This is a genomic window from Bartonella sp. CL25QHWL (assembly GCF_042195335.1).
Taxonomy (GTDB): domain Bacteria; phylum Pseudomonadota; class Alphaproteobacteria; order Rhizobiales; family Rhizobiaceae; genus Bartonella.
In genome coordinates, this window is the sequence record NZ_JBHIOE010000006.1 from 1 (window position 1) to 57,671 (window position 57,671).

Annotated in this window: 60 protein-coding genes, 1 other RNA gene and 2 pseudogenes (1 of these 63 running past the window's edge); 24 read left to right on the top strand and 39 right to left on the bottom strand. The window is 39.4% G+C overall.

The annotated features are described in order from the left end of the window. Positions 1 to 78 precede the first annotated feature (78 nt). The 18 genes from ACFILY_RS04470 to ACFILY_RS04555 all read right to left on the bottom strand — a co-directional run bounded on the left by ACFILY_RS04470 (position 79) and on the right by ACFILY_RS04555 (position 19,490). Positions 79 to 2,043 (bottom strand): alanine-zipper protein, encoded by a 1,965-nt coding sequence (locus ACFILY_RS04470; RefSeq protein ID WP_375637968.1) that lies wholly within the window; start codon positions 2,041 to 2,043, stop codon positions 79 to 81. Between the two features lie 22 nt (positions 2,044 to 2,065). After that, entirely contained in the window at positions 2,066 to 2,287 is a 222-nt protein-coding gene (locus ACFILY_RS04475) for a hypothetical protein (protein WP_375637969.1), read from the bottom strand. 9 nt (positions 2,288 to 2,296) lie between these two features. Then, entirely contained in the window at positions 2,297 to 3,430 is a 1,134-nt protein-coding gene (locus tag ACFILY_RS04480; RefSeq protein ID WP_375637890.1) for a phage tail protein, read from the bottom strand. Positions 3,431 to 3,437: 7 nt separating this feature from the next. After that, positions 3,438 to 4,451: a phage tail protein gene (locus ACFILY_RS04485; protein WP_375673273.1), complete on the bottom strand. Its 1,014-nt coding sequence runs from the start codon at positions 4,449 to 4,451 to the stop codon at positions 3,438 to 3,440. An 8-nt stretch (positions 4,452 to 4,459) separates the two neighbouring features. Beyond that, positions 4,460 to 5,461 carry a phage tail protein gene (locus tag ACFILY_RS04490; protein ID WP_375645334.1) on the bottom strand — a complete coding sequence of 334 codons (1,002 nt, stop codon included), beginning with the start codon at positions 5,459 to 5,461 and terminating at the stop codon, positions 4,460 to 4,462. Between the two features lie 12 nt (positions 5,462 to 5,473). Then, complete coding sequence (locus ACFILY_RS04495) at positions 5,474 to 6,121, bottom strand: transglycosylase SLT domain-containing protein (protein WP_375631661.1); 648 nt, start codon at positions 6,119 to 6,121, stop codon at positions 5,474 to 5,476. A gap of 16 nt (positions 6,122 to 6,137) precedes the next feature. Beyond that, entirely contained in the window at positions 6,138 to 8,321 is a 2,184-nt protein-coding gene (locus tag ACFILY_RS04500) for a hypothetical protein (RefSeq protein WP_375673275.1), read from the bottom strand. Then, positions 8,321 to 9,724, bottom strand: coding sequence for a hypothetical protein (locus ACFILY_RS04505; protein ID WP_375673276.1), 1,404 nt, complete (start codon positions 9,722 to 9,724; stop codon positions 8,321 to 8,323). Before ACFILY_RS04505 ends, ACFILY_RS04500 begins: the two co-directional genes overlap by 1 nt. A gap of 66 nt (positions 9,725 to 9,790) precedes the next feature. After that, the gene (locus ACFILY_RS04510; RefSeq protein WP_375645337.1) at positions 9,791 to 10,729 is read right to left on the bottom strand and encodes a hypothetical protein; all 939 of its coding nucleotides are present in this window, start codon (positions 10,727 to 10,729) and stop codon (positions 9,791 to 9,793) included. A 1-nt stretch (position 10,730) separates the two neighbouring features. Further along, complete coding sequence (locus ACFILY_RS04515) at positions 10,731 to 11,156, bottom strand: hypothetical protein (protein ID WP_375631669.1); 426 nt, start codon at positions 11,154 to 11,156, stop codon at positions 10,731 to 10,733. Then, positions 11,156 to 12,613: a hypothetical protein gene (locus ACFILY_RS04520; protein ID WP_375673278.1), complete on the bottom strand. Its 1,458-nt coding sequence runs from the start codon at positions 12,611 to 12,613 to the stop codon at positions 11,156 to 11,158. Before ACFILY_RS04520 ends, ACFILY_RS04515 begins: the two co-directional genes overlap by 1 nt. A gap of 1 nt (position 12,614) precedes the next feature. Next, positions 12,615 to 13,322, bottom strand: coding sequence for a hypothetical protein (locus tag ACFILY_RS04525; protein WP_375673279.1), 708 nt, complete (start codon positions 13,320 to 13,322; stop codon positions 12,615 to 12,617). An 11-nt stretch (positions 13,323 to 13,333) separates the two neighbouring features. Continuing rightward, positions 13,334 to 13,714 (bottom strand): hypothetical protein, encoded by a 381-nt coding sequence (locus tag ACFILY_RS04530; protein WP_375631674.1) that lies wholly within the window; start codon positions 13,712 to 13,714, stop codon positions 13,334 to 13,336. A 23-nt stretch (positions 13,715 to 13,737) separates the two neighbouring features. Beyond that, entirely contained in the window at positions 13,738 to 14,862 is a 1,125-nt protein-coding gene (locus ACFILY_RS04535) for a N4-gp56 family major capsid protein (RefSeq protein WP_375637956.1), read from the bottom strand. A 91-nt stretch (positions 14,863 to 14,953) separates the two neighbouring features. Then, complete coding sequence (locus ACFILY_RS04540) at positions 14,954 to 15,841, bottom strand: hypothetical protein (protein WP_375657584.1); 888 nt, start codon at positions 15,839 to 15,841, stop codon at positions 14,954 to 14,956. Between the two features lie 13 nt (positions 15,842 to 15,854). Continuing rightward, entirely contained in the window at positions 15,855 to 17,864 is a 2,010-nt protein-coding gene (locus ACFILY_RS04545; RefSeq protein ID WP_375645341.1) for a portal protein, read from the bottom strand. Beyond that, on the bottom strand, positions 17,849 to 19,177 hold the full coding sequence (locus tag ACFILY_RS04550; protein ID WP_375673281.1) for a PBSX family phage terminase large subunit: 1,329 nt from the start codon (positions 19,175 to 19,177) through the stop codon (positions 17,849 to 17,851). Before ACFILY_RS04550 ends, ACFILY_RS04545 begins: the two co-directional genes overlap by 16 nt. Then, positions 19,158 to 19,490, bottom strand: coding sequence for a hypothetical protein (locus tag ACFILY_RS04555; RefSeq protein ID WP_375655581.1), 333 nt, complete (start codon positions 19,488 to 19,490; stop codon positions 19,158 to 19,160). The genes ACFILY_RS04550 and ACFILY_RS04555 overlap by 20 nt, the downstream gene beginning before the upstream one ends. Before the next feature lie 204 nt (positions 19,491 to 19,694). Here ACFILY_RS04555 and ACFILY_RS04560 point away from each other — a divergent pair, with 204 nt between their 5' ends. Continuing rightward, entirely contained in the window at positions 19,695 to 20,240 is a 546-nt protein-coding gene (locus tag ACFILY_RS04560; RefSeq protein WP_375631936.1) for a hypothetical protein, read from the top strand. Here the strand turns inward: ACFILY_RS04560 and ACFILY_RS04565 are convergent. From ACFILY_RS04565 to ACFILY_RS04605, 9 genes are all read right to left on the bottom strand, one after another. Continuing rightward, positions 20,224 to 20,778 carry a hypothetical protein gene (locus tag ACFILY_RS04565; RefSeq protein ID WP_375637949.1) on the bottom strand — a complete coding sequence of 185 codons (555 nt, stop codon included), beginning with the start codon at positions 20,776 to 20,778 and terminating at the stop codon, positions 20,224 to 20,226. The genes ACFILY_RS04560 and ACFILY_RS04565 overlap by 17 nt on opposite strands. Further along, the gene (locus ACFILY_RS04570; RefSeq protein WP_375673282.1) at positions 20,765 to 21,205 is read right to left on the bottom strand and encodes a hypothetical protein; all 441 of its coding nucleotides are present in this window, start codon (positions 21,203 to 21,205) and stop codon (positions 20,765 to 20,767) included. Before ACFILY_RS04570 ends, ACFILY_RS04565 begins: the two co-directional genes overlap by 14 nt. After that, a complete protein-coding gene (locus tag ACFILY_RS04575; protein ID WP_375627966.1) occupies positions 21,141 to 21,650 on the bottom strand; it encodes a Panacea domain-containing protein in 510 nt (169 codons plus the stop codon). The genes ACFILY_RS04570 and ACFILY_RS04575 overlap by 65 nt, the downstream gene beginning before the upstream one ends. 76 nt (positions 21,651 to 21,726) lie before the next feature. Next, on the bottom strand, positions 21,727 to 22,167 hold the full coding sequence (gene ssb, locus ACFILY_RS04580; protein WP_375673284.1) for a single-stranded DNA-binding protein: 441 nt from the start codon (positions 22,165 to 22,167) through the stop codon (positions 21,727 to 21,729). Positions 22,168 to 22,252: 85 nt separating this feature from the next. Further along, positions 22,253 to 23,719 carry a replicative DNA helicase gene (locus ACFILY_RS04585; protein WP_375673286.1) on the bottom strand — a complete coding sequence of 489 codons (1,467 nt, stop codon included), beginning with the start codon at positions 23,717 to 23,719 and terminating at the stop codon, positions 22,253 to 22,255. Positions 23,720 to 23,969: 250 nt separating this feature from the next. Then, positions 23,970 to 24,767 (bottom strand): hypothetical protein, encoded by a 798-nt coding sequence (locus tag ACFILY_RS04590; protein WP_375637986.1) that lies wholly within the window; start codon positions 24,765 to 24,767, stop codon positions 23,970 to 23,972. Between the two features lie 293 nt (positions 24,768 to 25,060). Next, positions 25,061 to 25,450 (bottom strand): hypothetical protein, encoded by a 390-nt coding sequence (locus tag ACFILY_RS04595; RefSeq protein WP_375658056.1) that lies wholly within the window; start codon positions 25,448 to 25,450, stop codon positions 25,061 to 25,063. A 273-nt stretch (positions 25,451 to 25,723) separates the two neighbouring features. Further along, positions 25,724 to 26,980 (bottom strand): hypothetical protein, encoded by a 1,257-nt coding sequence (locus tag ACFILY_RS04600; RefSeq protein WP_404977401.1) that lies wholly within the window; start codon positions 26,978 to 26,980, stop codon positions 25,724 to 25,726. After that, the gene (locus tag ACFILY_RS04605; RefSeq protein WP_375637971.1) at positions 26,970 to 27,443 is read right to left on the bottom strand and encodes a crossover junction endodeoxyribonuclease RuvC; all 474 of its coding nucleotides are present in this window, start codon (positions 27,441 to 27,443) and stop codon (positions 26,970 to 26,972) included. The genes ACFILY_RS04600 and ACFILY_RS04605 overlap by 11 nt, the downstream gene beginning before the upstream one ends. 75 nt (positions 27,444 to 27,518) lie before the next feature. Here ACFILY_RS04605 and ACFILY_RS04610 point away from each other — a divergent pair, with 75 nt between their 5' ends. Beyond that, positions 27,519 to 28,154 (top strand): hypothetical protein, encoded by a 636-nt coding sequence (locus tag ACFILY_RS04610; protein WP_375637970.1) that lies wholly within the window; start codon positions 27,519 to 27,521, stop codon positions 28,152 to 28,154. Between the two features lie 198 nt (positions 28,155 to 28,352). Here the strand turns inward: ACFILY_RS04610 and ACFILY_RS04615 are convergent, their stop codons facing one another. The 4 genes and pseudogenes from ACFILY_RS04615 to ACFILY_RS04630 all read right to left on the bottom strand — a co-directional run bounded on the left by ACFILY_RS04615 (position 28,353) and on the right by ACFILY_RS04630 (position 30,077). After that, positions 28,353 to 28,856 (bottom strand): hypothetical protein, encoded by a 504-nt coding sequence (locus tag ACFILY_RS04615; RefSeq protein WP_375673290.1) that lies wholly within the window; start codon positions 28,854 to 28,856, stop codon positions 28,353 to 28,355. A gap of 11 nt (positions 28,857 to 28,867) precedes the next feature. Next, entirely contained in the window at positions 28,868 to 29,203 is a 336-nt protein-coding gene (locus ACFILY_RS04620) for a dATP/dGTP diphosphohydrolase domain-containing protein (protein ID WP_375631912.1), read from the bottom strand. A gap of 213 nt (positions 29,204 to 29,416) precedes the next feature. Beyond that, positions 29,417 to 29,788, bottom strand: a pseudogene (locus ACFILY_RS04625) (hypothetical protein); the annotation flags it as partial. A 10-nt stretch (positions 29,789 to 29,798) separates the two neighbouring features. After that, positions 29,799 to 30,077, bottom strand: a complete 279-nt coding sequence (locus tag ACFILY_RS04630) for a hypothetical protein (RefSeq protein ID WP_375660270.1) — start codon at positions 30,075 to 30,077, stop codon at positions 29,799 to 29,801. A 112-nt stretch (positions 30,078 to 30,189) separates the two neighbouring features. Between ACFILY_RS04630 and ACFILY_RS04635 the strand changes: the two genes are divergently transcribed. The 14 genes and pseudogenes from ACFILY_RS04635 (at position 30,190) to ACFILY_RS04700 (ending at position 39,065) form a co-directional block, all read left to right on the top strand. Beyond that, positions 30,190 to 30,522 (top strand): helix-turn-helix domain-containing protein, encoded by a 333-nt coding sequence (locus ACFILY_RS04635; RefSeq protein WP_375612684.1) that lies wholly within the window; start codon positions 30,190 to 30,192, stop codon positions 30,520 to 30,522. Between the two features lie 223 nt (positions 30,523 to 30,745). Then, a complete protein-coding gene (locus ACFILY_RS04640) occupies positions 30,746 to 31,126 on the top strand; it encodes a hypothetical protein (protein WP_375621921.1) in 381 nt (126 codons plus the stop codon). Positions 31,127 to 31,195: 69 nt separating this feature from the next. Next, positions 31,196 to 31,939 carry an antA/AntB antirepressor family protein gene (locus ACFILY_RS04645; RefSeq protein ID WP_375631926.1) on the top strand — a complete coding sequence of 248 codons (744 nt, stop codon included), beginning with the start codon at positions 31,196 to 31,198 and terminating at the stop codon, positions 31,937 to 31,939. A 15-nt stretch (positions 31,940 to 31,954) separates the two neighbouring features. Then, positions 31,955 to 32,500 (top strand): hypothetical protein, encoded by a 546-nt coding sequence (locus tag ACFILY_RS04650; RefSeq protein WP_375673293.1) that lies wholly within the window; start codon positions 31,955 to 31,957, stop codon positions 32,498 to 32,500. Continuing rightward, positions 32,497 to 32,958, top strand: a complete 462-nt coding sequence (locus tag ACFILY_RS04655) for a hypothetical protein (protein WP_375673291.1) — start codon at positions 32,497 to 32,499, stop codon at positions 32,956 to 32,958. Before ACFILY_RS04650 ends, ACFILY_RS04655 begins: the two co-directional genes overlap by 4 nt. Positions 32,959 to 32,963: 5 nt before the next feature. Continuing rightward, positions 32,964 to 33,395 carry a hypothetical protein gene (locus ACFILY_RS04660; protein WP_375613788.1) on the top strand — a complete coding sequence of 144 codons (432 nt, stop codon included), beginning with the start codon at positions 32,964 to 32,966 and terminating at the stop codon, positions 33,393 to 33,395. 442 nt (positions 33,396 to 33,837) lie between these two features. Further along, on the top strand, positions 33,838 to 34,704 hold the full coding sequence (locus tag ACFILY_RS04665) for an ERF family protein (protein ID WP_375637959.1): 867 nt from the start codon (positions 33,838 to 33,840) through the stop codon (positions 34,702 to 34,704). Position 34,705: 1 nt separating this feature from the next. Continuing rightward, on the top strand, positions 34,706 to 35,329 hold the full coding sequence (locus tag ACFILY_RS04670; protein ID WP_375654870.1) for a lambda exonuclease family protein: 624 nt from the start codon (positions 34,706 to 34,708) through the stop codon (positions 35,327 to 35,329). Positions 35,330 to 35,398: 69 nt separating this feature from the next. After that, positions 35,399 to 35,887 carry a DUF488 family protein gene (locus ACFILY_RS04675; protein ID WP_375637982.1) on the top strand — a complete coding sequence of 163 codons (489 nt, stop codon included), beginning with the start codon at positions 35,399 to 35,401 and terminating at the stop codon, positions 35,885 to 35,887. 141 nt (positions 35,888 to 36,028) lie between these two features. Further along, positions 36,029 to 36,247: a hypothetical protein gene (locus ACFILY_RS04680; RefSeq protein ID WP_273791657.1), complete on the top strand. Its 219-nt coding sequence runs from the start codon at positions 36,029 to 36,031 to the stop codon at positions 36,245 to 36,247. A gap of 6 nt (positions 36,248 to 36,253) precedes the next feature. Then, a complete protein-coding gene (locus ACFILY_RS04685; RefSeq protein ID WP_375631159.1) occupies positions 36,254 to 37,291 on the top strand; it encodes a tyrosine-type recombinase/integrase in 1,038 nt (345 codons plus the stop codon). Between the two features lie 153 nt (positions 37,292 to 37,444). Beyond that, positions 37,445 to 38,371, top strand: a complete 927-nt coding sequence (locus tag ACFILY_RS04690; protein WP_375637645.1) for a D-2-hydroxyacid dehydrogenase family protein — start codon at positions 37,445 to 37,447, stop codon at positions 38,369 to 38,371. Positions 38,372 to 38,441: 70 nt separating this feature from the next. Further along, positions 38,442 to 38,543: pseudogene (locus tag ACFILY_RS04695) on the top strand (integrase); the annotation flags it as partial. 162 nt (positions 38,544 to 38,705) lie between these two features. Continuing rightward, positions 38,706 to 39,065, top strand: a complete 360-nt coding sequence (locus ACFILY_RS04700) for a hypothetical protein (protein ID WP_375637646.1) — start codon at positions 38,706 to 38,708, stop codon at positions 39,063 to 39,065. 1,151 nt (positions 39,066 to 40,216) lie between these two features. Here the strand turns inward: ACFILY_RS04700 and ACFILY_RS04705 are convergent. From ACFILY_RS04705 to ACFILY_RS04735, 7 genes are all read right to left on the bottom strand, one after another. After that, a complete protein-coding gene (locus tag ACFILY_RS04705) occupies positions 40,217 to 42,016 on the bottom strand; it encodes an acetolactate synthase 3 large subunit (RefSeq protein ID WP_375637647.1) in 1,800 nt (599 codons plus the stop codon). Between the two features lie 270 nt (positions 42,017 to 42,286). Further along, positions 42,287 to 43,159, bottom strand: a complete 873-nt coding sequence (gene miaA, locus ACFILY_RS04710; protein ID WP_375637648.1) for a tRNA (adenosine(37)-N6)-dimethylallyltransferase MiaA — start codon at positions 43,157 to 43,159, stop codon at positions 42,287 to 42,289. An 856-nt stretch (positions 43,160 to 44,015) separates the two neighbouring features. After that, positions 44,016 to 45,539 carry a Do family serine endopeptidase gene (locus ACFILY_RS04715; RefSeq protein WP_273790754.1) on the bottom strand — a complete coding sequence of 508 codons (1,524 nt, stop codon included), beginning with the start codon at positions 45,537 to 45,539 and terminating at the stop codon, positions 44,016 to 44,018. Between the two features lie 151 nt (positions 45,540 to 45,690). Further along, positions 45,691 to 46,629 (bottom strand): protease modulator HflC, encoded by a 939-nt coding sequence (hflC, locus tag ACFILY_RS04720; protein WP_375631164.1) that lies wholly within the window; start codon positions 46,627 to 46,629, stop codon positions 45,691 to 45,693. A gap of 2 nt (positions 46,630 to 46,631) precedes the next feature. After that, positions 46,632 to 47,771, bottom strand: coding sequence for an FtsH protease activity modulator HflK (gene hflK, locus ACFILY_RS04725; protein WP_273790756.1), 1,140 nt, complete (start codon positions 47,769 to 47,771; stop codon positions 46,632 to 46,634). Positions 47,772 to 47,890: 119 nt separating this feature from the next. Then, positions 47,891 to 48,400, bottom strand: a complete 510-nt coding sequence (locus ACFILY_RS04730) for a dihydrofolate reductase (RefSeq protein WP_273790757.1) — start codon at positions 48,398 to 48,400, stop codon at positions 47,891 to 47,893. Next, positions 48,397 to 49,191 carry a thymidylate synthase gene (locus tag ACFILY_RS04735; protein ID WP_273790824.1) on the bottom strand — a complete coding sequence of 265 codons (795 nt, stop codon included), beginning with the start codon at positions 49,189 to 49,191 and terminating at the stop codon, positions 48,397 to 48,399. The genes ACFILY_RS04730 and ACFILY_RS04735 overlap by 4 nt, the downstream gene beginning before the upstream one ends. A gap of 213 nt (positions 49,192 to 49,404) precedes the next feature. On the opposite strand from ACFILY_RS04735, the gene ACFILY_RS04740 reads away from it, so the two are divergent. From ACFILY_RS04740 to ACFILY_RS04750, 3 genes are all read left to right on the top strand, one after another. After that, positions 49,405 to 50,712 carry an MFS family transporter gene (locus ACFILY_RS04740; RefSeq protein ID WP_273790758.1) on the top strand — a complete coding sequence of 436 codons (1,308 nt, stop codon included), beginning with the start codon at positions 49,405 to 49,407 and terminating at the stop codon, positions 50,710 to 50,712. 959 nt (positions 50,713 to 51,671) lie between these two features. Continuing rightward, a complete protein-coding gene (locus ACFILY_RS04745; RefSeq protein WP_375637649.1) occupies positions 51,672 to 52,982 on the top strand; it encodes an MFS family transporter in 1,311 nt (436 codons plus the stop codon). A 653-nt stretch (positions 52,983 to 53,635) separates the two neighbouring features. Beyond that, positions 53,636 to 54,943 carry an MFS transporter gene (locus ACFILY_RS04750; RefSeq protein WP_273790760.1) on the top strand — a complete coding sequence of 436 codons (1,308 nt, stop codon included), beginning with the start codon at positions 53,636 to 53,638 and terminating at the stop codon, positions 54,941 to 54,943. Between the two features lie 68 nt (positions 54,944 to 55,011). Here ACFILY_RS04750 and ACFILY_RS04755 read toward each other — a convergent pair whose 3' ends face one another. After that, entirely contained in the window at positions 55,012 to 55,317 is a 306-nt protein-coding gene (locus ACFILY_RS04755) for a DUF2853 family protein (RefSeq protein ID WP_273790761.1), read from the bottom strand. Positions 55,318 to 55,415: 98 nt separating this feature from the next. Here ACFILY_RS04755 and ssrA point away from each other — a divergent pair. The 5 genes from ssrA to ACFILY_RS04780 form a co-directional block, all read left to right on the top strand. After that, positions 55,416 to 55,772, top strand: a transfer-messenger RNA (tmRNA) gene (gene ssrA, locus ACFILY_RS04760). 180 nt (positions 55,773 to 55,952) lie between these two features. Next, positions 55,953 to 56,504, top strand: coding sequence for an SspB family protein (locus ACFILY_RS04765; protein ID WP_375637650.1), 552 nt, complete (start codon positions 55,953 to 55,955; stop codon positions 56,502 to 56,504). Positions 56,505 to 56,512: 8 nt separating this feature from the next. Next, on the top strand, positions 56,513 to 56,695 hold the full coding sequence (locus ACFILY_RS04770) for a DUF4169 family protein (protein ID WP_273790763.1): 183 nt from the start codon (positions 56,513 to 56,515) through the stop codon (positions 56,693 to 56,695). Positions 56,696 to 56,705: 10 nt separating this feature from the next. After that, on the top strand, positions 56,706 to 56,957 hold the full coding sequence (locus tag ACFILY_RS04775) for a ribbon-helix-helix domain-containing protein (RefSeq protein ID WP_273790764.1): 252 nt from the start codon (positions 56,706 to 56,708) through the stop codon (positions 56,955 to 56,957). 120 nt (positions 56,958 to 57,077) lie between these two features. Continuing rightward, positions 57,078 to 57,671: the 5' portion of an ATP-dependent helicase gene (locus ACFILY_RS04780; protein ID WP_375637651.1), read on the top strand. 1,746 nt of this gene lie beyond the right edge of the window; 594 of the gene's 2,340 nt are visible here — the first part of the coding sequence; it begins with the start codon at positions 57,078 to 57,080; its stop codon lies beyond the right edge, outside the window.

Consider the following 57,671-nt stretch of genomic DNA (forward strand, 5'->3'; position numbering starts at 1 on the left):
TCTTTCTCATCTGACGCTCCATAAAAAAAGCCCCACAAAAGTGGGGCTGGATAAAATGATGTTCTAATCAATCTCGCACTAATTATAATAAAATGGGTCGCTACATCCACGGGCGCCTATTTTTTCATCTTCTACATAACGAGAATGCGCAAAATTCCGCGCAAATTCACCATTACTAGCATCACCGGACCAATCGCCTCCTCCCAACATAACATTTACGTCTACACGTAAACTGCTTCCTTTTTCCCCTGTATGCCATTTCGTCACGGGATAACAACCAGACAAAAATTGCCACACATAACCGCAACCATCCTCACAACCGATATACGAAATCATACGACGATTTTCTGTATCAACGTGTCCTCCAGACGTTTTGGGAGAAGGCGCTTTATTGCCTATAATACTGGTTCCCGAATTGATTCCACACATACAAGACGCGAACTCATCACTCGTCAAAAATCTCTTATTAACAGACGAAAAATCCACGTGATGGTCAGAATAGCTACGATTGGTTGTAATCGGAACACCATAGGCAGACTTCGTATTTTCATCTGTCCCTGATTGAAGATAAATATCAACCCAAATATTCTTCCACGGATCGTAAACCATTCCCTCTGGATCACTACGTGGACGGTGATTTAAACACCAAACAGAATCAGGGAGAATATCCCCCGCTTGATAACCCGATAACGGATGATCTTCAATCTCACCAACATCTGCACAAAGCGTATGAAATCCACCAATCTTTTTAGAGGTATCCTCTGTATAGCCATCAGGAGCCGTCGGATTTTGCGAAATTTCAAAGGATATCTCATTATTATTAGTGAGGGTTGGTATAAGATAAATATAATAATCCTTGCCTGCTTCAAGATCTTTGTCAAAAGTCATCCTTCCACGCCCTGGAACGCGGTAAAAGAGGTACCTACCCCCATTCTCACCACCATGATAAAAGCGAAAACATGCACCGTTATTGATCACAAGACCTTTTCTATTTTCCGGATCGTCTTCCAGAATTCTGTTAGGTTGATTAAAACGCACATTCTCTAAAAAATTAGTGGAAAGAGAACCTACCTTACTTTGAAGTTCAGAAAGACTGTCACTGTTCCTCTGTGCCTTCTCTTGAACTTCTGTCAATGCACTCTTCGCTTCTTCCGCTAACACTTTTGCCTCAGAGGCGGCTGTATTCGCAGAATTTGTCGTTGCTGTCACCGTGTCTAATGAACTCTTGACCTCTCCAAGCCCTTGCTTCGTCGTATCAGCTTCTTCTTTTGCTTGCTCCGCAACACTCTTCGCTTCTTCTGCTGTCGACTTCGCAGTCTCGGCTACTTCCTTGGCTTCTTCTGATAAACTTTTTGCACTCAAAGCGGTTTGGCTTGCTTGATCACTCGTGGATTTTGCTTCATTGGCTATTGTTTCTAAGCCTTCTGCTTTAGATTTTGCATCGCTAGCCTCTCTTAGTGCTTGATCTACTTTCTCTGTTACACTCTCTGCTGCACTTTTCGCCGATTCCGCCAAACCCTTCGCTTCTGAAGCTGTTTGCGAGGCTTGTTCCACTCCTGTTTGCGCCGATTCGGCAACTATCTTAACAGTTGCAACAGATGCCTTGACTTCAGCACAAGCATTCTTGGATTGTTCTGAAAGAGCTTTTGCCTCTTCTGCCATTTGCTTGGCGGCATCTGATGCACTCTTGGATTCTTCTGCTAATCCCTTGGCTGTATCCGCTGTATCTTTTGCAAGATTAGCGGTTGTCGTAGCTGCTGTAACCGCTTCACCCGTTTTCGTCACCTCTGTAAGCGCTTGATCAGAAACCCTTTTCGATTCCTCTGCAACCTGTTGCGCACTATTTGCACGCGCCATGGATTTTTCAGACTCTTGCCTTGCATTAACAACCTGTTCTAATGGTGCAAAAGTTTCATACGAATACAAAGATGCCGTCCCTAAAATCTTAGGAACAACAACGCTATCTTGCGAAGTTCCTTCTCTGATTTCCTCTTTCGTTGCTATTGGTATCAGATACTCATGACTATGATCGGGTATTTTCATATGCTTTATTCCTCCATTAAACCTAAAATGAACACTCTTTCAAATCTTCAAACTCTTCTCTTAATGCCTCTAAGCGCTTCTCTAAATCTTTCACAGAACCATCAAGCTCCGTTTTCAAAGCTGCTTTCAGTAAATCAAAAACGCCATTAAGCGGCGCATGTACAAATACTTCCCCCGAATACAAAACGACCCGTACTTGAGACGGGTCGCTAATCTCTGATATCGCAAACGGTTTTAATGACATTTCAACTCCTCATGTCTTGATCCCATAAACTACACTCACATTAACGGGGCGCGTTTCAACCCCACCAACCCTCTCTGCCATAAGGTGATGTTCATGATGCGCTCTGTCATAGATGCCCTCTTTAATCGGCATCGAAAAACTTAAAAAGCTTTCAAAGGGGCTCCTGATAAACCAAGGTAAACGCGGCGGCTTATCTTTTTCTGTAAACCAAAAGGGAGTCTCTACCTGTGGACTTCCTGCTATTTGGTCAAATTCTTGATTACACCTTTCCAAGGCATCCCCACTCAAACCTACACACTCTTCGTCTATAGCTCTCTTTCGCCTTGTCACGGGCGCTTCAGAAGAAGAAATATCCCGTTTTTTTCGTGAAGAACGACCATCAGAAGAGGCGGGACCTATAAAATGTTCATGCCCTTTCAAAGAATAGCCTTGAAGACTTGCAAAAGAACGCCAAGGGTCTAAATTGCGTTCATTATCAAGTCCCCGTAAAAATAGCCCCCGAAAATCGGGAACATTAAACGTCGTAACGCCATCCCCCTCTCCCCACGTCGTTCCTATGACACAAAATAAATCCCAATAGACAAGCCGCGGATAAGCCTTCCCATCACATGGCAACCAACCATCCGGCAAGCGTTCCATTGCAAACGGTCCTATCAGACCAGTGGGTAAGCGTTTTAAGGAAGAAACTTTGCCCCTTGTCGGGTTGAGAACTTGCCAACCGGTTATATCTTCATCATACACAAGCGTATAAAGACAGCCATCTTGTATCTCTCCTCCCGATAAGGCTAATAAACCGGTTTCTGTCGCCTTATAAACGGGCTTACCGGCTAAATTATTTAAAGCAATTGTTGTCGCCCCAACATTCTTGCCCTTCGCTTTAAAACAAACCGATATGCCATTCTTATACTCTAAAAATGCCGATTGGCTTAGAAGCCTTATCACGCTCGTCTTTTGGTTATTATCAACCGTCACAATCCCTTCAAGCACACCCCCCGTATCCGATAAATACTCACTTACCCGTTGCATCATAAAACGAGCGCTATTATTAACCGTGTTAGGGTGCTGTCCCTCTGACCAATTAATTAAAGCATCAGCACCACCATTCTCAGATGCCGTTAAAGACCAATCATAAATCGTGGACATCTGAACCTCACGTCTTGATTCCAAATACAACACTTATATTAATCGGGCGCGTCTCACTTACACCTGAACTTGCCAATGCAACATCACGCATATGAAGGTGGGAATGGGGAAAGGCGAGCTTATGGTGCACACGTATATCCTCTGCTCTCACGCCCAAACGTTCAGCAAGTTTCAACCTTTGCTGTTCATTCAACACATATCCCCAGATGATCGTCAAATCACCATACCAACTCTCTTCCTGATTTTCATCATTCAAAATCGTAAAGGATTGACCACTATGATCATGCTTTCTCATAGCGTCATTTTGTAAAGTGCCAAGATAACGAAAGCGGTCTATCTCGCGGTCATCATCAACACCTCGTAAAAAAACACCACGCAAATCTGGAACGTTAAACTTCGTCCAACTATCAGCGCCTCCCCATCTGATCCCTATCGCTTCATAAAGAGCAGGATAATCACTGCGCAAATAAGCCTTCCCATCACAGGGTAACCAGCCCTCTGGCAAAACTTGCATTCCAAAAATTCCTATCGTCCCTGTCGGATAAATGGGAATAACCGGTTCTTGTGATAAAGAGAGAGGCGTAGGATTTAAAACTTGCCAAGCATGATCCCTATAAACCAAGCTATAAATGCACCCCCTTTGAAGCTCGCCTCCAGATAATGCACGAATGCCTAATTCCGTCGCCTTATAAACAGGTTTAGCGGCTAAATCATTCAAGGCAATTGCGGTTTCCCCAACATTCTTACCCTTCGCTTTAAAACAAATTGATATCCCATTCTTATACTCTAAAAATTGCGATTGGCTTTGAAGTCTTATCAACGTCGTCTGCTGTTCAGCATCAACCGTAAAAGTGCTTTCAATCACACCACTCGTATCGGATAAATATTCACGCACACGCTGCATCATCACACGAGCACTATTATTCAGACTACTAGGACGTTGTCCTTTTGACCAATCTATTAAATCATCACAATAGGCATTCAAGGAGGCATTTAAAGACCAATCATAGATCGTCGACATCTTACACCTCATGTCTTAATCGCAAACAGAACACTCACATTAACTGGACGCGTCTCGCCTTCACCAGTGCTCTCCAAAACAACCTCTTGGTTCTCATCAAGAGTATAAGGACTTGCAACGTGACTCCTTAAATTCTCACGCTCTATACCCATAAAATTCGCTAGAGAGCTCCCCCCAAACAAGCCTAGACGATAGCCCAATACATCTGTCGTATTCCCATCCCAAAAGTTTTCGTTGCTGGTAAAATGAGACATCGAAAGGCTCTGTCCTTGATGTTGATGCGACTCGATTAAATCTGTTTGCACACTTGCAAAAGAACGCCCTTCATCAATATTGCGCCCTCCATCAAGCCCCCGTAAAAACATTCCTCGAAAATCGGGAACATTAAACGTCGTAACGCCATCCCCCTCTCCCCAAACCGTTCCTATCGTCTCAAATAAATCACGATAATCACGACGTAAATAAGCCTTCCCATCGCAAATTAACCAATCCTTTGGAATCCCACGCATTCCAAACGTTCCTATAAAACCCGTGGGATAAAGACTGCTTTCTTCTTCTAAAGGGATAGAGGTAGGATTAACAAGATGCCAATGATCTCCATTATAAAACAATGTATAAATGCACCCCTGTTGGATTTCCCCTCCCGATAATGCACTGATGCCTAATTCTGTTGCTTTATAAACCGGCTTGCCATCTAAAGCATTTAAGACAATCGTGGTTGCGCCAACATTCTTACCCGTCGCCATAAAGCGCAAAACGATACCATTCTTATACTCTAAAAACTGTGAAGTGCTTGCAAGTCTTATCACACTCGTTTGTTGGACATGATCATTTGTCACAATGCCTTCAAGCTCTCCACCCGTGTCTGACAAGTATTCCTTTACGCGCTGCATCATCACACGGGCGCTCGTATTCACACTGCTAGGATACTGTCCTTCGGACCAATCAATCAAATCATCTACGCGCGTATTATCCGCCGCTCTAAGCGACCAATCATAGATCGTTGACATCTCTCATAAATCCTAATTCCGGTAAAATGGTCCGTAAAACGCCCGCATGAATTGCGTCATCAAAGGATTATCATCATCACTCTCTTCTTCTTCCGAAGCCTCTTCTTGTGATGCTAATAATGCCCTTAAAACCTCTAACAAGTTGTCTCTATTTCTAATGCCACCATGCGCTGTAGGACTTGCTCTATGAGGCTGCCCACCATACATCTGTAATACACGGTTGACAAAATCACTTGCACGCATAGCATTGTTTCCACCATTCAAGCCAACCGCATTGCTGCCAACAATTTGCGCCGCATTGGCATGGGGATTTTGCAAAAGACGCGCGGCTCCTCCTGCACCTTGTTGATGGGCTAAATACAACTCCGCTTCACTAGGCGCTCTTCCCAAAAGGCGGCTTAAATGATTGCGATTATCAAGCGTCAACCGCCCCATGGCATCTGCCGCTTGCATGGGGTCAAAACGATCCTGCAAACCATATTGTTTGGCGGTGCTGTCTATAAATTGATACAACCCACCAGCAGAAGAGCGGGGATTCCTTGCATTCGGATTGCCTCCACTTTCCACTTGCGCAACACGGTACAAATAGCTCTCTGGCAAACCATATCGCGCTGCCGTTTGCCGTATCGCTTGATTAACAGCAGGACTATAACGGGTCATAGCCTAATCTCCTCCCTTACTCAAATGCACTCAATAAATTCAACTCCTCCGTTGAGGCTTTTCCCCCACCTCCAAACAAAGCAGCAGAAAGCTTTTTGAACCATTCTTTTGTCGCATATCCCTTATGATGCGCGTTTACCATGCGTTGAATGAGAGCTACAATTTGATCATTCTTAATCTGTGTCCCCCCTGTTAACAATTTGACAACATCCTTTTCAATCCGTTGACGCTCTCTAAACGCCGCCTCTTTGAAAGGAATCCAAGCTGCCTTCCCAGCAGCTTTTGCTAATTGTACAGCTGCATCATGTTTACCCGTTGGCATACTGACATTATGCGTAAAAGAGATCTTTTCATTCGCTACACGATTGGGTATTCTGTTATAAAAATCTGCATAATTAGCTTCTCTATCGACAACCTTCTTAACAGCAGAAGCTTTATCTGCTCCATAAGTCTTCGCAAATCGTTCATATAGATCATTTGTACCAAAAATCTCCTTTGCCTTGGACACTTCATCTTTTGTTTGACCCATGCCTTGTAAAAGTTTTGCTCTTGATCCCTTTTTAAAGTATTCTTGTTGTCCCTCTGGTAATTCATCAAAAATTTTACTGAATTTATCCTTATTAACCGACTTTCTAAGGACTTTTTCTCCTTCGCCCATAGCATCTACATCTGAACTATATTGATGATATAATGCCCGTCCCTTCTTATATTCAGACGATATATCATCCATAAGCTCTAATAATTTTTTCTTGATACCAACTAAACTGCGAACTTGGCTATTATCTCCTTGTCTCTTTTCGATCCTTATCATTAAATCGACAACCTCTTTAGTCTTATGAAGAGCCCCCATGTTTGGTTTCTCCTTAAGGAGACTAAATTTTTGAGAAGAAAACGGACTAACGTTGTTGCCATCCGTAATAAACCGCTTTAGTCCTTCATCATAAGCTTGTTTGAAGTATGGACGCTTCATTAAATCATTAAGAGCCCCATAATATTTTTCTCCTATCGGCGTTTTCTTGGCTATTTCGTAAAGAGTATGTGATTCTGCTTCTCTACTCGCGATAAGATCATCTTTTAAACCTGTGACATTTTGACGAGGAACAAAGTGTTCATCAGCAGCTTGATGAATACGCTCCCCTCCTCCCAGCGCTCTCTGCCCAGCTCTTTTAGTCAAATCAAGATAAGCTCCTTGATTTCTTTTCGCGATATCAAAAACAAGATCCTGTAAAAAAGGACTATGATCAGCTACGTAATCGGTAGGAACTGCATTCTTAAAAGAGTTTCCTAGCTCTTCAGAAGCCTCCTTACCTAAATGTTTACTGATTGCTCTTAACGTGTCTGTTGCAACACCTTCCTTATGAGAAGGAGAAAAAAGTCTTCGTATTCCGCTTACCGGATAACCAGCCAAATGACCTAAAGCACTTCCAACCAATGCCCCGCCCGCTCCTAAACCTGCACCAGATAACGTACTTGTAAGTGTATTACCAAGCCCTTCGCCTTCTCCTGCGCCATGTAATGCACCAGATGCCGCTCCTACTTTAAGCAAATGAGGTAATGTTGTTTTGTTCGTGATGCCTAAAAATGGACTTGCAAATCGACTTGGGGGTAACTGACCTGCTTTCAAAAAGGCTTGACCTAATTTTGACCCCGCCACATTCCTTGCAAGTGTAGGCGCTACAAAGCGTGCTCCTGAGGCTAACAATCCTCCTCCTAAAGTCGCAAGGGAAGGAATTGCCGACCCTAAAGCATTTCCAGCAAAAGAAGTCCAATAATGTTGATCACTCATCCTACGATAATAATCACGTATTCTATTGGCTTCTTTCTCATATTTTTCTATGGTTTTCTTATCTCCAGTCCAATAGTTGTAAAGCCCCTTCGCAAAAGCCTTTATTGCCAACTCATCATCAGAATCACGTCCTGCCGCTGTGATCCCCGCAATCTCATCATCTAAATTAAAACTCAAACCATGCTTTAAAGAGTTCCAAAAAGCTTCACTTTGCGTGATTTCGGGATGTTGCGGTGATGGTGTTTCTTCAAAATTCGGAGCATCATCGAGAACACGCAAACGATAACGTTTTCCACTTTTAGATGTTACATATTCTGGAGTGCCACCTCTCGAATTGTCATCGAGAACACGCAAACGGTAACGTTTTCCACTTTTAGATGTTACATATTCTGGAATGCTAGTATAAGTATTCATTAATACTCTTCCTTTTCAATACGCTTACCGGTAGACGCATCTATAAACACAGTGATATCATCTCTGTCGATACCTTCCTGCCATTTCATTATAGGTATATTTGCACTACCTCCTTGCGACATAGGTGAATCTACAAAATATTTATCAGAGATTTCTTGAGGCGTATCTATAGGTTGACCTGTTAATGCGTTGTACAGTTGAAGGTCATTATGCCTATTGAAAAAATCAAATGCTGTTTTAATTACTTCAAAAGTTCTCTCCAATCCCTCTTTATCTCGCCCAACATCCAAAGAACCAAACATTGATGATAGTGCCTGACTTTCAAAATTTGATATAGGACCAGTTCCTACTGTTCCGCTAGGACTCATTGATTTTAGATTCTCAAATACCGTCCTTAGAACACCACCTCTAATTCCCTCCAATAATTTGTCTAATTTGTACCCATCACTTCCACCAAATTTTTTCGTAAACCACCCCTTAAATCCTGTAGCCTTACCTGTTTGAATGAGTTCAAAAGCAGCTTTCAGATCATTTAATCCAGCTCTCAACTGCTGCTTGGTGGTGAACATATTTTTTATCCTTCTACCCTCCCATTCTTTCTGTGATTGTAGTTTTTGATTATACTCAAGTTCCTGCATCGACCCCTTAACCGGTCTCGCTCTACGTTCACCTAGTTGTGAATTGGGATCCCATTCATAACCTTTATCTAACTGAGGTTTATCACCACCTGTTAGCATCGCACTAAGCATTTGAGGATTCCTTGCCATGACAGCAGCTTCTTCTTCGCTGTAGCCTTTGGACTTTAGATACTCGACAGTCTGGTTAACCTGCCCTCTTTCCTTATCTCCTTCATTAAGATGCTTCACACCACTTGCAAGCGCATCCCATCCAGAACCATCTGTGGGTGCTGCCGCCATACCTGCAAAAAGATCTTTGAGCTTCTGATACGCATCTGATTGAAAAAACTTATAAGTATTGGACTGTAAAAATTTCTCTGCATCTGTTGGTTCAGAAGGCGGTGTTGGGGAAGCGGGTGCTAATGGTTGCGTTTGTTCATTAACATGAGGTTTTAGTTCTTGTGGAGTACTCTCTAGTGCATTTGGCATGGGTGGATGTTGATCAAATCCAAGAGGCATTTCCGCTTTAGGAGCCGTATAGGGCATAAATGGTCCATATGGATTCAGACTATTCTGTAAATAGGGGTTGGATGGGGCTTGTGCTTTCTCTGGTGTCATCATACTTTCAATGCCTGACATTCCAGTCATAAATAGAGAGGTTTTGGGGTACTTTGTTATGAAATTCCCCACGGGGTTCTTTGTTATTAATTGTCCCAATCTATTCGCCCCTGTAACCGCTTTAGGAGCAAGATACCTAAAAACATGAGGCGCAGCTCTCGCAGCCATCAAACCTGCAAAAGATAATGGAAATAATATTGGAAATGCCATCACACTCTCCTACAAAACTATTCTTTAATTATTCTCCAGAGCTTTCTTTTGATTCATGTAATTTAAAAAAAACTTGGATGCTCCTCCTGCCAACGCTGCTCCCATTGGACCACCTGCCATATAACCAAAAGCCATCGGTGCTGCTTGAAGTGCTAAAGAACCTATAGTTCCTACATTTTTCCACGGATTATTGCCCTCTATCTTAGAGATTGTATGATTATTCGTCGTCGTGCCGTAATTCCTTGCAAAGCCATGACCGGCGTTCATAAGCATATTCAACCTATTCCAGCCGCTATTGTCTTGTTCCAGCCAACGTTCACGATTGGCATCAACAATTCTCTGATTGTAATTATCAAGCACACCTCCCCCCTGTATGGCATTGGAATAGGCATTGCCATAACCCTGTAAGAAGTTATTTGATGCTCCCAACTGATTTTGATTGGCTTGGTCTATCATGGCATTGGCTTGCATCATGCGATCCGCATCACGATTAAATTGCTCTAACATAGCACGAGCGTATATAGAATCTCTTCCTTTCCGCACTTCCTCTCTGTGATCAGGAGTTGCATAACGACCAATCCCTGAGAAATATCTGTTAATTTGAGTGTCTGAGTCATCTAACGCTTCTTGAAGTGCTCGTTTGAAATACGAATTTTCTCCCATCATACCACCAGAAGCCATATGTCTAAGATTCATGGCTGCCGACGTTGGATTATAGATTGTATTCATCAAAGAGCGATTTTGATAATGATGAGGGACACTCCCAAGACCACCTATGGCTTGGGTGGTTTGAGCACTTAACGGCGCAACACGAGGTCCTCCATACACATTACCCCCAATCCCTGTGTCATACATGTTATACGCATCTGCACCACCACGCTTAAATACATTCTGCATCCAAGAGGGAGGAGCGCTTGTCTGCACCTGCTTTTGTTCTGTTGTTGTCGGTGTCTTGCTCCCCATGTTACAATTCCTTCCTGTAATAAAGCATATCTATGCTGTAACCTTGCTTGTCCAATGCACGTTTCCAACCCAAACGACCCAAGATCTCCATTTCAGAAGCCCCATTCTCACGCGCCCAATCCTCTACAACTTGCAAATTGTCAACCAAATCAAGAACACCCTTGCCACTACATTCACAAATCAGAGCGCGTTTCTTTCCTAAAACTGTCTGTTGTATCTGGGTCGTGACGACCGCTAAAAAGCGCTCTTCATCATCCAAAACAAGCCATAACTGTTTCTCGCCCATGCAAATCGCTTCAATGAGTTCTTGCAACGTAATTTCATGTTTGAAACGCTCTACATACTCTCTAAAAGATGCAATGATTTCTTCAAGATAAGGGGCTATACGCTCCATATCCCAAGACGTGGTCAAAAAGACTTTTGCCATTACCCTCTGCCTAAAGGACGTAAATCCACATTAAATCCCGTAATATGGTTCCAATGAATGCCTTCAGGAATGCGCAATTTAAAGCGGTGATAACGATTGCGCGAACGCCCATGATAAGCGCCCGTGACATACGAACACACCCTCTCCTTATGCCATGTGATTGGTGTCTGATTATTGCGAAGCCGACGCTCCCCTATGCTTAAAAAACCTTCCGTCGTATCAACTTCGGCAAACATTTTCGTGATAAAGTTAAAACTTCCATCCGGTGCCCCCATTTCTTGCGAAACAACCGTTGCCTCCATCGGTGCTCCCGTAAACATAACAAGCCGATTGTTATCATCAAAAGCACCAAGCATTGGCGCGCCACTTTGCCAACGAGGGCTGTCTAAAGAAGCCGGCAATGCCTCAAGATTGATCGAAATCTCATCTAACTGTTCTAAAGTATAACCTGTTGTAAACACTGGAAAGAACGTGAAAAGCTCTCCCTGTAGTGTCGACCATTTCTGCAAGCCCCAATCATAAACAAAGGTCGTTTGCTCGTTATTGTAACTTTTTAAGGACCAGTAAACGCGATTATGGACAGGGTCTATCACCGCTTGCATCTCATCAAGAGCAAGCTTATCAAAGGTCGAAAACACCGTTCGGTCGACCTTTTCAAAGCCTATCGATAAAAGTTGACCATCCAAACTCATTTGATAAAAGCCGCCATCACCAGCAAAAAAGGCATCACTACCACGACAGGCTATAGATGCTGCACTTCTTGCTCCACGCTTGTCTTGTAGCTTTTGAAAAATGAACGGAACCTTAGACCCTAACGTAAAAGAACCGGCATAAACAGCAGAACGTAGAAAAACGATTGGATTGCTCGATTCTGTTGCACCCTGCACATGTTCACCATCATTAAAGTTATGATAATAACAATCTTTAACACCAACCGTCCAATGGGTCGCATCATTGAGACCTGACCAATGGATACGATTAGGATTATCTGTCAATTGCATCAAACAAACAAAATCGCCCCAAACTTTCACCAAACCTGCTTTGGGGGGATTGCCTCCTAAATCTTCAAATCGTTGGGAATTGCGAACCTTGAAAACTTGCGGTTTATCATTTTTATTCACCGCAATGACAGCATCACCGAACAACGCAAACGACCATTTGTTCTCATCATTTGCCTGATACGTCACACCATTTTGACTGATGTCTTGCCAACCACGCGTTTGGCTATCATAAGCATAAAGCTTTTTAGCTCCTCCTACGATTATCTTAACACCATTACCGCTTCTAAAGGCGATTGAACCCAAAGGTTTTTCTTCCAAAGGATTAGAAACAACCATTGCACTTGGCATGGGTATGTAACCACCATCTGCCGGTAAAACATTCACAAGGCTATCCGTAAAACTGCCGTTGACGACCGAAACATCTGGTCTGTAATCGGCTACTGGAAAATAAACCATATTAGAAATCCGTTGGTATTATTCTGGTCACGTTATGACGTTGAGACGTCTCTGCACGCAATTCATGCAACTGTTCGTTAAAGTCATTGTAAGCTGCCGTTGCACAATCGGGGTCTTTCAAGATATTCTTGTAAAGTTCGTATTTTGCACGCGCCTTAATCAAATCAAACGCGTGCACAAACCATGGGTGCTCCTCATCGACACTCTCTATCTCTGATAAACGCAATGGAGAGAGAATGAGTTGAATTTGATAGGCTCTATCTGGCGTGGGATAAAGATGTAATTTCCTATCAAAATAACTGTAACAAACCGGCGTTCCTTGCTGCTCTGATGATAACAAAGGCTCTAAAGAAACATGGTCCTTACACTCCAATGCAAACTTATGATGTTGATCAGAGCTTAGATAAACGTTTTTTATTTTAACAGCTGTTTCAATAGGGCGGGTAGTGCTTGCATCATAAACACCTTGTCCCGCCCGTGTCTCAAACACCACATCACGGCTTTCGTTAAAGTAAAAAGTCTCTCGTTCACAAAAACGAATGGCTGCAAAAATGCTTTCTTGGATTTGTTGAACATACTCATCGGCTATGTCATCAATCTCATCTTGAATAACCGACACTAAGTGCGAAAGTGTTCTCTTATGACGATAAACATCTCGCTTTACAGGTATCGGTCCTCCGGTCTTAACCCGAATATAATGACGTGTCATCAAAATACCTCTCAACGATTGGTCACGAATTGCACCACCACAACACACTCTCCAGCCGCGGTTGTTTTATCCCGTGTTGCATAAAGCGTAAGCTCTTGATCTTCTGGAACAAACTCTTTTTGGTTGGTTGATGTAAAATCTTGAGTGCTTTGGGTTTTGATGTCCTTTTCACTAAACTCATTACCACCATAGGTGCTACCTATCTTTAATTTCGCATCCGAAAACGCTGTCTTCACAAACGCTTTAATCGAAAGGATCATTGCACCACGTGGTAAAGTCCCGATTTTGCGTGTCAAATGCTTATCTTTATACGAGATGTTCAAGCGAAAAAAACTCACTTGTTGCGTAACCAAGTTTCTCCCTTGTAGGGGTTGTGGTAATCCTTCTGCCATGTTTTATTTCCTTTCTTTGAAAATTAAGAAGGCTTTTCGCCTGTGCAAGTTGAAACAACAACGGTTCCGAAATCTTGCGCATTTTGTCCTCTTCCAGGCATTTGGAAACGTGTTTTCTTCATGCCTATGATTGTCTTAGCTGCAACACCATATACCCGTTGATAATCATCAAGCTCTTCAACCAATTTATAGCGCGTATCTTGATTTTCTGCTCCAAAGGCAAGCATCGCACTCTGTGCACCCAGTAATACAGCACGGCGGACATTTTCTTCAACACTACCATCGGATTTAACACCATGGGTTACATGTTCGGATTCTCGTAAAATCACACCATTATACATGCCTAGTGAACCATCAAAAATCGGGTTCTTCGCGCGCGAACCTGAATAAACTGCCTTTTGTATATCAAGCCATTGACCAGTATCTGTATTGGTACGCAATTGCATAACTTGTATGGGATGAAGATACATCACGTAGACATTGGAACCACCAACCCGTACTGGTCTGATTTTGGGGTTAGCCAACTTTGCAACTTTAACAGCTTCATCTATGAGCTTAAGACTAAAACCGTGTTTTGCCAGCTCTTTTACGTCTTCATCTTTCGTTTTGGCTTCTGGTCGCACAATACGCTTACTGCTTGGTGCCAACGGTGCATTAAAACCATAATACAATTCATCAAGTTCAACTTCACGTCCTTCAAACTTTATTGTAGGCGCTGTATATCCGCAAACTTGAAGAAAAAACATCAAACTCAAACGGTCTGCAAACCAATCAACCAATGCCTTATGTGCTTCGTCGCGTAAACTAAACAAAATACGTTGTTGATCAATCGTACCTTTATTTTTTGTTGAAACAGCGTTATTAAGTTCATTGATATAAAGTTTATCATGAAGGAATTGGAGTGCCTCTTCATTGCCTTTAAGCGTTTCACCCTCGCTTACACCACGCCCCATAATCTGTGCTCGTAAGCTAAACGTAACACAATCTCCACCTTCTTTCCTAAGTTCATTTTTGACTTGAATGATACTATTGGAGCCTTCTCCCATTAATGGTTCAATATCAAGCGCTTTAGACGCTTCATAATTTAATCTCTTTGACCAAGCTTTCACCGCTTGAGCATCATTAATAGGTATACGTGTTATTGCCATTGATTTTACCTTTCTTTGCTATAAAAAAACCGGCTTAAAGCCGGCAAAAACCCGCATTAAAAGCGGATTACGTTATGCACCTAGACTATAATCAGCCATCGCGCCCCATTAACTTATCAAAAATGATTTGATTCTTAGGATTGCTATACCATTCTCCAAATTCTTTATCAGACATATTTCCAATAGATTCTAAAGTCATAGGACCCGTCACGCCCCCTCCACCAGATGCTGTTAAGGTTCTCGCAGAATTCTGCCGGCTTTGAAGTTCTGCAACCTGATTATTCGCTTGAACCCCTTGGTTCTGATAGCCAAGATTTTGCGCTATTCTATAAATCTCTTCTGCCGGATTGAGATCTCTTTGTGCACAAGTCGCTACAATCGTACGCAATTCATTCCTTATGATCTCAGAAATTGTGTTTGGATCTGCATACTCAGGATAAAGTGACGACCAAGAACTCAATTCCTTCGCACGCTTCTCATAAAGAAAATTTGCCGCATCACCAAAATCACTGGATTTATTTTGAAACGACTTAACAGAATTGTTGAAAAACTGACCAAGACGTATATCATGCTGCTGCTGTTCCTCAGCTTGTCTTAGCGCTTCTTTCTGTTCCCTAATATACGCATCTTGCTTTTGAATCTTATCTAGCATCCACGCCACTAAACGAACAGGGTCCTCACGTAGGTCTGGGGGTGCATTTTCACCTTCAACCATTGGCGTCTGGGATTGTGGTTCATAAAGCTTGACAAGCGCTTCACGAGCTTGTTTGGCTTGTTGCTCCATACGCTGCTGTTCTAAATTAGGAACAATCTCTGAAGGCTTTTCAACGGACTGCACAACCGGCTCTGGAGAGGTGACATCATCATTATCAATCGTTTCACCATCATAAGTGCCGGCATCAAAAGAGCTCTCATCATCAAAGACCGGTGCTCCAACTCTGTAATCTTCATTCATAGCTTCATTCATTTCTGCATTCATTCTTTCACCTCTCTTAACTATGCATACCTCTGTGTAATGCTATTCGCTCTCGCATAATCTGATTGTGTGCCTGATCATTGAGAAGCTTCTGCCGTTCAATGTCATGGCGCTGTTGCATCATTTCTGCTTCTAATTCTGCTCTCTTTTGACGCATAACCAATTCAATCTGCTTGCCTTGTAAATCCATCTGTTGCATCTGATTTTTAGCCGCAATATCTTGCTGCTTTTCCTGCAACTTCATTTCCTGCTCGGGGTCCATCTGCTGTTGTTGTGCCATTTGTTGCTGTTGGAACTTCTCACTGACACGATTGAGTAATGACGCCGGCAATGGAGAATAACGAAGTAGATCAAGCATAATATCCGGCGTAATCGCATTTTGAAGCAATGGGAGCAGTTGTGTGATAATACCGAAGGTGCGCTCTTTCTCATTCGGGCTGGTTGGCGCATCATCAACAACAATGTCATACTCGACACTCGTTACTTCTTCACGCGTCAATGGAATATATTGCGCATTCTCCTCACCAGATATCCGTACCAAACGACCATCGGACAAGTAATTCTGGATAAGATGCAAAATAATCTTACCTTGCCGCTTGCGGTACAAACGTAAACCATCAAACAGACAAGCAAGCAGATTTAAACTGGATTGGCGTCGTTGTGCCTCCAAAATACCCGCTTGTGTCACTTCTCTTGTGCCAATGAATTCGGGCGATAAACCCGTCACCTGATTAATTGCTTCCTTAGCTTCATTAAACAGTTGGAAAAAGCCCTCTGGAAATTGCGCAACAGGTTTGGGTTGGATCTTTCCTTGTGCAAGGGCGCCATCTTCAGCAACTAGCAACGCATCAGCCCGCGTCCAATCTTGCATAGCCTGCCTGATGTCCTTAAATGCCCCTTCCTCGACAATAAGCCCCCCTTTGGATTGGCTATTAAGGATATACATCACTTGACTGAAATATTTATTCGCCCACCGTTGCGGGTCTTTTGTAGGACGCACAACCCCATAAAATTGCCGTTCTATCTTGTCAAAATACCCCGTTATACACTCCCAACCCAATTGACCCGCTGGAACCATGGGTTGATCGGGGGATTCAAGCAATTTTCTCCCTAAAAAAGCACGTCTTACAACCTTTTTATTGAAAGCTGCCCCTTGGATATCGGGCATCATGCACTGTAGCTGCTTAAATTCTTCCTCGCTATAATCACGAAGTTCTCCAGTGCTTAAATCGGGCGCTTTGTAATACCTCTCGCTTTCAAACCAACGGCATTCAACAAGTGTAACCATCCGACGACCGTTTTCAACATCAATGCTCCCTTCATCACTGTAATAATCAAGATCATTATGGTGAACACCTTCATGAGAGCTACCATCCCTTGCCCAATCTGCACTCAGCTCTGTCCAATGAGATTTGGGAAACATCTGCTTAGCTACTTCTAACGGCTTGCGATCTACATACCACAAACGTTGCGCATCGGTTAAATTCGGTTGCACCGCTGCACTATCCCAAACCATCTTTAACGGGTCTAAACGCGTAATTACCGGTTCACCATCGAGGCTGTTCTCATAATCAAGCCGTGTATCAGTCCACCCCATGCCGCAGATAACCGCATCTTGGAAAGCATCACTATCAGCGTATTCTGCATGCGCCATGTCCCGAAACCATTCTGCCGCACCGGTAAGCAATTCACTAGGCAATGCCTTCCCTACTTGACGGGGAATAAACTGCACTTCGCGCTTGTTATTACGCTCTGACCCCACAACGGCATTGACCAATGGGGCAATACGATTAAAGGTCATAACGGGGCGGCGTTGCTTTTTTAACGCCGATAAATCTTCTTCATTCCATTGATCACCATTGTAAAAACCAAAATCCTCCCGCGCATGTTCACGCCATTTATTCACATGCTCCACATCTTCTTTGTACCAGCTCACAAGCTTGCGAAATAAGCCTTCTGTCGACAAATCTGATGCGTTACTTTCTTTATCTAAATGCTCTTCATCATACATCATTCTGCCATCCATGAGGTACTCTCATATTCCGTTCTGCCGCTATAAGCTGGTCGCTTTTGTATTTCTTTTGGTGGTTTGTATGAAATACACATCAGTCCAAAGGCATCTGCCCCATGACTGGACCAATCGTGCTCTGCTCCCAAGCCAATATTGCGCTTCTCATCCCATTTCTCGTGATACCAGTTCAGTGCCTTACGTCCTGCTACCGTCGTCTTTTCATTAAACCAAACAGAAGGCAAAACACGGCGGACTGTTTCTATACGTATCTTAACAGCTCCTGCTCCCTGATTAGGGATAACTTTTGTTTGAAAGCCTGCCTGTTTAAGAGCGCTCTCAAAACTCACATTGTGCACACGGTCTCTGGTCGCCCCATCATGGGGAAGAACCATCAATGCCTTCTCATAACCATTTTGACGCAACCAACCGATATGCTCCGATAAAGGCTGCCCCTGTGCTTCGTAATAATCAAGCACTCTGATCTCTCTACCAACAAATTGCGCTATCCATATCGCCGTGGCATCTGCCTTAGCACCCGTGCCCCCAATATCCCAAAAGGCGCGTATTTGCATTAAAGGATCACGAGCAACACGCCCTATCCGCCCCTCCTGCTCGGCTGCCAACATTTCCTTTTGATAATAAGCGCCTTGAACCGCTGTAAGATAAGCCCCTTCCCAGATATGCTTATAGGTCTCTGGACGGTTTCTCAGATCATCAAGCCGCGCTTCATTCAAGATCTTCGGAAACTTCGGGTTGTCTGACCAGTTGATCTCAACACGTTTGATTGCCTCATTGTCTGAAAAGCGAAACCGCTTCTCAACGGGGGCATTCTCTCGCAACGGGTTCCATGTCACCCATAATTCTGCATTCCAATCTTTTCCTTCTTCTCGCAAAGTCGGTATAAGCGTCTGCCAAGCTGTCTCTGTAACGGGCTCTGCCTCATCAACCCAACAAAGCAAAATACGCCCCATAGACTTGATACTGGCTATATTGCGGTCCAGACCAGAAAACTGAAAGGCTATACGACCATCTATCGACTTAATCGACGACTCCCCAACCTTGTAATAGTCCTTTAAAAAGTCGTGCGCTTCAATGACGCGTTTAATCTCCTCCAATGAACTTTCTGCCAAAGAATTCTGAAACTGACGTGCACAAAGTATAGTGCCCGATATCCCTTGCATACCAAATTGATAGCCTTTTAAAGCAGCCATCAAGGCAAATGATCTTGTCTTTCCAGACCCTCGTCCACCCCAAGCAGCACGCACCAAAGCCTTATCTGTAAAAATCGGTATAAGCTTTGGAACAATATTAATCTGTCGTGTCGTCATTGACCAAAGGCGCGATTTCTACACGCGTTATCACCTTAATGGCTCCCCCATCTTCACCTGTTACCTGTAAAGGCAACACCTTACCAAGCAACGCTAAATAAGCAGCGGGGCATTCCATAGCCTGCTTTTCCAAATAAGAAATCAAACCATCCTTGCCAATTTTATTCCCAGCATTCTCAGCAGCCTTAACCACTGCTTCTTTTAAAATGCGCGTCATCTTATTCGGAACGCCTTTGACACGCCCTTGACCTGCCTTTGGTGGTATACGCTTTTTAATGGGTTGTGGAGCCTGCTGTGTATTTTCTGATGTCATAAAATACGCCCTCCAGATAATAAAAAACCCCGCATTTGCGGGGATTCCAAACTGTACATCACGCTCATTTAGATACAATACGACTAGTGCCGTAATTGTCATTAAATACGATTTGCATCACTTTGTCAACACAAAAATAACACATATTGATATATTCAAAGGGAATCGGTTAGATAATTAAGATGTAAATTAAGGTAGAAAACAATGTCTATAAAAAAAACTCTCTTTAGAAGAGTATTAATTATCACACTTTTTACAACGTGTTTTATATCCACTTCAAATGGATATGCTAATTCTGAAGAATCTTCTTCATTTTTTAATAAGTTATTCTGTTCAAAAGTAACCACAGAATTAAAAACCGAACTTCATAATCACCTAATTCATGGAAACGAATGGTGGGAAAAAAGATTCAAAGAAATTAGAATGATAGAAGAAGTATATTTCTTGCATAACATGTCGACTTTATCAAAAGAACGTTTTGAACAACATGTAAATATGATAAGAGAATGGCATGATATACTGTGGGAAAGAAACAATAGTTTTAGCGATTTAACCGGCAGTATGCTACAAAAAATAAGTGCAATAGAGGATCTAAATAAAGCAAAACAATCTAAGAACCATATGGAGGAATCAGAAATTCTGAAAGTCCTTCCTATAATTGAAAAGCGGATAATTGAAAATAAAAGAAAACTTCATAAACTAGATTATGAAAGTGAAGCGTTATATAAGTTTATCATTCACTTTTATTGATAGTTACATAATTTTGCGAAAAATACTTTTGAAGCGCATTAAGAGCAACCTTTAGCGAACTCACAAGATGTAGTAATTCTTGATCTTCACTAACAAGGTACTGTAGCGCTGCATAAAGATTGTACTGTCTATAGAGATGTTGCGCCTCTTTTATTGCCTCGTGAACAGATTGATAATGACGCGTTGCTTTTTCAACCCATTGCTCAAAGCTATCTGGGTCTGAATTTGTAGACACATCATCATAAACAGCGCTTGGCAAGCCCTTTGCACAAAGGTAATTATTCCTTATCTGTAGATATTGCTGGGCGGCGTCATATTGCTCTTGTGTAAGCACGCCTTGTAAACAAAGCCGCCCTATATAAGACCCAGAAAGTGGATTTTTTGCCTCCTGTAGCGTTAAACCGAAGCGCTTTGCACGCATTTCTATTGCCAATTTATCAACGGCTTCACGCGGTGCTTTTGCACGTGATATACGTCCGTTTGGTTCTCTTACCTTCCCTGCTATTTTAGGGCGTCCCCTCTTTTTATTTTTTTTCACTTATGTCCCCAGATTCCTGTTTAATATTTTGCCAAATTTCCTCTGCTTTTGACTTGAACTTTAGACTATAAAAGAATAACAAAACCAGAATGATCGATATTATAATTATAAAAACTAGCTTAATTTTTAAATGACTTTTATCCCAAAATAGTTCTATGGACAAAATTAAAAGCGTACCCAATAAAGTCCCCATTATTCCATGAAAACGACATGCAGACGTTGCGTGATCTTTTAATAGATTTATTTCTTGTTCTGTAACAGCATAATGAACAGTTCTCCTCGGAAGACAATCTGCAATCACTCTAATAGATTGATTTCCAACAGCATCACTTGCACGTTGAAGTTGCTTAAGATGAAGGTGTTTATTTTTTTTCCGGCTCTTGTAAATACCCGTTAATTTTTTGTGTGAAATATTCTTTGATGTCATCGTCTTTTAGCTTCACACCAAATTGCCCACAATCATATACTCTCTCCCACGGAGATCCATTCTCATGAGATTCATTGCGCAAGCGCCAAGGTGAAAAATTTTTATAAGCATTCCAGACGATCTCTAATAACTTAACTGTATATTTATCAGCGGATTCTTTAGGAATTTTAGGAATCAAAATTTCTCCTGTCTCTAAATCAACTGTTCGAGAATAGCAATCGATAAAACGCCTTCCCCAATCTTTAAACTCATGATAAAGAGCCGGAATCACGGGACCATGCTGCCATGCTTCTATACGATCAGGAAAGAGACGCTTACCTGTAGCTGCTAACATCCATCCATACGCAAGATACACCAGTTTAATGAGCTTCATAGGAGAAATTGGGATATTCTCTTCACGTCCCTTTTCAAGAAAGAAGTTAGCAATTTGCTGAACTTGGTACATATCATTCATACCCCACAAAATATACAACTTTACAGAATTGCTTTAACATGATCACTTTCCTCATTCAATAATATCCTTAAAAAGGAACACTGTCATTCATAACGGTATGGGGCGTATCAAGAGGTCTGTAAATGCTTCTGTCATAAGCAGATGACTGATCTTGATTATCATCATTTTTGCCATCTAAAAGCTTTAACTCGCCTTTGTACTGAGGCAATATGACTTCTGTTACATACCGTTCAACACCGTTTTTATCTTGCCATTTACGGGTTTGTAGTCGCCCCTCGATATAAACTTTGCTGCCCTTATTCAGATACTGGAGAGCTATTTTTGCAAGATGTGGATTAAACACCACAATGGAATGCCATTCGGTTTTGTCTATTCTTTTATTGGTTGCCTTGTCTGTATAGCTCTCAGACGTTGCCATTCGAAAATTGACCACCTCGATGCCAGATGACATTGTTTTGCTTTCTGGACTGGCACCTAAATGACCAATTAAAATCACTTTATTAAGCATGTTTGTAAGTCCCATTAAATGATGTAAAGATCATAACATGTTTTATGTGTTTTTACAATGTTTTCAGTTAGCTAATAACAATTATTTAATGTTTTACATTATGTGCTAAATCACTAAAGCGTGTAAAATCGGATTGAAATGCAAGGGGAACGATTCCTGTCGGACCATGGCGTTGTTTTGCTATAATAACCTCGGCTTTACCCTTGGCTTGCTCCATTGCATCTTGCCATTTGCTATACTCAGCAGTGCCTTCTTTTGGTTCTTCATTTTTGAGATAATATTCTTCACGATAAACGAACAGAACAATGTCGGCATCTTGCTCGATTGAACCAGATTCACGTAAATCAGAGAGTTGCGGACGTTTATCGGTTCGGTTTTCAACTTGGCGCGAAAGTTGTGACAGAGCAATGATGGGAATATTGAGTTCTTTTGCAAGTGCTTTTAATCCGGTGGTAATGGCTGTAATTTCTTGAACGCGGTTTTCTAATGAACGCTTTGAACCGCTTGTCATGAGTTGGATATAATCGATAATCAAGACATCTAGACCATGTTGTCGTTTAAGACGCCTTGCACGGGCGGCCAATTGTGCTAGGGATACACCACCCGTTTGATCAATATAAAGAGGGATTGTTTGTAAGGAACGCATTGCGTGAATAATTTTTGCAAATTGCTCTTCTGAGATATTACCACGGCGCATATCAGAAGAAGAAACCTTTATTTGCTCTGAGATAATACGAGTTGCAAGCTGTTCAGATGACATTTCAAGTGAGAAGAAACCTACAATACCCCCTTCATTGGCTTGGCTGTTATCATGACGCTTGCAAGCATTGGCAATATTAAAAGCAATATTGGTCGCCAGTGAGGTTTTACCCATAGCAGGGCGCCCCGCAAGGATAATCAAATCAGATGCTTGTAACCCTCCCATTTTCTCATCAAGTGTTTTGATATGGGTAGCTATCCCTGAGAGCCTTGAAGAACGCTTTTTCGCTGCACTTGCCATGTTAAGTGCTTTTGCAATGGCTGTATTAAAGTTTTCAAACCCACCCCCATATTTTCCCTTTTCTGCCAATTCAAACAACTGATTTTCAACAGTTTCAATTTGTTGTGATGTTGTAAGTTCTACAGAAACATCATAAGCTCTATTCACAACTTGAGTGCCAAGGTTAATTAAAGAGCGTCGGATAAACAGATCATAAATGACGCTTCCATAATCTTTAGTATTAATGATTGTGACTGCCTCGGTAGCTAAACGCACCACGTAATTATATACAGTGATGTCACCAATTTTCTCATCATTTTCAACAAAGGGCTTAATAGTAATGGGATCTGCAACTTTTCCACTTTGAATAATTTGTGAAATGATATCAAAAAGCCTTTGATGCAACGGTTCAAAAAAATGCTCTGCTTTTAAAAAATCAGAAACGCTATCAAGAGCATTATTATTGATAATGATAGCACCCAGCAAAGCTTTCTCTGCTTCAATATTATGGGGCAGTTGACGAAAAGAAGATTGTTCTTCTGTTTGAAAAGAAGGTAATTTAACAGCGTTCATTTTATTCATTATGATTTAAATTGATTTGATAAATGATAATTATAAATCACTGAATCTACAGTGTGAATCCCATTTTTATTTTACTTAACAGCTTGCGTTTTGATACGTTTTGTGCAATAAAGAGATGTTCTTTTATATTTCGATTGGTTATTTTAATCGTTTATTTGGATCGCTAGCTGTTTTGATAATAAAAGCCGTGTCTTAAAGGACGCGGCTTTTTTGCTATAAAGCAGCCCCCCCGCGCCGTCATTTACGCTGCTTTTTCTAAAATATTATTCGAGTTATATATGACTTTATTGCCACTATAAACCTCACCTTCCCTATGAACAAAATCACACTCTCTTAATTTTGCCTTGCCTGAAACCTTCCCATAAATTTTTGAATAACCTGATATTTTTGCATTACCATAAATAATCCCATGAATTTCAGCATGCCCTTCAATAACAGCGTTCCCATGAACGTGTGCATTTTTATAAAGTTTTGAAAAGCCTAGAACCTTGGCATTACCATAAACTTTTACATCAGCATAAATGCAAGCATATCCAGAAAGCTTGGCATTACCAAAAATATGTGTATCATTAAAAACCCAAGCATTATAATGAACGTGAGCATTCCCATAAATTCTTGCACGAGGATAAATACGTGCAAAACCATAAACCTCAGCATTTCCATAAACAAAGCCACCTACAACCGCCTTGCCATAAACACGGGCGTTTTCATAAATACAAGCTTCCACATTAACATGAGCATAACCACTTACAACGGCATTATCGTAAACCCGTGCATTAGCATAAACCTTGGCTTTACCTCCGACCCAGCAATTGCCATGATGCGATAAATTGTATTCACTACCTATAAAGCCGCCGAGGTCCCCTTTTTTGACATCTCCAAAATCTCTTAATGCTCTAATTCTATGAAGTGTCTTAAAACCAACTTCAATCGTCTCGCCTGTAAATTCGTATTTTTTTGCAAACTCTCTCTTTTTAAAAGAGCCATTATCATCTGTAATAAAAAAGGAAGATTCTTGATTTTTAACTGTAGCGTTCATGCTAGTAATCCTTGTGATAATTGGGTTTTGAATTGACAACCCTATAAGGGCGCCGGGTGTTCAAAACACGGTCACAAGTCCGTCGTCACACTTTTCTCATAAAGAGTATTGTATGGTGTGAACACACCCGACATAATCGTTATATGCTAATCACAACATAAAAGACAGTCAGTATTTAAAGAAATGGGAAAAACCTTATCGGGGTCTATCCGCTTGTGATTTAGTGTTTTGAGCACTTGTCGACCTTTCTAAACGAACCTTTCCTTAATGTCAATACGTATTTTTTATTTTTTTCAATTTTTTTCATTTTGATACCTACCTAATTGAATATCAAGTGCTTTCTCTAGTTCACTGTCTATATCATCATAAGTTTTCACTGCTTTCACTGTACGTTTTTTGATTTCCCTATTCACCTCGTCTATCAATGCTTCGCAACTCAATACGCTTCTTGGCAAATCACCACCGTATATCCAAGCTTTCACTTGCGCCTTGGTACTGTAATCAACATTCTCAGGCATCTCATGATACTGACCACCGTCAAATTCTTCGTATTCTCTTGTGCCATCATCATATTCGTAAAGGTTATAAAAATACTCTGCTACCCCTAATCCCCATGGTGCATGCCCCACCGCCGTTGCAACCCACTTTTTTTGCCCTTTCTGTTTACGTTTTTTTAAAAACATCTGGTTTAATATCCCCTATCTAAATCCATAACTTTACCAATGGGTTTATTTGCCTCAAAATGGACCGTACAGAAGCGTTTTTAATTTCAATGTGGTTTTTATCACAAAATCTTTAAATCGCTCTGTACGGTGCCTTTCTGTCAATTTAAACGCATCTCTATTCTCAAAATCATCAGCAAATTTCACTACTTTGCTGTTTTTTCGGATCCTTTTAAATACGATTTCATGACTGATGCTCCCCAAAAAAGCTCTATTTCTGATCCATAAGTGTCTTTAAGCGTAGATCGCTGTTGGGGGTATGCTAAATCTTTCTGAAAGCTTATTTGCGAAATTGTTTGATGATGATTTATAGCATGCGGTTGCATATAGTTTTTCCGTTTCTAATTTTTTGTGTTTCTTAATTACCAATCCATATTCTGGATGCGTAATCCAATTATCCCAAGCGCTTTGCCAATCGCGTTCATTTGCATTTCGACATGGATTGGTTTTTGAAAAGCGTACAAATTTTTCAAATTCTGATAAGGCTTCACCATGCGTTAATCCTTGTTCAGTTGCGTATTGAAAATCGGGTTTGAAATCTTCTAGTATTCTTTCAACTTCTTGTTTTTCCCTTGTTTTCTTTGTTCCTTCAAAAAAGTTTGCTTTCTCTGGAAAATAAGCAGGCATCATCGTGTCAAAGATTTCTGAAAGTTTTTTTCCAACCTTTTTAACTTTTCGTGAAGGCAATTTCGCAATCATCGCTTCGTTAATTTGCCATCGGTTGTTAACTTCGTTTGAAAGATTGATATTTTGCTCGCGAATGATTGGTTGTTTGGTTTCTATCGTTTTGATTTGCTCTGATTGAACATCATCACACTCGATTGGCTCGTCAACCAAATCGTTTGTTTCTAAATTTTCAAAATCAATTTCTCTTTTTGATAAAATAATATTTTTATTTTTTTTGTTATTGTTATTGTTAATGTTATTGTTAATGTTATTGTTAATGTTATTGTTATATATATAGGCATCATTAAGCATCGCTTTAGCATCATGCTTAGCATGCTTAGCATCATTAAGCATCGTTTTAGCATCATTAAGCATTGCTTTAGCATCGTTTTTATCAGTATTTTCAGTAACTTGAGCATCATCACAAGCATCACAAGTATAAGTTGTATGTTTATCCCATCTTGCCTGCGCTGCTTTCTTTGCTCTCTCCGATAATCTCTTTGATCGTGATGCTTTTGATACCTTTTCTAAACTCTCATGAGAGTTAGTAAGCTCTTCTTCAACATCTAAATTCCACAAGCGACCATCTGCTAAACGAATGAAATATCCTTCTTCAAGCAAAACATTCAGTGCCGCTTCAAACTTCTTCACTGAATAACCAGTGTAATTAGATAAAACTTTAATATTATAAAAAAGAGGTTCACCAGTACGCAACATACGTAACCGTAATCGCATATAGATATTGCCCTCTACAGCAGGCAAATAATCAACAACTATTGCCCACTTGTCTGCAAAAAGCCTCGTCCATGGCAACTTAGTTGACATACCCCAATTCCCTTTCTTTAACTAAATATAAAATTGCTAAAGCATCTGCTTCGTTATCATCTTTCGGATTGTGCCCTTTTGCACGCACCGCCTTAATCATCTCTTCTTTCGACGCATTCCCCTTGCCTGTCGTCGCTTTCTTAATCGTACTTACTGGTATCCCCTCATACGGTATCTGATGCTGTTCACACCACGCCGTTAACGTTGCTAACAAACCACCGTAAACATGCGCTGCATCTGTACCTTTATGACGCCTCACCTCTTCAAAATACACCACGTCAATTTGACCTGCTGTCTGCTTTATTTCTGATAGCCATTGCTTAAAGCGCAAGTAACGCATTCCACCGCCTTCAAAACGGCGCGATTGAAAATTCACGGTACCACTGAACATGTCACCACTTGCACCACGTATCGCCCACCCCGTTTTGGTACCTAGATCAAAACAAAGAATCGTGTTAATCACCACACCACTCCATACATAACGTGTTTTATAAGATTGTTTTTTTCCGAAAATGAAGGAAAGAAGGGTGTATAGGATATGGAAACAATACTTAAATGGATAAGTGCATTAGATACTACTGTCATTGCTATTCTTAATGGAATTTTCCTTTTTTGGTTTAGAAAACAAGACTTAAAAAAAATAGATGAACAAATAAAGCACCTTGAAAGCCAAGCTGAAACGGCAAAAAAACATCTCACCATCTTATGGCAAGAAAAAGAAACGCGAGACTTAGGTCCAAACCTAAAGGTTGTTATAGATGGGAAACCATACGTATATAGGAGCGGTAAAGATTTCTTTATTAGAGTAGATGTAATCATAAAAAATCCTACAAAATATTCAATAAAAATGAATAATTTTCAGATAGATAAAAAAAGTCCGTTTGCATTTGTTGAAGGTGGTTCTATAGATCATGTAATAGCTTTTACCCCTGAGAATGAAAAATACATGGGGTTTGAAAGCCCTTTTAGAGCAGACTTAAACTCTCAGGACATATGCGGCTATTTTAGTCTAAAAAGACATGAAAAAGCACTATTTACTCTCACAGTTCGCCACCTCAAACCAAATATCGAAACTGTACCAATCTTTATCATTGAACACACTTCATCAAATCACCCAGAAAGAGTGGTTCAAACTAAGTTTTGGCCTAGCTTTTTTCTATCTTTTGAAGAATAGAAAATGTTAGAAGGAGATAATTTTTGAATTATCTTTTCTTGCTCGTGTATTATTTTATCTTTTTCCATTATCTCATCTCTTAAATTTTGTGTCTTTTTATAGAAGTAATAAACGTGATAAAGTGCCACTACGTTACAAATTATTAATGTGATATATTTAGATAAATACTTAATTTCTTCTGGACTCATCTTTCTCTCCTCACTTACCCTTCTTCTTACTCTTCTTATTCTTATGAGACGGTGCTTTTACTGCTTCATCACGCTGTTTAAGCTCTTGTGTTAGTCTTTCAACTTCCTCGTCGCGTGATTGAACATCTGCTTTTAGTGCCTGTATCTTTTCACTTTTCCGTTTGAAATCTTCTCGGTACGCATCTATCTTTTGCTTAAGTTCTTCAATTTTCTCGTCGCGTTCTTTAATCTCTTGCTTCAATTCTTTAATTTCCTCGTCGCGTTCTTTAATCTCTTGCTTCAGTTGTTTAATTTCTGCTTCAGACTTTCCTATATCCGCATCACATTCATAAGTTATATTTCTATTCCCTAATATAAAATCAGTATTTACCTTTTTTACTCTTGCCCTAAGATATTGAATCTCCTCTGAAAGAGCCTTAACCTGCGCGCGATAATGCAATGCAATACGAAACATCATTCCGCTTAAGAGCAAAACTGAAACCACTGCTATCCATAAAATTTCATTCGAACTCATCTTTATCTCCTTTAATTTTTATGAGGGCGGTCATCATGACCAATCTGTTGTGCTTCGCATTCCATTAAAAAAAGAATGCAACAAGCCGCATGTGCCAAGTGTGATAAATCACTCTCAACATCCTTATGCTCTCCACCAAACCATGCTAATAAATGACGTAAAGCAGCACCGTGAAACCTGCTCCAGTGCATGCCATTACGCCAATTGTTTGCTCCGTACTTCTTTGCCCCAAACTCTAAAACTTTGCCGATTTCAATCAGTGCCAACGGCGGTATAAGCTCTATACGAGGCTTACCATCATCATTCTTATGCGCTTCGTTTGTGCTATATGAAACGTGTTTACGCATGTAAACTTCGTCGTTATCGCTAACCTCTCCATAGCCACAAACCTTGGTATATCCACAAACCTTGGCATTTCCGTAAACACGAGCATTTTCACAAACCTTAGCATTCCCATACACATGCGCATTGCCATAAACCGAAGCATCATTACTAACACAGACATAGCCACAAACCTTGGCATTGCCATAAACACGGGCATGGTCACTAACATGCGCATGCCCACTAACACGAGCATTTTCATAAACTCTAGCTCTGCCATAAATATGGGCATTGCCATAAACATAACTATCTCCATAAATAAAAGCATCTATACCAACACGGGCATTGCCATAAACACGGGCGTTTTCATAAACATTGGCTCCATTAAAAACCCATGCATTTTCATAAACCTTGGCATTATCAAAAACACAAGCCTTCTGAGCAACCCAACATTCACCATGATGACTTAAGTTGCTCTCTTTTTCGATATACCCCCCAATCTCTCCAGCCTTCACATCTCCAAAATCTCTTAAGGCTTTAATACGATGAAGTGTGTGATTACCAAAAACACGTGTCTCATCCGTGAATTCATATTTCTTTTCTACAGCCATCTTTATCTCCTTAATGCTGTAAAGTTTCTCCGGTGTGATCAACACCGCAGCTCTTGCTAATTTTCGACAATGGGGGGTGTTGCTCTTGCATTAATCTCTGCAAGCGCTCGGGATAAAAAAAATCTTCTGGACGCAAATCTATCCCATGATCACGTGCGTAATCTAAAATTTTTTGCTGGTGTTTTGCTGGCATGTCACGCCATCTATAAACAGATGACACATCTCTTTGCACTATGGTTGCTACAGTTTTGAAACCACCTAAATATTTTATAATTAATCTCGAAGGCATATGTAATCTCCATAACAGCGCAATAAATAATTGCACTTTTTACATATGTCAACAAAAAATGCACCTTTCACATTTTTGCATTTTACGTATTTTTAGGGATAATATTTAAATTATGAGTAGCAATATTGAAAAAAGTATCCAACAATGGCTAGAAAAAAAATTAGACGAGCGCGGACACGGTGCTCAAATAGAACTAGCCGCCTACTTGGGAATCCATCAATCCACTATAAGCAGAATGATTAATCCTTACAAAAATGGAAAATCAAGAAGCATAAGTATTGGGGAATTAGTTAAAATAGCTGAGTTTTTTAACGAGCCCCCCCCCAATTTCTTCAATGATGTTGATCAAGAATTTATGAATTTTTATCGTGATCTTTCTGAAGAAAACAAGAAGTCTGTGATTTTATATATTGAGTTTTTAAGGCAATCAAAAGATAAGTTATAGTTTCCTTTTCTTTCTGAGAAAACCCTTTTAAAAGATTAGAATCTTGTTCCGCTATTTGCATTTTGTATCTCCATAAATTGTGGATAGTGCACTTTTTAAAAAAACATATCTAGCATAAATATGCACTTTTTACATTTTTATGTTGACACTTGCACTTTTTGCATATATTTATCTCCCATATCTTAGAAAATAACTTTTGCCAATAGGCAGTATGGAGGCATTTGTGAATAAACCAGTGTTTATAAATTCTGATGAAATTCTCTTAGTGATGTGCGAAAATGAAGAGCAAAATCTCGCTAAATCTGGTCCTTTCTTAGAAGAAAGTGACATGATCAAATTTATCGACCAAGCCGATAATGCTGTCCAAATTTTGCGTATTGAACCAACGACTAATCGTTGCGAAGATATCTCTGAAGATATTGCCGAATTCTATCTTAAAGAATGTGAAGAGCAGTGTTTCAACGGAAACATTCCTCACGATTTTATTCTACACAGCACAGCATACGGTTTTTTTTTAGATGATATAAAACAGCGCGAATATGATGATGCAATGTATGGTTCTTACGAAAAACAACACCGTTTGCGTCCTTGTGATGTGCTTTAAAAGCTAAAGGCGTTTTTAAAAGACGCCACCTTCTCTTATCAATATTGGTAATTCAAAGAGATTATAAAAATGGATAATCCTATCACTATTACAAATAACACCATTAACGAAGAAAGCGTTCAAACAGTCAACGCACGTGATTTGCATAGTTTTTTAGAAGTAGGTAAAAAATTTGCGGACTGGATTACTGAACGTATCAACAAATATAATTTGGTAGAAAATCAAGACTTTGTTTGCTTCCCTATTTTGGGAAGCAAAGGAAGGGGTGGTCACAATCGTAAAGACTATCATCTAACTCTAAGCGTAGCCAAAGAGCTTTCTATGCTTGAAAACAATAAGAAAGGTAAACAAGCCCGTCAATATTTTATTGAATGCGAGCGGCGTGCAAAGCAAGTTGTTACACCACAAATCGATTACTCAAGTCCACAAGCGATGATTGGCTTTTTGAATTACCTACAAGGTCAAATAAGTCAAAAAGATACTATCATTGAAGATTTAAAACCAAAAGCCATGGCTCTTGAAAGCTTACAACGCTCTGATGGGCTCTTCGGTCTTACTGAAGCCGCTAAAGTGCTCGAAATGCAACCAAAACAATTCATTCTCTTCCTACAGAAAAAAGGATGGGTGTATCGACGCACTTTCGGGGCTCACTTATTGCCTTATCAGGATAAAATCCAAAAAGGACTAATGGATTGTTCTACATACACTATTCAAACAACAGAGGGGACAGAAAAAGTTATACCCGCAGCAAAAATCACAGCAAAAGGAATTGGTGTGCTGTCTCAAGAGCTTAAAAGACAAAGCATGCATTAAGAGAAAGTTATTATGATAAAAAAGAAATACGAACTGACTGATGAAACAATCGAAGTTGATGGCAAAATCCTTCACCGCATTCGTGCACTGAGAGATTTGGGGGACGTCAAGAAAGGTGATCTTGGCGGCTATATCGAGAAAGAAGACAATCTAAGTCATGATGGCAATTGCTGGGTTGGGGGTTATGCCAAGGTTTATGATGATGCTAAGGTTTACGAAAATGCACAAGTTTACGGTTATGCCGAGGTTTACGACAATTCTCGTATTTATGGCAAAGCAGAAGTTTTCGATGAACCATGCATTTATGGTCATGCAGAAGTTTACGGTGATGCATATATTTGCGGTGAACCGCACGTTTTTGATAATGCAGAAGTTTATGGCAATGCACAAGTTTACGAAGAGCCACACATTTACGATAGGGCGCGTGTTTACGGCAATGCAGAAGTTTCCGGTGATGCGCATGTTTACGGTCATGCAAAAATTTACGGTGCAGCATGTGTATGTTGGGACGACTGGATTGATGGCAATAAAAGAATCTCAACTGGAGAAAAGACCAGATGAAAAAATACGAATTTACTGATGAAAAAACTGTGTTTGATGGAAGAACTCTTCACCGAATTAGAGCATTAAGAGACTTTGGATATGTCAAAAAAGGTGACCTAGGCGGTTTTATAGAAAAAGAGAGCAACTTAAGCCATAAGAGAGACTGTTGGATTTTTGGCAATGCACAAGTTTACGGTGATGCCAAAGTTTATGATGATGCGCGGGTTTATGGGAATGCACGCGTTTATGACAATGCACAAGTTTATGATTATGCCGAAGTTGGTGGTGCTTCTGTTCGAGATAATGCCAAGGTTTTTGACTATGCGCGGATTTATGGGAATTCTGTTATAGGGAAAAGTGTACACGTTTACGGAAATGCTAAAATTTACAATCAAGCATATATTTGCTGTCGTGTAAACATTGCTGGAAATTGTAAAATTAGTGGCTCCACCGTAATCGTAGAACGTGAGAAATAGTAATCATGGAAAAGAAATATGAACTTACTGATGAAACAATCGAAGTTGGGGGCAAAACTCTCCACCGCATTCGTGCATTGAGAAGCTTCGGAAAAATCAAGAAAGGTGACCTAGGCGGCTTTATAGAAGGTGAGAGCAACTTAAGTCATGAAGGAGACTGTTGGGTTTATAATGATGCCATGGTTTATAGCGGTGCAAAAGTTTACAACAATGCCAAGGTATTTGATAACTCAAAAGTTTGTTATTTTGCAAATATTTATGAAAATGCAACAATTCATCATAACGCAAAAATATATGGTGGTCGTATTTTTGGAAAAGCACATGTTTACGAAAATGCAAGTGTTCATTGCAATGCAGAAGTGTATGGTAACGCACACATTTACGGAGATTCAGAGGTTCGTGGAGGCAGTATTATCACAACGAGCGAGAGAAGATAATTATTATGTATAGATATGAAATTAAACCTACTTTGTGTTCGCAGTTAGTTGTGAGAAATACCCACAATCCAGGTGAACTTTGTATAACGATCTCTGGAGATAAGGGCGAGCCCTATGTAGATACCATAATCTCTAAAGACAAAATAGATGCCTTCTTAAGTGAAGAGAATATCGTGCCAATGGAACTCATAGGATCGCAATGCTTTGCATTTTCATACGAATTCAGACCGTTTGCATGCACTAGATTTGAAATGATACCACCCAATTCAGATGAATCTTTCTTGTTGACGCTATATTCTGATCATTGTGCATATATAAAACGCATTCCAATTGATCGGATTGTACAACCTGTAAAGACAAAACTCTAACACCCCAAAACCAGTCTTTTAACACCAGCGTGATTCACGCCACGGGTGAATTGCGCGCAATGTAGGAAATCAAGATGAGTGAACAAAACACTAACCTAATAGAAATTGAAGAAACACATCATGTAGCCGTCGAACAAACTGTCATGGAACGTATTTTAAATAAAGCCTTAGACAGTGACGTCGATATGGATCGCTTAGAGCGTCTTCTTGATTTAAGAGAACAAGAGATAAAACGACAAGAGCGCCAAAATTTTGTCCGTGATCTTTCGGCTGTGCAAATGGCATATAAAAATATCGAACAAAACGCCATTAATAAACATACAAACAGCAAATACGCTACACTTGATCAGTACATTGATGCTGTAAAAGACGGACTTGCAACATACAAATTTGCTTTGTTTTATCGTATTAAAAATCAAACAGAAAAAAACGTTACCATAGAAATAACTCTGTCTCATCCTTCAGGCAATGAAATATCAACAGAAGGAACATTTCCAATTGACAGTACAGGCTCTAAAAATAGCATACAATCACTTGGTTCCACACTTACCTACGCACGAAGATACCTATTAGGCATGCTTCTTAATTTAGCAAGTAAAGAAGACGATACAGATGGTCAAATGCAAGCCAAAGAAGACGATACAAATAATCAAAAAGTTTCCTCTAAACAGATAAAGCAAATCGAAGAATTAATCGAACAAACAGAATCGGATAAAAATAAGCTTCTCTCTTATGCAAAAGTAGAAAAGCTAACAGATATGTCTTGTGAAACAGCAGACGACGTTTTGAAAATATTAGAAAGCAAGCCAAGAATTCAAAGAGAAAGCGCTCTACAATCTCTCCCACCACAAGAGAAAACATACGTTCCTATACAAGATGCCGAATATATTCACGTCCAAGATATAGAATATGTACCACAAGAACAAAGAACGGCGGTGTGATATGGAACAAAGAACAGCAGAATGGTTTCAAGCGCGCTTGGGTAAAGTCACCGCATCAAACATTTACAGCGTACTCAGTAAAACTACAAAAGGATTGCCTACGAGCAAATATGAAGACTACAAAATCAAACTCATAACAGAACGTTTAACAAGAGAAACAAGCCCCTATTATGAAACTGAAGATATGAGATGGGGTATTGAGCATGAAGATGATGCCTTGAGAGAATATGGCTTCATTTATGATGCCGATATAACAAAATGCGGCTTTATCCAACACCCCACAATAGAAATGGCGGGGGCTAGCCCCGATGGTCTCATTGGAGAAGACGGTTTAATCGAAGTCAAATGCCCGAGATCAGTAACACATATGCGCTTTTGTATAGGTGACGAAATCAAACCAGAATATCACGCACAAATGCAATTCCAAATGGCTTGTACAGAACGAAAATGGTGTGATTTCGTAAGCTATGACCCACGTTTTACGGGGGAATTCTTTCACTTACGCATGAAAGTCAAGCGTGTTCTCCGTGATGATCAACAAATTGAACAGATCAATCAAGCTGTTGAAACCTTTTTAGCAGAGATAGAACGAGAGATAAAACAACTCTCAACAAAAGCTGCTTAACCTTATGGGGGTGTTTTGTTCCCCGCATATCTACGAGCACCCCCACCCTTTCACATAAGGAAATTAAACGTGTGTAACATCGAACATATTATCATACAGCCTGCTAAAGATGAGGAATTTTGTTTTTTTACCATTGGCTATGAAGGTAGGTCCCTTGAGAATTATCTTAGTTGTCTCATAGAAAACAATATCAAAACTTTATGTGATGTTCGTAAAAATCCAATAAGTAGAAAACACGGATTTTCAAAAAGACAATTAGAGCAAGCTGTAAGCAACATTGATATTGAATATATGCATATGCCTGAACTTGGAATTGCCTCTGAAAAACGAAGAAATTTGAAAACACAAAAAGATTATGACCGCCTTTTTGAAGATTATCAAAATACAACTCTCAAGAATAATTCTTGTGCAATAAACAAATTATATCAAATGTTTTTAAACAAAAAGCGCGTTGCAATCACCTGTTTTGAAGCCAATGTATGCATGTGTCATAGAGGACAACTCGCATTAGCTCTCACTCAATTGCCTGATTGGAAATATGAAATTAAGCACATCTAAAAAATAAACTTACAGATTTTTTACATATGGAGGTGTTTCTCTTCACAAATGCCTCCTAGCACCCCCACCCTTCTTAACACTTTCAAGTAATGCGTGATTCACGCCACACGTGAATTGCATCTCAATGTAAGGAGAAAAGATATGGCGCCTCGTCCAGCTGCTATAACGCAACCAGCCATTGCACGCGCTTTAAGAGAAGCTAAAAAACAAGGTTGTGAACTCGTAGAAATCAAACCTACCGGTGAACTGCTTATCTATCTTAAATCCGATATTCCACTACCAAATTCAGTTAACCACCCAGACAAACTTTTAGACTTGTCAAAGAATGAATATTACGAAACCGCACTCTCTAAGATGTAAAATACCATGCCAAAACCACGTCCTCCTCATCTTGTCAAAGAAGTCACACGTCATGGTAAAATTATATGGTATGTACGTATTGGTCATGGACCACGTATTAGAATACGCGGCACCTATGGAACGCAAGAGTTTGTTGATAACTACAAAAGCGCACTTGCCGAGTTACAAGGGCTTATACTTCCTAAATCAAAAACTGGTAAGCTAGTCGAAGGTTCATTCGCATGGCTCCTTAAACAGTATTTTAATAGCTCCAATTGGCATAACCTCGCTAAAGCCACAAAGAAACAAAGAGAATACACTCTTATGAAAGTGTGCGATACTATAGGTCACATTTCATACCAAGCAATCGAAAAGAAACATATCATAGCCGGTGTTGAACGGCGCAAAGAAACACCAGCAATGGCTAGAGACTTTCTACAATCCCTAAATGGGCTTTTTAAATGGGCAATTGAACAAGGACTTTTGGAAAGCAACCCTACTTTAGGTATCACAAGACCTCCTCTTAAAAATAAAGAGGGCTTTCCCGTTTGGACAGAAGAAGATGTTGAAAAATATTACCAACGCTGGTCACATGGTACCCATGAACGCGTTTGGATTGATGTTCTTTTATATACGGGTCTGCGTCGTGGTGATGCGGTCCGCATTGGCTGGAAAGACGTCAAAGATAATATCATTCACATCAAAACAGAAAAGAGCCAATTTAAAACAGATGTCTTTCTCCCAATTTTGCCAGAATTAGCCAAAACGCTTGAAGTTGGTCCTATTGGAGAAGAAACATTCATTTGTGGTAAACGCGGGAAAAAAATACCCAAAAAAAGCTTCGGAATTACATTTTATAATGCTTGTACCCAAGCAGGTATCAAAAAATCAGCGCATGGCTTAAGAAAATTAGCAGCAACACGCGCAGCTAACTCTGGTGCAACAGTATCACAACTCAAAGCACTCTTTGGCTGGACAAATGACAGTATGGCATCTCTTTATACCAAGAGCGCAGATCGCAAAAAACTCTCCCTTGAATCGATACAAAAGCTCCAAAAAAGTTAGGGATAGAGATAAAAAAACATAATAGAATCAATAAGCACCTAATCCCTTACTACAAATATAACTTTTTGATTTAATTATTATTTGTTACCGTTTGCTAGAAATAACAATGAAATAATGAGCTCAAATATTGATGAATGAAACGGAAGGTTTAAATTGAAAATATTAATTCCAGATGACTATCAAAAAGCCACCCTAACATTACAGTCTATTACAAAATTAATGAAATTGCATGAAGTGCTGGTTATAAATAATTTAGCTAAAGAATGTGATTTAGAAGATAAGCTCAAAGAGATAGATATTCTTATCTTAATCAGAGAGCGGACTATAGTTGATAGAAATCTTCTCCTGAAACTGCCAAATTTAAAATTAATCTGCCAAACAGGCCCTATAGGTTCACATATTGATATAGAAACTTGTAGAGACTTAGGAATTGAAATATTAGACGGTGGTGGAGATCCAACTTCTGCTGCTGAATTTGCGTGGCTCTTAATTATGTCTGCGCGTAGAAAACTCTGTAAATCTGTATCTGATATGAAAAAAGGACGATGGCAAACAACATTTGGCAACCAAATGAAAGGGGCTACTCTTGGAATATTCGGGTTTGGCCGTATTGGTAAAATGGTTGCTCAATATGCTCAAGCTTTTGGCATGTCCATTTTGGTTTATGGGAGCGAGCGTTCAACGCAAGAAGCAAAAAATTTAGGTTATCATTTTACGCATTCAAAAGATGAATTTTTTACACGTCCTGACATTATATCCGTCCATTTACGTTTAAGCGATAAAACCAGAGAAATCATAAAATTAGATGATCTATTGAGCATGAAACCTCATGCTATTTTTGTCAACACAGCGCGTTCAGCTTTGGTTGAAAAAGGGGCGATAGAAAAAATACTAAGTTTGGAAAATTCAACTTACTTTGCACTGGATGTTTATGACAGCGAGCCAGTATATGAGAGCAAATTATTGCAATCAGATAGAGTTCTTTGCACACCGCATCTGGGCTATGTGACTGAAGAAAGCTTTGAGAATTATTTTGAAAAAGCTTGCCAAAATATAGCGTCTTTTATAAAGAGCGCTTAATGCCGGCTGAGCCAATGTTTGTAAAATTTATCTTATATCGCTAGCCTATCAAATTTGCACGACACATATTGGCTGGACAGATGACGCCATGTCATCTCTTTACACAAAGAGCGCAGACCGTAAAAAACTCGCTCTTGAAGCTATAAAAAAACTTCAAAAAGATGAGGAATAGAGGCAAAAAAACGTAATAGAATCAATAGCGAATAAAACCCTCACTATTAATATAACTTATTGACTTAATTATTATTGAGTATCCATACGGTGGTATTGAATATTCGGTTGAGTTAAAAAAATAGCATTTTCGCTGCTACCACATAGAATATTGACAATTCTTATGAACAAAAAGGGGTCTATTACCCCTAGACCATATTTAATCTTTGAAAACCTTCCTGTTGATAGACAAATTAATACGTCACCTAATCCTTATAATTTAGATGCGTCTTGTAAAAGTGACTATATTAGCGAAAATTTAATTATGATGTTTTCTGTAGTGATCGGAGAGCCTTATTCAATTAAGTTTGAAGGCGAACATATAGTAAATAACCTGCTTCCTTTAGAGGATAATAAAAAAGATTATACAGAATTAGGATCTGAAGTTGAGTTAGATTTTCATACAGAAAATGCTGCACTAAAATTTATAACGGGTTTAAATTTATCTCTTAAAGGGGATACTTTTATCTGGTGTTCGCAATGATGTTGATGGCCCGTTAACGAGAATAGTCTGATGCACGTCTAGCTTTAAAATTTTTAAGTGAGGAGGATTTGAGGAGCTTAAGGGATAATTTATATATAATTAATGTTCCCTATAGATGGAGAAAAAATGGGGTAACCTCTACAAGTAAAGTGCCCCTAGTTCACAGGGACAGTGAATTCCCTGATATCAGCGCTGTTTTTTATCCTGGCATGTTAGAACCACAGTCAAAAAAGCCAAGGAAGCTTTAGATCATTTTTATGAAGCTATTAAGGCTGTATCTTTTGGAATTGATGTACCACTAAGGAAGATTATTATACATTGATAATAGAATGGCTCTACACTCTAGAGATAAGTTTTTTGGATCATTTGATAGTTATGAAAATCCAATGCGGTGGATTCAAAGAGTGTTTGTGTCTGCAGATTTATGGAATTATAGATATATAGAACAAATAAAAGAAAGAGTATTTAATTTTCAATGTTAATATCCTGATAATGATATGATGTTGAGTATTATTCTGATTTATATATTGATGATACATCTCATATGTATAGGTTTCTCCCGCATAATCAGGTGAGGTTACTACCTAATTATAAGCTATGGTGGCCAATTGATTTTCTATGGCTGCATTTGATCTTTGTTATTTTTGCCCTTCCTTCAAGCCGCTAGGGGGATTCCCCTATCAAGCCCTTGAAAAAGCGATTTGGAGTAATTTCATAATGCGAAACCAAAACATAGTGACAAACTTTTCTATTGTTTTCACAAGTATGACGGTTTGCATGGTTGCCCCCTTCAAGCATAGTGGATTTTTTTCTTGCACGATGGAATCTTTCATATATGAGACAACATAATTAATTTATAACAGATAATTCAATGTATTATCTAAAAAATGCAACGAAATAGCTATTAATGTGAACATATGAATTAAAAAAACAAACATCGCGTACAAATAAATTCAAACATAATTGTGCACACGACTTATAACATTTTTTAGATGAACAAATAATAATACACCCCATGTCTTTAAACAAAGAATGAAAATCATAAAATGAGCTCTAAGGATAATAGGAACTCTCCACAAAGAAGAGACAGAGATGAGGACTCCAAAGACTTCATCATCACTATCCTTCACCATTTTGTTAACATATTAATTTTATACAAGAATCTTTCCCTCGGAAGAAATAGCATTTGCAATAGCTTCTTCGCTTGCCTCATCGGGTAATAACATCTCATTATGAGCACATCCCGATGGGATCATAGGAAAACAGTTTTCTAAATGATAAACACGACAATCAAAAAGAACAGGCTTATCACAGTCAATCATCTGCTGAATTTTATCATCAAGTTCATCGGGTTTTGAACAATGAATTCCCACGGCTCCATAAGCTTGTGCCAATTTCACAAAGTCAGGCATAGATTCCGTATAAGAATGAGAAAGACGATTACCATGCAGCAATTGCTGCCACTGGCGAACCATCCCCATATACTGATTATTTAAAATGAAAATTTTTACAGGTGTGTCATGCTGAATAGCTGTTGCAAGCTCTTGAATATTCATCTGAATGGAGGCATCACCAGAAATACACACAACAAGCGCATCAGGATGTGCTATTTGAACACCGATAGCCGCCGGAAGACCATACCCCATCGTTCCAAGACCACCAGAAGTCATCCAATGTTTTGGTTCATCAAAATGATAATACTGTGCTGCCCACATCTGATGCTGTCCGACATCCGTTGTAATATAAGCATTCGCATCTTTGGTAAGAGCATAAAGTCGTTCAAGAGCATATTGCGGCATAATGACATCTTCTTTCTCCGCATATGCCAATGAATTACGAGCTTTCCAACGGTTAATTTGCGTCCACCACGCCTCACGGACTTCACTGTTAAACGCTGGTTGCTGTATTTTTAAGAGTTGCGTCATATCTCCTAAAACACAAGCCACATCACCAATAATTGGAACTTCTGCTTTTACAATTTTATTGATGGAAGAAGGATCGATATCAATATGAATAATACGCGCATGAGGTGCAAATGCATCAAGGCGCCCCGTGATACGATCATCAAATCGTGCTCCAACAGCTAACATGACATCACAATCATGCATGGCCATATTAGCTTCATAGGTTCCATGCATTCCAAGCATTCCAAGCCAATTTTTACCGGAAGCAGGATAAGCACCAAGTCCCATTAATGTTGAAGTAATCGGAAAATCCCCCAATTGAACCAAATTACGTAAAAGCTGTATAGCTTTCATCCCCGATGAAATAACACCACCACCAGAATAAATAATAGGGCGTTTTGCCTCAACTAAAAGAGAAACGGCAGATTCAATAGCCTTAATATTCCCTTTCAACGATGGAAAAGAATGTAAAGACTCCTGAACTTGAGGTGCTCTATAAAGTCCTGAAGCAAATTGAACATCCTTAGGAATATCAATCAAAACCGGCCCAGGACGACCTGATTGAGCAAGAGCAAAAGCTTCATGAATAATAGCCGCAAGATCATTGACATTTTTAACCAGCCAATTACGCTTCGTACAAGGCTTTGTAATTCCAACTGTATCAGCCTCTTGAAAAGCATTTGTTCCAATCACCGTTGTTGACACCTGCCCAGAAAAACAAACAAGAGGTATCGAATCCATAAGAGCATCTTGCAAAGGTGTCACAGCATTCGTTGCCCCTGGACCAGAAGTCACAAGCATAACCCCTACCTTCCCTGTGCTGCGTGCATAGCCTTCAGCCGCATGCCCTGCGGCTTGTTCATGGCGCACCAAAATATGCTGGAGTGTATCTTGGTGATAAAGAACATCAAAAATAGGCAAAACAGCCCCACCAGGATAACCAAAAATATGTTCAACGCCTTGATCTATAAGAGCCTGAACCACTATTTCAGCGCCCGACATTATTTTTCCATCTGCACTCTCTTGCTTTCTTTGATCATTTCTCATTTTTCCCACTCACCTACTTTATAGGACAATAAAAAAGCCCCTAACGGAGCCCATAAAAAAAGCCCCCAAAGGAGCCCATTACACAACACATACTGTATGATTACCCCCCATTATTCCAACGTATAAAATATATAAAAAATTCCTTGTAGACAGATTTCTAATTCCATTGATACCATTCGTCAATAAAAAATTATATTTTCTAAAAAATTTCTTTTTTACGAATTATCTTTTATCTTTCGAAAGTTTCTTTGCAAGGCTCCAGCTCTTTTATCAAAAAGTAAGCATCCATTCTTCATCAAATTGATTACGAAACCATGTCATTTGTCTTTTTGCATATCTCCTCGTTTGTATTTTCACCGCTTCAAGAGCACTCTCAAAGCTTCTATATCCATCCAAATAAGCCATAAACTCAGGTATACCAATAGCCTTCATTGCTGGTAATGAAGGGGAAAGTTTAAGTTTTTTCATAGCCACCACTTCTTCTAAAGCTCCTCTTTCAATCATAGAATCCAAGCGTTTATGAATACGTTCATAAAGCAAAGGACGTGGTGGCATGAGAAGAATTTTTTCGGTCAAATTCGGCGCAATAAGAGGTGTTGTTTTTTGTTTCTGCCACCAACTGAGCGTCTTACCGGTTGCATCATAAACTTCCAAAGCACGGACAATACGCTGTCTATCATGCGAAGAAATTTTTTCAGCAACAACAGCATCAATCTGCAACAACTGGCGATAAAGACTTTCAGGTCCCTCTTTATCAAGCAGCAAACGCCACTTCTGCCGCACAACATCTGGAACATGAGGGACTTCCGAAATCCCCTCTAAAAGAGCACGAAAATAAAGTCCTGTTCCACCAACAAAAATAACTGATCTTAAAGAAAAAGTAGCCAATAGCTCCTCGACATCACACAACCACTGCCCTACTGAATAGTTCACAGTAGGACTCACATGACCATAAAGATAATGGGGAACAATCGCGGTATCAGCCTCCCCCGGCCGTGCCGTTAAAATATTTAAAACATCATAAACCTGCATTGAATCAGTATTAATAATGAGAGCATTCTTTTCTTGAGCCATTTGCAAGGCAAGTTCTGACTTCCCACTTGCCGTTGGCCCTGCTATCAATGTAATTGTTCTTTGTGCCATGAATAGCAATTTCTCCCAATCAATAACTTATTGCAACATACAGACACCCCCAAAGCCACTATCTTCTCTCCATTATCATAGAGTAAATACTTCAAACAAAAATACGAACACAAATTCTCTTCAATACAAAGAAAATCCTATGAAACTTATAAAAAAGAAAAAATAGACTTAAGAACAACACCAAAGGAATTTCCAAGCATTTTTTGCTATCATAATTCAATAACAAACCACAGCTATAATAATTTTGTCCGTTTAGTCCATTAAAAACATACTCTTTGTCATCATTTATGAAAATAATACTGAGCTTAACCTATACAATCAAACAGCTTTATTTTTTCCTATAAAAACAGCATGCTACTCTGATTTATAATAGGAGATTCAGAAATTGTCTTCTTCACGCTCTTTTTTTATAACTATTTTTTCATCCATCACCAAGAAAGGTGTAAATATATATATAACTAATTTAGTCTAATATGATTTTTCTCTGAGAGAGCTTTTTTCAAACTGAAGTGAAAAAACGTTCTCTATAGCACACAAAATACAATCACAAAGTGCTAAAATTCTCACTAGATACAACATTATTTATAATAATAATTGACTTAAATACAAAACATAGATCTCTTATGCACTATTTTAAAGCCTAAGCTGTTGCAAAGTTGTAAATCTAGCAAATCTATGATGGTAGCAACTTGTACTTTTATTTAACGCAAAAATAGAGCTGCCCAATGAATTTTATATTGCACACCCCATGCTCTCTATCGTGAAATGAATTTGAGAAATATTGGACATCACATGCCTAGCTTGCAAAATATCCCATATACTAAGGCTGATAAAAAACAAAAAAAAATTTTAAGGATCAATCCATTAGGAGCGTTACGAACCGTAACTCTCCATCTGGACGCGCTACAATAAATAGAGCATTTTTGCGTCCAGCTTCACGTAATTTATGAATACGTTTTTTAGCCTCATCAATTGTTGTGATAGAACTCTGATTGATATCAACAATCACTTCACCAACGCGAATACGCTTTTTATCCGCTGCACTATTTTGTGCAACAGATGTCACCACTAGTCCTCGAAGTTTATCTGAAATTGAATAACGATGACGCAAATCCTCCGTCAGTTCAGATAACGTCATTCCCATAAATTGCATTGTCACGTTTTTCGACAGATCTTGATTTTTTTTATCATCAACTTCTTCTTCTGTATCTTCATTTGGATCTGTTTCAATCAAACGTCCAAGCTTAACTTTTACTGTTTCTTCTTGCCCATTCCGTAAAACAGTAACATCCACCACCTTTCCTTCTGAACTTTCTGCAACTAAACGCGGCAAATCACGTGCATGCTTAATTTTGGAATTACCAAAAGAAAGAATAACATCTCCAGTTTGTAACTGGCTATTATCTACATTATTTTCTTCCGTCTGTTCTATTTTACCAGCCACCAATGCTCCCACAGCATTGTCCAATTTTAAACTTTTTGCAATATCCTCTGTTACCGGCTGAATACGAATAGCCAACCAACCACGTCTTATTTCTCCAAAATCACGCAATTGATTAATAACAGAAAGAGCCATATCCGATGGAATAGCAAATCCAATACCGATAGATCCTCCCGAAGGTGAAACAATTGCTGTATTAATGCCAATGACTTCACCATTTCTATCAAATAACGGACCACCAGAATTGCCCCGATTAATTGCTGCATCTGTTTGAATAAAATTATCATAGGGACCAGCATTAAGATCACGGTTACGCGCAGAAATAATACCAACCGTCACACTTCCACCAAAACCATAAGGATTACCAATAGCCATAACCCAGTCACCAATACGTGCTTTTTCTGAGTCACCAAAACGCACAGCTTTTAATTTTTTACTTCCTGCATCGACTTGAAGCAACGCCAAATCAGTTTTGCTATCCTTTCCAAGAAGCTTTGCCTTTAGTTTTGTACCATCCGTAAAATTAACTTCAATATCATCAGCATCAACAATAACATGATAATTTGTAACAATAATCCCCTTTTGCGCATCAATCACAAAACCAGACCCTAAAGAACGCACCTTTTGAAATTGACTATCTTTTTGAGCATCTTTGGGTGTAAAAAAATCACTAAAATATTCCTCCAGCAATGAATCTTTTGGGATAACGGGTACCGAGGTATTTTCATCCTGTTCTGTTCCTTCAACAGTCTGTGCCGTGGAAATATTCACAACTGTTTCCAAAAGCTCAGAAGCTAAATCAGGAATAGAAAGCAATGCCTCGCTTGTCTCTGCTCCCCAAGACAAACCTGACCCTGATAGAAACAAAGTCACACAAAAAACAACTCTTGTGATAAAAAACTTTAAAAACGTATTTTTACTCACGACACTTCTATCCATGACATGCCTTTAATCAAAGATGCAAAGAGCCCCACTAAATTTATCTACATAAAACCAGCACGGCTCGATACTCTCTACCACTTTTACCATAAAAGAAAATGGTCACAGATCATTCTTTTCATGCAAAATCTCGTATCTGCAATCCATTATTTTATCTATTCTCTCCCGATTTTGGATCAGTTTTACTAATGCCAGTATTCATTGTCGGTAAGAATGCTTTATTTGCCTGCGGCGGATTACGAAAATAGAAAAAGAAATCCTCATTTGGAGAAATCACCATCGGTGTTTTCTCTAAATTCTTGTATTGTTCCATCGCCAACCAAAAATCGTAAAAAGACGGACTAGCCTCCCTCGCATTCAATAAAAGACGAATACTTTCAGCCTGACCTTCACCACGAGTAATTTCAGCATCACGCTTTGCCGCTGCTACAATTTCTTCATATTCACGATTAGCTTCTGCTACAATACGATCTCGCTCTTGTTGACCACGAGCACGGATATTTTCCGCAGCAGCTTCACGTTCAGCTGCCATTTGCCGATAGACATCTTCTGAAACAGCATCAGTCAAATCGGTTTTACGAATACGCACATCAACAATGGTAATACCCAACGAACCTGCATCTACAGAAAATTGCTTCTGTACTTCAGCCATCATCGCGCCTCGTTCATCCGATAAGGCTGCTTTAAATTCTCGCTTACCATAAACAGCGCGCAAAGCGTCAATAAACCGTGGTGCAAGGTTTTCACGTGCCGCAATTTGTGGACGCCCAGAAGCAATGCGCTGTAAAAACAACTTAGGATCTGTAATACGGTAAATAAAGAACGCATCCACCTCATAATACGCACCACCACGAACCTGTACAGATTGTGTAGGAACATCGTAACGCAATAACCGATTATCAACAATGATCATCTTATCGATAAAGGGCGCCTTGAAATAGATTCCAGGATTAGATTCTACCTGAACAATTTGTCCAAAACGCTTAATTGCTACTTGTTGACGAGGATAGACGATAAATACGGACATCCACAAAATCATCAAAACAAACACTATAGCACTAAAAACAAACAAAAAGCGAGATTGCTGCATAATTAATCTCCTCCAGAAATACGAGAATCTAAGAGTAACGCAGGACGCGCTGATGTTGCCTTTACTTTTTCCGATGACTTGCTACGCAACAATTCGTTCAAAGGTAAATAAGGCACCGCTGGAGAATTTGCCTGATCAAGAACCAGCTTATTTGGTGAAGAAAGAATCCGCCCCATCGTCTCCATATAGAGACGATAGCGAGCAGCTTCTGGTGAAATCGCAGCCTCACGAGCTATCGCCTGAAAACGTTCAGCACGCCCTGTTGCCTCTTCAACCATTTGTGCCTTTTCACCTTTTGCGATTTCCCGTGTGCGTGAAGCTTCACCATTTGCTAAACCAATTTTCGTAAAACGCACACGATTCCCCTCTTCAATCATTCTTCCACGTTCCTGCTCCGCCTGCTGAACAGAATTAAACGCAGCAGCAACCTTTGTCGGAGGAGCAGCTTCACTGATAGACACACGGCTTATTTCAACACCAAGTTGATATTTATCTACAGTCAACTGAATAATCTTTCTGACGTCATTAGCAACTTCTTCTTTCTTGTCACGTAAAACATCATCAACCGGCCGCGAACCAATGACCTCACGCATTGCACTCTCAGCAACTTGGCGGACTGTTCCCTCTTGATCATTCACATTGAATAAAAACTGACTAGGGTATGAAATCCGATAGTAAACGGAAAAATTAACATTAACGATATTCTGATCACTTGAAAGCATTAAGCCATCACTTTGTTGCGCCTGACCAGGCTTCCCACCAATCGCAATTGTTTTTTCCGTTAAAGGTACTTTCATATAGGTCTCAATTGGCCAAAAATGAAAATGCAACCCATCACCAATAATGCCTTCTTTAGGGATGCCAAAGCGCAACTCTACCGCTTGTTCATTTTGCTGAACAATATAAATTGACTGGTATAGCCAAAAAAACACAATAAGCAGAAGGAATAAAACAGAAAAACTGCTTCTCCCGAATTGTTTAAACTGATCCTGCCCTTTGCGCAAAATATCATTAAGATTAGGACCATTTTCGCCACCATTACCGCCACCAGAACCAAAGAGATTCTTAGCTGGTGTTTTTTTGTCACCACTGTTTTTATCGCCACTCCACGGGCCACCACCATTTTGATTTGTCCAGGGCATTATCACCTCTTTAACTGATTACCACTACTCGAACACCAACCATTTGCTTGATCTTATAGGGTGTCTCTTACCTCATTACAATACAACTGATAACCCCTTCCACTTCATATTACAAAAAATTATTTCCGCTCATAAACAACAAAACGTGTCGGATGACTATCTTTATCCCCTTTTGGAATATCTTGTGTTTGCACAATAGTCCACTTTTCTTTATCAAAAACAGGAAAAAAACTATCACCTTCTATAGAAGCTAAAACTTCTGTAAGAAATATTTTATCAGCCATATGCAACCCTTGTTGAAAAATTGCACCACCACCAATAATAAAAATTTCCTCTACATCATTTTGAGAAGCAACGCTTGTTGCAAGAGAACAAGCTTGCGATAAAGAGTGAGCAACAACAGCCCCCTCAGCACAAAAGGTACAATCACGCGTAATGACGATATTTGTACGCCCTGATAAAGGTCTCCCGATAGAATCCCAAGTTTTTCTTCCCATAATAATGGGCTTACGCAACGTCAAAGCTTTAAAGCGTTGCAAATCCGTCGATAAATGCCACGGCATTGCACCTTCACGACCGATAACACCATTTTCTGCAACAGCAGCAATTAAACAAATGGAAATCGTCATATTGCTACCGGCGCTTTAATATGAGGTTGTGCTTCATAATTAAGCAACTCAAAATCCTCAAATTGAAAAGAAAAAAGATCTGTTACCGCTGGATTTATGCGCATACATGGCAAAGCATTTGGTATACGAGACAATTGATATTTTGCCTGTTCAAAATGATTAGAATAAAGATGAGCATCTCCCAGAGTATGAATAAAATCGCCTACTTTAAGACCGCTTACTTGCGCAATCATCATCGTTAGCAATGCGTAGGATGCAATATTGAATGGAATACCTAAGAAAATATCCGCCGAACGCTGATAAAGTTGACAAGATAATTTACCCTCCGCAATGTAAAATTGAAAAAGACAATGACACGGAGGTAACGCCATTTCCTCTATTAATGCAGGATTCCAAGCTGATACAATCAAGCGACGAGAATCTGGCGTTTCCTTAATCATCGTTAAAAGATTGTTAATTTGATCAATATGGCGTCCATCAGGAGCAGGCCAAGAACGCCACTGATAACCATAAACAGGACCAAGATTTCCCTTTTCATCAGCCCATTCGTCCCAAATCGACACACCATGCTCTTTCAACCAAGCGATATTTGTATCGCCTTTAAGAAACCACAAAAGCTCATAAATAATTGAACGTAAGTGTAGCTTCTTTGTTGTCAACAACGGAAATCCTGCTTGTAAATCAAAGCGCATCTGATACCCAAAGATAGATCGCGTGCCAACACCCGTTCGATCTGTCCGATCAATACCCTGATTTAAAACATGAGATAAAAGAGCAAGATATGACTTCATAGGGCTATTATGTCCGATTCTTCTCATTATAGAAAATAAAAACTGTAAAATCCGTACAAACATAATTCAAATCTTTTTCCAAAAACATCTTACACAAGAAATTATCATGATCTGACTAAATTTTTGATGCAAAAGATAAAATACTATAGACAGCTTCTAAGAAAATGACATAAATGAACAAAGATGGATAAACATCAAATAAAGGGATCGACTATGGAAAAACAAGAAGCTTTAAAACCACATGATACAAGAAAACGTATCTGGGCTATCGTGTCCAGTGCATCAGGTAATCTAGTAGAATGGTATGACTTTTATGTTTATTCCTTTACATCCATTTACTTTGCATCACAATTCTTTCCCTCAGATGGCAATGACGTTACGCAACTTTTAAAAGCGGCGGGTGTTTTTGCTATTGGTTTTCTTATGCGCCCAATCGGCGGATGGCTTTTTGGCTTCATTGCCGATCGTTACGGACGCAAACGCTCAATGCTTATCTCTGTTTTTATGATGTGTGGTGGTTCGTTCTTAATTGCCCTACTTCCTACCTATGAAACCATTGGAATGGCAGCAGGAATTCTTTTACTTTTACTCAGAATGCTTCAGGGGCTTTCTGTCGGCGGTGAATATGGTACAACAGCAACTTATATGAGCGAAATCGCCCTCAAAAATCGCCGCGGATTTTTTAGCTCTTTCCAATATACCACACTGATTGGTGGTCAACTTCTAGCCAGTCTCGTTATATTCATTTTAGCGCTTTATCTCACCGAAGATCAGCTAAAAGCGTGGGGCTGGCGTATTCCATTTGCCATTGGTGGATGCGGCGCAATTGTTGCGATTTATCTACGCCGCACACTCCATGAGACAACGACCAAAGAAAGTCGTTCTAGTGCACAAGCTGGTAGTATTAGGGGACTTCTGAGTAACCACCGAAAAGCTTTTTTTCTAGTTATCGGCTTTACCGCTGGAGGATCGCTCACATTTTACACCTATACGACTTACATGCAGAAATATCTGATCACAACCACCGGCTTTGATAAACATACAGCCACAACTATAATGACTGCTGCACTCTTTGTTTTCATGTTACTCCAACCCCTCTTTGGTTCTCTCGCAGATAAAATTGGAACAAGAACTTCTCTCCTTATTTGGAGTGTCTTATCTATTATCTTTACCATTCCTGGACTTAATATGATTGGTAATACTGATAGTACATGGATTGCTTTATCAGTCATTACTGGAATGCTCTGCATTATGAGCTTTTATACATCTATCTCTGGCATTGTAAAATCAGAAATGTTTCCCGCTTCAGTACGAGCAATAGGAGTTGGGCTCTCTTATGCTATTGCCAACGCACTGTTTGGCGGTTCTGCTGAATATGTCGCGCTTGGATTAAAAGATCTTGGATATGAATCTGTCTTCTATTTTTATATAACCGGCATGATGATTATTGCCTTCATCGCAATTCTCTTAATGCCAGATGCTCGCAAAAAAGGGTATTTACAAGGAGACGATATTCATTAACCTTTAATGTTAACAAACAAGGGTTTCAACAAAAAAAGCAAAGCCCAGTATTCTGGGCTTTTTTATATTCTTTCCAATAGAAGTTTAAAGCTCACAGTTTTTTATCCCTTCAAACACTCTAAAGAAGCAATGTTCCCTCCTACACACGCCGCTTATAAAAACAAATGGCTTCATATTATTATGTAATAAATACTTCTTTTGCTGAATTTAATTCACTGAAGATAAAAAACGTTTGATTTATTTTAATATTCCCATTCCCACTCAACGTTGAAGAAAAGTGATTATCTTTCAAGAAATTTTATCAATAATAAAGATTACACTCATGATTTTGTTTAATACGTTCTTAATAGTACCCCCTCATGCAAAACAAATCCTTTCATGAAAAATAGAAAATACCATTATATTATGAATTCGCACACTTTTTTGAGAAACATTTCTCAATGCACCCAACTCCATTTCACAACGGCACCCGTGAATGACATAACGTAAAAGCCCCGTAAAGTATAAACATGGGCATCACTCTCTTTACACTTAATAAAAGTGCAAGCCGCTATCATTATACTATTGAGGAACTCTTAATATTGTACTCCCCCTTAACACTTAAGATCATTCCTAAAAAGTATTTTAACTGATACACCAACCTCGCATGCAATAGTCAATAACATCATTTTACGAAACAACATCAAGCATATAAACTAAAGAGTATCATATCTTCATAAGCACTCTGCATATGCAAATAATTCACAATCAAACAAAAAATAATATTTCCTTAAGGATAGTAAAAAGCGCATGATTTACGCAATATAACAACACCATAAGCCCAAAACAGCACTGATAGCTCTAGAAAAAATCTTTATGTTTCCCTGAAAAATTATCATGGTACAATGGCGTTTTTATAATGCACATCGTAAATAGCTTTAAAAAGAAGAAAAGTTATAAATCTAAAAGGGGAATACTTCATGAATAATCAAACAACTTTAGATCCACATGATACAAGGAAACGTATTTTTGCTATCATGTCCAGCGCATCAGGAAATCTGGTAGAATGGTACGACTTCTATGCTTACTCCTTTGCATCGGTTTATTTTGCCTCACAATTTTTTCCTGAAGATGAAGATATCGTTACACAACTGTTAAAAACAGCAGGAATCTTTTTTATTGGCTTTCTTATGCGTCCAATTGGAGCATGGCTCTTTGGATTCATTGCGGATCGTTATGGACGTAAACGCTCAATGCTTATTTCTGTTTTTATGATGTGTGGTGGCTCTTTTCTCATTGCCATACTTCCCACTTATAAAACCTTGGGAATAGCAGCAGCATTCCTTCTCCTTTTTGTCCGTATGTTTCAAGGACTTTCCGTTGGAGGTGAATATGGTACAGCAGCAACTTATATGAGCGAAGTTGCACCCAAAAATCGTCGCGGGCTCTTTGCTTCTTTTCAATATGCAACAACGATCTCAGGTCAACTTCTCGCAAGTTTTATAATATTTATTTTAGCCCTTTACCTTACTGAAGATCAGTTAAAAGCGTGGGGATGGCGTATTCCTTTTGTGATTGGTGGCTTTGGAGCAATCGTTGCAATTTATCTGCGTAGTTTGCTCCATGAAACAACAACCCACAAAAGCCGCTCTGAAAAACATGCTGGTAGTCTTCGAGAACTTTTTCGCAATCATAAAAAAGCTTTCTTTTTGGTTGTTGGCTTTACAGCTGGTGGATCACTCACATTTTATACATACACTACTTATATGCAAAAATATCTGATCACAACCACCGGCTTTGATAAACAAACCGCAACAACGATAATGACTGCCGCCCTCTTTATTTTTGTGCTACTCCAACCCCTTTTTGGTTCCCTAGCCGATAAAATTGGAGCAAGAGCTTCACTCATTAGTTGGGGGCTATTATCCATTATCTGCACTATCCCTGTACTTAAAATGATCGGTAATGCCCATAATCCATGGACAGCACTCTTAATCATTATTGGAATACTCTGTGTTATGAGTTTTTATACGTCCATCGCTGGTATCATAAAAGCAGAATTGTTCCCTGCTTCAATCCGAGCAATTGGTGTTGGATTTGCTTTTGCCATTGGCAATGCACTCTTTGGCGGTTCTGCCGAATATGTAGCGCTTGGATTAAAAAATATGGGATACGAATCTGCTTTCTTTTTTTACATAGTTGGTATGATGGTCATTGCACTCATCTCTATTCTTCTTATGCCCGATATAGATAAAGGAGGATATCTCGATAAAGACGATAGACTTCATTAAACTTATTTTCTGGATAAAAAAAAGCCCAAGAAATTGGGCTTTTTTTATCTCCTCTCCATCCTAACAAAGAACGAAAATTCTGCCCCGCATTCGTCTTACAAACAACTCAGTTTCTCTTAAATTGTCTATAGTTACTGCCCTCTTTATGTAATTTACTTGATAAGATTCTATAGGCAAGCCCTACCCTAAATATTTATCATGATATCTGAAAAACACCTCATACGGAAAACCTTATCTGAGCCTTACCTCCCCCTCCTAAATAATGATGTGTGGTGATACAACAAGATAAGCAAGGACACAAAAATCCCCTTTTACATTATTTAAGCTTTATGAAATGTCTTCAGTTTTTGGGCTTTCTGCTCATAAAGACCATCTCTTCTATAATCTTCCGGTATGCCAATAATTGCATTCTTCTCATAAAGTTTAAAGGTATCTTGATCTACTTTTCAATGTTCTCTCCCTTTAAATGCAACGTGATAACTTTTTATTCTATAACACAAGTAAAAATCTTAAAACGAATGACAACATAACTCTAATAAATCATCTTAAAGAGTTTCCCTAAGAAATTATTATAATACAATTGAATTTTTCTGGAAATCATAAACAATTATGTTTAGAAAATATAAAATATAAATCCAAAAGGGGAACAATTCATGAAAAATGAAACAACTTCAGCATCACAGGATGCAAGAAAACGTGTTTTTGCTATTATAGCAAGCGCATCAGGAAATCTCGTAGAATGGTATGATTTTTACGTTTACTCATTTGCATCAATTTATTTTGCATCACAATTCTTTCCCTCCGATGGTGATACGATTACGCCACTGTTAAAAACCGCAGGTGTGTTTTTTATTGGCTTTCTTATGCGCCCTATTGGAGCTTGGTTTTTAGGATTTGTCGCCGATCGTTATGGACGTAAACGCTCGATGCTTATATCCATTTTTATGATGTGTGGTGGCTCTTTTTTCATCGCCATACTTCCCACCTATGAAACCTTAGGAATAACATCAGCAATCCTTTTACTTTTAGCTCGAATGATGCAAGGACTTTCAGCGGGTGGTGAATATGGTACAGCAGCCACTTATATGAGCGAAGTTGCTCTCAAAAAACATCGTGGGCTTTTTGCTTCTTTCCAATCAGCCACCCTTATTACAGGTCAACTTCTTGCCAGCTTCATTATATTTATTCTAGCATCTTATCTCTCTGAAGATCAGTTAAAAGCATGGGGATGGCGCATTCCTTTTGTGATTGGTGGTTTCGGGGCAGTGATTGCGATTTATCTGCGTCGTTCTCTCCACGAAACAACCACGAAAGAAAGCCGCTCTCACAAACACTCTGGCAGTCTTAAGGAACTTCTCACCAAGCATACAAAAGCCGTTGTCGTAATTGCATGCTTTGCATCAGGAGGATCACTCACATTTTACACCTTTACGACTTATATGCAAAAATATCTAATCACAACCACCGGCTTTGATAAACATACCGCAACAACGATTATGACAGCTGTACTATTTATTTTCATCCTATTCCAACCCATAGCTGGTATCATAGCCGATAAAATTGGAACAAAAACTTTACTTATCATTTGGAGTATACTCTCTGTCATCTTTACATTTCCTGGACTCTGGATAATCGGTAATACGCATAGTATATGGGTTGCCTTTTCCGTCATTATTGGCTTGCTCTTCATTATGAGCATGTATACATCCATCTCTGGTGTCGTCAAATCAGCAATGTTTCCCTCTTCAATACGCGCATTAGGCGTTAGCATCTCTCATGCCATTGGCAACGCCTTATTTGGTGGTTCTGCTGAATACGTCGCGCTTGGATTAAAAAAGTACGGTCATGAATCACTCTTTTATTTTTATATAACCGTCGTGATGATCATGGCATTCATTGCTCTTCTCTTTGTCCCGAGTATGCGTAAAGGAGGCTACCTCCAAGAGGATGAAAAACATTAACCCTTTTTATCAACGAAAAAGCCCAAGAAATTGGGCTTTTTTTATCATTATCACAAATTTAATATTGTTTAAATTTTATGAAGTGCATTAAGGTGCTTAGCAACTAGATAATAAAAAGTCAGTCGACTTTTTCTACGCTCTCCAGACATCATCTCAGCCACTTTTGAAACAGCCATTTTAGCACTCTTCTCATCGGCTTCTAAAACATCTTGAACCCATTTTTCAACACGTTCTAACTCTTTTGGATCCGATGTAGCAACAAGCGCTGCATCCTGCTTTTTCATCACTAAAGCTAAACGACGGCTAAGTCGTTCTACTGCTGCTTCATCGGGATTTGAATCATATAGTTTAATATCTGCTAAATTATTTGTCATTTTGCATCATCTCCTCTCCAAAAATGAGCGGACTATACTTTACAGCCCGCATCATATAGCTCCATAAATAATTAGAGGATTAAAAATATTAACAACCCCCCCTTTTCCTAAGACTGTTCTTCATCTATATTTAGAGGGCTGGTTTACCAGCTATGGTAATAAATGGACGGTGAAATAAACCTATTGGACCCGGGGGCGGTACCCGGCGCCTCCACCAAAATATAAGAAACCAAAGTTATATTTTGGTGGGGGCGAAATAGGATCGACAAGGGTGTAAAGATCGCTCTTTTACTCGGCATTGTACCACCGTTATCGGGCTAAATGAGTAGTTGCAAATGACAACTATGCGGAAGCACGTCTCGCCGCTTAAGGTGGTGTGAATGTTTCAATTTGAGCCTTAAACCGTCGCAGGTTTAAGCGGGGTTCGGAGGCACCTGGCAACAGAAGCCTTCACTTTTTTAAATGTTGTTGATTGATCTTTCAGACGTTATCAGACATTATTTACCATAGAGTTTCGTATTTATTCGATTTATTGAGGTGCATCGTAGAAAAAATACTGCTAATTTAAAATATATTCTGTCACACAATATCAATACGCCCCATTCTGCTACGTGAAATAAAAGGAATAAACTTCGATGGTTAAAGATCAAATCCGTTACGATATTCTCGTTCAGGATGCGCTTCGTGGAGTTATCCGTAAAGTTTTATCGGAAGTTGCCAAAGCAGGTCTTCCGGGAAATCATCATTTTTTTATAACTTTTTTGACAAATGCCCCAAGCGTTAAAATTTCTCCTCGGCTAAAAAATCGCTATCCCGAGCAAATGACAATCGTCTTACAACATCAATTTAGAGATCTCAGTGTTTCAGAAACAGCTTTCGAAGTAACCCTCTCTTTCAGGGAAATAACCGAAAAGCTCGTGATTCCTTTTACTTCCATTCAGGTCTTTTATGATCCTGTAGCAGCATTTGAAGCAGCATTTGATCTGCCCTCAAATCTGACCTCTGGAGAAAGTGAAAATTCAGAAAATACCTCAACTACGCCCATTACCTTATCAAACAAACAAAAAATAGAAAATACGCTTACAAAAGAACAAAATCTCAGTACAAACAAAGAACCTTCAAATAACGATGCAAAACAAAGTCAAAGTGCTGATGTTGTCTCTTTAGATTCCTTTCGGAAAAAATAATTTTTCTCATGACTGAATTGATTAATCTTCGCCAATTTCGAAAACAAAAAAAACGTACAGAAAAATCTCTTCGTGCTGAGCAAAATCGTTATCGTTTTGGACGAACAAAAACTGAAAAAAATTTTGAGCAACAAAAATCTTTAAAAACGCAAAAATTTCTTGATCAAAATCGTTTACGAAACGACGAATAAAGGTGGAAAAATGCACGAAAATAATTCTATCGATTGGTCAAAAGTCATTCCACGAAAGATATCTGTTCGCGTTGATGGACACGCAACAAGCGTCTCTTTAGAACCACCATTTTTAGATATTCTAAAAGATATAGCCCGCCAAAAAGGACAATCTTTAGCCTTTATTATCACCGATATTGATAGCAAAAGACCACAACAAGTAAATCTTTCGGCTTCGTTACGCGTTTATGCCCTTCAAAGCGTTCTCACCCAGCGCCTTTAATGTTTGTGCTTATTTTTTTACGTTCTCTTTCTGTCTGTTTAACTGAAACTGTTGTGACTTTTTAAGAGAAGTTTTTTTAATCTAGAACTTCAATAAAAAAAAGACTACAAAAGAGAGATAATGAGTAATTTTTCTGATCACAACATACCTTTCTTTGAAGAAGATTCCCCTCCAGACCATGATAAGAAGAGCTCTGGTTTTTTCTCCCATACTCTAAAAGAACAAAAATCATATAACACAGATTATTTAGAACAACTCAATCCAGAACAGCAACAAGCTGTTATGAATACTGAGGGACCTCTTTTAGTTCTTGCAGGTGCTGGTACAGGAAAAACGCGCGTTTTAACAACCCGTATTTCTCACATTTTACGCTCTGGACTTGCCTCTCCTCAGCAAATACTTGCTGTCACTTTCACCAACAAAGCAGCACGTGAAATGAAAATACGTATTGGTGAACTTATTGGAGAAGTTGTTGAAGGTATGCCTTGGCTTGGAACCTTTCATTCCACTGGCGCTAAAATTTTACGCCGTCACGCAGAACTTGTTGATTTAAAAAGAAACTTTACAATTCTCGATAGCGATGATGTTCTTCGACTTTTAAAACAGCTTATTCAAGCTGAAGGATTAGACGATAAGCGTTGGCCCGCACGAAACCTTGCCATGATGATTGATTCTTGGAAAAATCAAGGACTTTCACCAAAACATATCTCAAAA

Excerpts from the sequence above, each read along its gene's own strand:
- ACFILY_RS04470 (WP_375637968.1), bottom strand. The coding sequence starts at position 2,043 with ATGAAAATACCCGATCATAGTCATGAGTATCTGATACCAATAGCAACG.
- ACFILY_RS04475 (WP_375637969.1), bottom strand. The coding sequence starts at position 2,287 with ATGTCATTAAAACCGTTTGCGATATCAGAGATTAGCGACCCGTCTCAA.
- ACFILY_RS04480 (WP_375637890.1), bottom strand. The coding sequence starts at position 3,430 with ATGTCCACGATTTATGATTGGTCTTTAACGGCATCTGAGAATGGTGGT.
- ACFILY_RS04485 (WP_375673273.1), bottom strand. The coding sequence starts at position 4,451 with ATGTCGACGATCTATGATTGGTCTTTAAATGCCTCCTTGAATGCCTAT.
- ACFILY_RS04490 (WP_375645334.1), bottom strand. The coding sequence starts at position 5,461 with ATGTCAACGATCTATGATTGGTCGCTTAGAGCGGCGGATAATACGCGC.
- ACFILY_RS04495 (WP_375631661.1), bottom strand. The coding sequence starts at position 6,121 with ATGACCCGTTATAGTCCTGCTGTTAATCAAGCGATACGGCAAACGGCA.
- ACFILY_RS04500 (WP_375673275.1), bottom strand. The coding sequence starts at position 8,321 with ATGAATACTTATACTAGCATTCCAGAATATGTAACATCTAAAAGTGGA.
- ACFILY_RS04505 (WP_375673276.1), bottom strand. The coding sequence starts at position 9,724 with ATGGCTGCGAGAGCTGCGCCTCATGTTTTTAGGTATCTTGCTCCTAAA.
- ACFILY_RS04510 (WP_375645337.1), bottom strand. The coding sequence starts at position 10,729 with ATGGGGAGCAAGACACCGACAACAACAGAACAAAAGCAGGTGCAGACA.
- ACFILY_RS04515 (WP_375631669.1), bottom strand. The coding sequence starts at position 11,156 with ATGGCAAAAGTCTTTTTGACCACGTCTTGGGATATGGAGCGTATAGCC.
- ACFILY_RS04520 (WP_375673278.1), bottom strand. The coding sequence starts at position 12,613 with ATGGTTTATTTTCCAGTAGCCGATTACAGACCAGATGTTTCGGTCGTC.
- ACFILY_RS04525 (WP_375673279.1), bottom strand. The coding sequence starts at position 13,322 with ATGACACGTCATTATATTCGGGTTAAGACCGGAGGACCGATACCTGTA.
- ACFILY_RS04530 (WP_375631674.1), bottom strand. The coding sequence starts at position 13,714 with ATGGCAGAAGGATTACCACAACCCCTACAAGGGAGAAACTTGGTTACG.
- ACFILY_RS04535 (WP_375637956.1), bottom strand. The coding sequence starts at position 14,862 with ATGGCAATAACACGTATACCTATTAATGATGCTCAAGCGGTGAAAGCT.
- ACFILY_RS04540 (WP_375657584.1), bottom strand. The coding sequence starts at position 15,841 with ATGAATGCAGAAATGAATGAAGCTATGAATGAAGATTACAGAGTTGGA.
- ACFILY_RS04545 (WP_375645341.1), bottom strand. The coding sequence starts at position 17,864 with ATGGATGGCAGAATGATGTATGATGAAGAGCATTTAGATAAAGAAAGT.
- ACFILY_RS04550 (WP_375673281.1), bottom strand. The coding sequence starts at position 19,177 with ATGACGACACGACAGATTAATATTGTTCCAAAGCTTATACCGATTTTT.
- ACFILY_RS04555 (WP_375655581.1), bottom strand. The coding sequence starts at position 19,490 with ATGACATCAGAAAATACACAGCAGGCTCCACAACCCATTAAAAAGCGT.
- ACFILY_RS04560 (WP_375631936.1), top strand. The coding sequence starts at position 19,695 with ATGTCTATAAAAAAAACTCTCTTTAGAAGAGTATTAATTATCACACTT.
- ACFILY_RS04570 (WP_375673282.1), bottom strand. The coding sequence starts at position 21,205 with ATGACATCAAAGAATATTTCACACAAAAAATTAACGGGTATTTACAAG.
- ACFILY_RS04575 (WP_375627966.1), bottom strand. The coding sequence starts at position 21,650 with ATGTACCAAGTTCAGCAAATTGCTAACTTCTTTCTTGAAAAGGGACGT.
- ssb (WP_375673284.1), bottom strand. The coding sequence starts at position 22,167 with ATGCTTAATAAAGTGATTTTAATTGGTCATTTAGGTGCCAGTCCAGAA.
- ACFILY_RS04585 (WP_375673286.1), bottom strand. The coding sequence starts at position 23,719 with ATGAACGCTGTTAAATTACCTTCTTTTCAAACAGAAGAACAATCTTCT.
- ACFILY_RS04590 (WP_375637986.1), bottom strand. The coding sequence starts at position 24,767 with ATGAACGCTACAGTTAAAAATCAAGAATCTTCCTTTTTTATTACAGAT.
- ACFILY_RS04595 (WP_375658056.1), bottom strand. The coding sequence starts at position 25,450 with ATGTTTTTAAAAAAACGTAAACAGAAAGGGCAAAAAAAGTGGGTTGCA.
- ACFILY_RS04600 (WP_404977401.1), bottom strand. The coding sequence starts at position 26,980 with ATGTCAACTAAGTTGCCATGGACGAGGCTTTTTGCAGACAAGTGGGCA.
- ACFILY_RS04610 (WP_375637970.1), top strand. The coding sequence starts at position 27,519 with ATGGAAACAATACTTAAATGGATAAGTGCATTAGATACTACTGTCATT.
- ACFILY_RS04615 (WP_375673290.1), bottom strand. The coding sequence starts at position 28,856 with ATGAGTTCGAATGAAATTTTATGGATAGCAGTGGTTTCAGTTTTGCTC.
- ACFILY_RS04620 (WP_375631912.1), bottom strand. The coding sequence starts at position 29,203 with ATGCGTAAACACGTTTCATATAGCACAAACGAAGCGCATAAGAATGAT.
- ACFILY_RS04630 (WP_375660270.1), bottom strand. The coding sequence starts at position 30,077 with ATGCCTTCGAGATTAATTATAAAATATTTAGGTGGTTTCAAAACTGTA.
- ACFILY_RS04635 (WP_375612684.1), top strand. The coding sequence starts at position 30,190 with ATGAGTAGCAATATTGAAAAAAGTATCCAACAATGGCTAGAAAAAAAA.
- ACFILY_RS04645 (WP_375631926.1), top strand. The coding sequence starts at position 31,196 with ATGGATAATCCTATCACTATTACAAATAACACCATTAACGAAGAAAGC.
- ACFILY_RS04655 (WP_375673291.1), top strand. The coding sequence starts at position 32,497 with ATGAAAAAATACGAATTTACTGATGAAAAAACTGTGTTTGATGGAAGA.
- ACFILY_RS04660 (WP_375613788.1), top strand. The coding sequence starts at position 32,964 with ATGGAAAAGAAATATGAACTTACTGATGAAACAATCGAAGTTGGGGGC.
- ACFILY_RS04665 (WP_375637959.1), top strand. The coding sequence starts at position 33,838 with ATGAGTGAACAAAACACTAACCTAATAGAAATTGAAGAAACACATCAT.
- ACFILY_RS04670 (WP_375654870.1), top strand. The coding sequence starts at position 34,706 with ATGGAACAAAGAACAGCAGAATGGTTTCAAGCGCGCTTGGGTAAAGTC.
- ACFILY_RS04680 (WP_273791657.1), top strand. The coding sequence starts at position 36,029 with ATGGCGCCTCGTCCAGCTGCTATAACGCAACCAGCCATTGCACGCGCT.
- ACFILY_RS04685 (WP_375631159.1), top strand. The coding sequence starts at position 36,254 with ATGCCAAAACCACGTCCTCCTCATCTTGTCAAAGAAGTCACACGTCAT.
- ACFILY_RS04700 (WP_375637646.1), top strand. The coding sequence starts at position 38,706 with ATGAACAAAAAGGGGTCTATTACCCCTAGACCATATTTAATCTTTGAA.
- ACFILY_RS04705 (WP_375637647.1), bottom strand. The coding sequence starts at position 42,016 with ATGAGAAATGATCAAAGAAAGCAAGAGAGTGCAGATGGAAAAATAATG.
- miaA (WP_375637648.1), bottom strand. The coding sequence starts at position 43,159 with ATGGCACAAAGAACAATTACATTGATAGCAGGGCCAACGGCAAGTGGG.
- ACFILY_RS04715 (WP_273790754.1), bottom strand. The coding sequence starts at position 45,539 with ATGGATAGAAGTGTCGTGAGTAAAAATACGTTTTTAAAGTTTTTTATC.
- hflC (WP_375631164.1), bottom strand. The coding sequence starts at position 46,629 with ATGCAGCAATCTCGCTTTTTGTTTGTTTTTAGTGCTATAGTGTTTGTT.
- hflK (WP_273790756.1), bottom strand. The coding sequence starts at position 47,771 with ATGCCCTGGACAAATCAAAATGGTGGTGGCCCGTGGAGTGGCGATAAA.
- ACFILY_RS04730 (WP_273790757.1), bottom strand. The coding sequence starts at position 48,400 with ATGACGATTTCCATTTGTTTAATTGCTGCTGTTGCAGAAAATGGTGTT.
- ACFILY_RS04735 (WP_273790824.1), bottom strand. The coding sequence starts at position 49,191 with ATGAAGTCATATCTTGCTCTTTTATCTCATGTTTTAAATCAGGGTATT.
- ACFILY_RS04740 (WP_273790758.1), top strand. The coding sequence starts at position 49,405 with ATGGAAAAACAAGAAGCTTTAAAACCACATGATACAAGAAAACGTATC.
- ACFILY_RS04745 (WP_375637649.1), top strand. The coding sequence starts at position 51,672 with ATGAATAATCAAACAACTTTAGATCCACATGATACAAGGAAACGTATT.
- ACFILY_RS04750 (WP_273790760.1), top strand. The coding sequence starts at position 53,636 with ATGAAAAATGAAACAACTTCAGCATCACAGGATGCAAGAAAACGTGTT.
- ACFILY_RS04755 (WP_273790761.1), bottom strand. The coding sequence starts at position 55,317 with ATGACAAATAATTTAGCAGATATTAAACTATATGATTCAAATCCCGAT.
- ACFILY_RS04765 (WP_375637650.1), top strand. The coding sequence starts at position 55,953 with ATGGTTAAAGATCAAATCCGTTACGATATTCTCGTTCAGGATGCGCTT.
- ACFILY_RS04770 (WP_273790763.1), top strand. The coding sequence starts at position 56,513 with ATGACTGAATTGATTAATCTTCGCCAATTTCGAAAACAAAAAAAACGT.
- ACFILY_RS04775 (WP_273790764.1), top strand. The coding sequence starts at position 56,706 with ATGCACGAAAATAATTCTATCGATTGGTCAAAAGTCATTCCACGAAAG.